This window comes from Ovoidimarina sediminis (genome assembly GCF_032586175.1).
Lineage (GTDB): Bacteria > Pseudomonadota > Alphaproteobacteria > Rhodobacterales > Rhodobacteraceae > Ovoidimarina > Ovoidimarina sediminis.
Genome location: NZ_JAWHTE010000001.1, coordinates 110,817 through 166,594, shown reverse-complemented (window position 1 = coordinate 166,594; position 55,778 = coordinate 110,817). Strand labels below are relative to the sequence as shown.

Annotated in this window: 55 protein-coding genes (2 of these 55 cut by a window edge); 30 read left to right on the top strand and 25 right to left on the bottom strand. The window is 67.7% G+C overall.

The genetic code is table 11. The features are described from left to right. Nucleotides 1-349, bottom strand: the 5' portion of a protein-coding gene (gene miaA, locus RXV90_RS00825; protein WP_316646329.1) for a tRNA (adenosine(37)-N6)-dimethylallyltransferase MiaA. 539 nt of this gene lie to the left of the window's left edge; only the first 349 of its 888 coding nucleotides appear in the window; it begins with the start codon at nt 347-349; the stop codon falls past the left edge of the window. Nucleotides 350-440: 91 nt separating this feature from the next. Here miaA and pyrH point away from each other — a divergent pair, with 91 nt between their 5' ends. From pyrH to lpxB, 14 genes are all read left to right on the top strand, one after another. Further along, nucleotides 441-1,178, top strand: coding sequence for a UMP kinase (gene pyrH / locus RXV90_RS00820; protein WP_316646328.1), 738 nt, complete (start codon nt 441-443; stop codon nt 1,176-1,178). A 154-nt stretch (nt 1,179-1,332) separates the two neighbouring features. Further along, a complete protein-coding gene (locus RXV90_RS00815) occupies nt 1,333-1,839 on the top strand; it encodes a hypothetical protein (protein ID WP_316646327.1) in 507 nt (168 codons plus the stop codon). A 162-nt stretch (nt 1,840-2,001) separates the two neighbouring features. Beyond that, nucleotides 2,002-2,562: a ribosome recycling factor gene (gene frr, locus RXV90_RS00810; protein WP_316646326.1), complete on the top strand. Its 561-nt coding sequence runs from the start codon at nt 2,002-2,004 to the stop codon at nt 2,560-2,562. Between the two features lie 38 nt (nt 2,563-2,600). Continuing rightward, on the top strand, nt 2,601-3,338 hold the full coding sequence (uppS, locus tag RXV90_RS00805) for a polyprenyl diphosphate synthase (RefSeq protein WP_316646325.1): 738 nt from the start codon (nt 2,601-2,603) through the stop codon (nt 3,336-3,338). 37 nt (nt 3,339-3,375) lie between these two features. Beyond that, nucleotides 3,376-4,137 carry a phosphatidate cytidylyltransferase gene (locus RXV90_RS00800; RefSeq protein WP_316646324.1) on the top strand — a complete coding sequence of 254 codons (762 nt, stop codon included), beginning with the start codon at nt 3,376-3,378 and terminating at the stop codon, nt 4,135-4,137. Nucleotides 4,138-4,148: 11 nt separating this feature from the next. Beyond that, nucleotides 4,149-5,321, top strand: coding sequence for a 1-deoxy-D-xylulose-5-phosphate reductoisomerase (dxr, locus tag RXV90_RS00795; protein WP_316646323.1), 1,173 nt, complete (start codon nt 4,149-4,151; stop codon nt 5,319-5,321). A gap of 3 nt (nt 5,322-5,324) precedes the next feature. After that, on the top strand, nt 5,325-6,662 hold the full coding sequence (gene rseP / locus RXV90_RS00790) for an RIP metalloprotease RseP (RefSeq protein ID WP_316646322.1): 1,338 nt from the start codon (nt 5,325-5,327) through the stop codon (nt 6,660-6,662). 82 nt (nt 6,663-6,744) lie between these two features. Then, complete coding sequence (locus RXV90_RS00785; RefSeq protein WP_316646321.1) at nt 6,745-6,879, top strand: hypothetical protein; 135 nt, start codon at nt 6,745-6,747, stop codon at nt 6,877-6,879. A 132-nt stretch (nt 6,880-7,011) separates the two neighbouring features. Then, nucleotides 7,012-9,360, top strand: coding sequence for an outer membrane protein assembly factor BamA (gene bamA / locus RXV90_RS00780; protein ID WP_316646320.1), 2,349 nt, complete (start codon nt 7,012-7,014; stop codon nt 9,358-9,360). 2 nt (nt 9,361-9,362) lie between these two features. Next, a complete protein-coding gene (locus RXV90_RS00775) occupies nt 9,363-10,043 on the top strand; it encodes an OmpH/Skp family outer membrane protein (RefSeq protein WP_316646319.1) in 681 nt (226 codons plus the stop codon). 44 nt (nt 10,044-10,087) lie between these two features. Further along, complete coding sequence (gene fabZ, locus RXV90_RS00770) at nt 10,088-10,549, top strand: 3-hydroxyacyl-ACP dehydratase FabZ (protein ID WP_316646318.1); 462 nt, start codon at nt 10,088-10,090, stop codon at nt 10,547-10,549. After that, complete coding sequence (gene lpxA / locus RXV90_RS00765) at nt 10,504-11,343, top strand: acyl-ACP--UDP-N-acetylglucosamine O-acyltransferase (RefSeq protein ID WP_316646317.1); 840 nt, start codon at nt 10,504-10,506, stop codon at nt 11,341-11,343. The genes fabZ and lpxA overlap by 46 nt, the downstream gene beginning before the upstream one ends. Nucleotides 11,344-11,350: 7 nt before the next feature. Beyond that, entirely contained in the window at nt 11,351-12,142 is a 792-nt protein-coding gene (locus RXV90_RS00760) for an LpxI family protein (RefSeq protein ID WP_316646316.1), read from the top strand. Continuing rightward, nucleotides 12,139-13,302 carry a lipid-A-disaccharide synthase gene (lpxB, locus tag RXV90_RS00755; protein WP_316646315.1) on the top strand — a complete coding sequence of 388 codons (1,164 nt, stop codon included), beginning with the start codon at nt 12,139-12,141 and terminating at the stop codon, nt 13,300-13,302. Before RXV90_RS00760 ends, lpxB begins: the two co-directional genes overlap by 4 nt. 312 nt (nt 13,303-13,614) lie before the next feature. On the opposite strand, the gene RXV90_RS00750 is transcribed toward lpxB, so the two are convergent. Both RXV90_RS00750 and mnmA read right to left on the bottom strand, forming a co-directional pair. Next, nucleotides 13,615-14,472 carry a hypothetical protein gene (locus RXV90_RS00750; protein WP_316646314.1) on the bottom strand — a complete coding sequence of 286 codons (858 nt, stop codon included), beginning with the start codon at nt 14,470-14,472 and terminating at the stop codon, nt 13,615-13,617. Next, nucleotides 14,469-15,614 (bottom strand): tRNA 2-thiouridine(34) synthase MnmA, encoded by a 1,146-nt coding sequence (gene mnmA / locus RXV90_RS00745; RefSeq protein ID WP_316646313.1) that lies wholly within the window; start codon nt 15,612-15,614, stop codon nt 14,469-14,471. The genes RXV90_RS00750 and mnmA overlap by 4 nt, the downstream gene beginning before the upstream one ends. A gap of 128 nt (nt 15,615-15,742) precedes the next feature. Between mnmA and sciP the strand changes: the two genes are divergently transcribed. The 5 genes from sciP to RXV90_RS00720 all read left to right on the top strand — a co-directional run bounded on the left by sciP (nt 15,743) and on the right by RXV90_RS00720 (nt 22,844). After that, nucleotides 15,743-16,021 carry a CtrA inhibitor SciP gene (sciP, locus tag RXV90_RS00740; RefSeq protein ID WP_316646757.1) on the top strand — a complete coding sequence of 93 codons (279 nt, stop codon included), beginning with the start codon at nt 15,743-15,745 and terminating at the stop codon, nt 16,019-16,021. A 93-nt stretch (nt 16,022-16,114) separates the two neighbouring features. Further along, nucleotides 16,115-16,828, top strand: coding sequence for a response regulator transcription factor CtrA (gene ctrA / locus RXV90_RS00735; RefSeq protein WP_316646312.1), 714 nt, complete (start codon nt 16,115-16,117; stop codon nt 16,826-16,828). 1,544 nt (nt 16,829-18,372) lie between these two features. After that, nucleotides 18,373-20,517, top strand: a complete 2,145-nt coding sequence (gene ligA, locus RXV90_RS00730; RefSeq protein ID WP_316646311.1) for an NAD-dependent DNA ligase LigA — start codon at nt 18,373-18,375, stop codon at nt 20,515-20,517. Then, a complete protein-coding gene (recG, locus tag RXV90_RS00725; RefSeq protein ID WP_316646755.1) occupies nt 20,514-22,610 on the top strand; it encodes an ATP-dependent DNA helicase RecG in 2,097 nt (698 codons plus the stop codon). The genes ligA and recG overlap by 4 nt, the downstream gene beginning before the upstream one ends. 111 nt (nt 22,611-22,721) lie before the next feature. Beyond that, nucleotides 22,722-22,844, top strand: coding sequence for a hypothetical protein (locus RXV90_RS00720; protein WP_316646310.1), 123 nt, complete (start codon nt 22,722-22,724; stop codon nt 22,842-22,844). A gap of 287 nt (nt 22,845-23,131) precedes the next feature. Here RXV90_RS00720 and RXV90_RS00715 read toward each other — a convergent pair whose 3' ends face one another. Together RXV90_RS00715 and hemB are read right to left on the bottom strand one after the other, a co-directional pair. Continuing rightward, a complete protein-coding gene (locus RXV90_RS00715) occupies nt 23,132-23,692 on the bottom strand; it encodes a lipid-binding SYLF domain-containing protein (protein WP_316646309.1) in 561 nt (186 codons plus the stop codon). Nucleotides 23,693-23,815: 123 nt separating this feature from the next. After that, entirely contained in the window at nt 23,816-24,817 is a 1,002-nt protein-coding gene (gene hemB / locus RXV90_RS00710; protein ID WP_316646308.1) for a porphobilinogen synthase, read from the bottom strand. 132 nt (nt 24,818-24,949) lie between these two features. Here hemB and RXV90_RS00705 point away from each other — a divergent pair, with 132 nt between their 5' ends. Together RXV90_RS00705 and mfd are read left to right on the top strand one after the other, a co-directional pair. Continuing rightward, nucleotides 24,950-25,474, top strand: a complete 525-nt coding sequence (locus RXV90_RS00705; RefSeq protein WP_316646307.1) for a component of SufBCD complex — start codon at nt 24,950-24,952, stop codon at nt 25,472-25,474. A 9-nt stretch (nt 25,475-25,483) separates the two neighbouring features. Then, on the top strand, nt 25,484-28,957 hold the full coding sequence (mfd, locus tag RXV90_RS00700) for a transcription-repair coupling factor (protein WP_316646306.1): 3,474 nt from the start codon (nt 25,484-25,486) through the stop codon (nt 28,955-28,957). Nucleotides 28,958-29,168: 211 nt separating this feature from the next. On the opposite strand, the gene RXV90_RS00695 is transcribed toward mfd, so the two are convergent. The 10 genes from RXV90_RS00695 to RXV90_RS00650 form a co-directional block, all read right to left on the bottom strand. Then, nucleotides 29,169-29,714 (bottom strand): peroxiredoxin-like family protein, encoded by a 546-nt coding sequence (locus RXV90_RS00695; protein WP_316646305.1) that lies wholly within the window; start codon nt 29,712-29,714, stop codon nt 29,169-29,171. After that, on the bottom strand, nt 29,711-30,940 hold the full coding sequence (locus RXV90_RS00690; RefSeq protein ID WP_316646304.1) for an MFS transporter: 1,230 nt from the start codon (nt 30,938-30,940) through the stop codon (nt 29,711-29,713). Before RXV90_RS00690 ends, RXV90_RS00695 begins: the two co-directional genes overlap by 4 nt. Continuing rightward, a complete protein-coding gene (locus tag RXV90_RS00685) occupies nt 30,937-31,581 on the bottom strand; it encodes a DsbA family oxidoreductase (RefSeq protein ID WP_316646303.1) in 645 nt (214 codons plus the stop codon). The genes RXV90_RS00690 and RXV90_RS00685 overlap by 4 nt, the downstream gene beginning before the upstream one ends. Further along, nucleotides 31,578-33,080, bottom strand: coding sequence for a class I adenylate-forming enzyme family protein (locus RXV90_RS00680; RefSeq protein ID WP_316646302.1), 1,503 nt, complete (start codon nt 33,078-33,080; stop codon nt 31,578-31,580). Before RXV90_RS00680 ends, RXV90_RS00685 begins: the two co-directional genes overlap by 4 nt. Nucleotides 33,081-33,176: 96 nt before the next feature. Then, complete coding sequence (locus tag RXV90_RS00675; RefSeq protein WP_316646301.1) at nt 33,177-33,413, bottom strand: hypothetical protein; 237 nt, start codon at nt 33,411-33,413, stop codon at nt 33,177-33,179. 105 nt (nt 33,414-33,518) lie between these two features. Further along, nucleotides 33,519-33,635, bottom strand: a complete 117-nt coding sequence (locus tag RXV90_RS00670; RefSeq protein ID WP_316646300.1) for an entericidin EcnA/B family protein — start codon at nt 33,633-33,635, stop codon at nt 33,519-33,521. A 3-nt stretch (nt 33,636-33,638) separates the two neighbouring features. Beyond that, on the bottom strand, nt 33,639-35,453 hold the full coding sequence (locus RXV90_RS00665) for an extracellular solute-binding protein (RefSeq protein WP_316646299.1): 1,815 nt from the start codon (nt 35,451-35,453) through the stop codon (nt 33,639-33,641). 198 nt (nt 35,454-35,651) lie between these two features. After that, entirely contained in the window at nt 35,652-36,878 is a 1,227-nt protein-coding gene (locus RXV90_RS00660) for an MFS transporter (RefSeq protein WP_316646298.1), read from the bottom strand. Between the two features lie 57 nt (nt 36,879-36,935). Then, a complete protein-coding gene (locus RXV90_RS00655; protein WP_316646297.1) occupies nt 36,936-37,382 on the bottom strand; it encodes a hypothetical protein in 447 nt (148 codons plus the stop codon). Between the two features lie 34 nt (nt 37,383-37,416). Continuing rightward, entirely contained in the window at nt 37,417-37,842 is a 426-nt protein-coding gene (locus RXV90_RS00650) for a hypothetical protein (RefSeq protein ID WP_316646296.1), read from the bottom strand. A 181-nt stretch (nt 37,843-38,023) separates the two neighbouring features. On the opposite strand from RXV90_RS00650, the gene RXV90_RS00645 reads away from it, so the two are divergent. Then, complete coding sequence (locus RXV90_RS00645) at nt 38,024-38,287, top strand: hypothetical protein (RefSeq protein WP_316646295.1); 264 nt, start codon at nt 38,024-38,026, stop codon at nt 38,285-38,287. 81 nt (nt 38,288-38,368) lie between these two features. Further along, nucleotides 38,369-39,331 (top strand): homocysteine S-methyltransferase family protein, encoded by a 963-nt coding sequence (locus RXV90_RS00640; RefSeq protein WP_316646294.1) that lies wholly within the window; start codon nt 38,369-38,371, stop codon nt 39,329-39,331. A gap of 4 nt (nt 39,332-39,335) precedes the next feature. On the opposite strand, the gene RXV90_RS00635 is transcribed toward RXV90_RS00640, so the two are convergent. The 3 genes from RXV90_RS00635 to RXV90_RS00625 all read right to left on the bottom strand — a co-directional run bounded on the left by RXV90_RS00635 (nt 39,336) and on the right by RXV90_RS00625 (nt 42,846). Beyond that, on the bottom strand, nt 39,336-40,799 hold the full coding sequence (locus tag RXV90_RS00635; protein ID WP_316646293.1) for a sulfatase-like hydrolase/transferase: 1,464 nt from the start codon (nt 40,797-40,799) through the stop codon (nt 39,336-39,338). Between the two features lie 363 nt (nt 40,800-41,162). After that, nucleotides 41,163-41,921, bottom strand: a complete 759-nt coding sequence (locus RXV90_RS00630) for an SDR family NAD(P)-dependent oxidoreductase (RefSeq protein ID WP_316646292.1) — start codon at nt 41,919-41,921, stop codon at nt 41,163-41,165. 85 nt (nt 41,922-42,006) lie between these two features. Continuing rightward, on the bottom strand, nt 42,007-42,846 hold the full coding sequence (locus RXV90_RS00625) for a helix-turn-helix domain-containing protein (RefSeq protein ID WP_316646291.1): 840 nt from the start codon (nt 42,844-42,846) through the stop codon (nt 42,007-42,009). Nucleotides 42,847-42,917: 71 nt separating this feature from the next. Between RXV90_RS00625 and RXV90_RS00620 the strand changes: the two genes are divergently transcribed. Next, nucleotides 42,918-44,033, top strand: coding sequence for an SRPBCC family protein (locus tag RXV90_RS00620; protein WP_316646290.1), 1,116 nt, complete (start codon nt 42,918-42,920; stop codon nt 44,031-44,033). Nucleotides 44,034-44,802: 769 nt separating this feature from the next. On the opposite strand, the gene RXV90_RS00615 is transcribed toward RXV90_RS00620, so the two are convergent. The 5 genes from RXV90_RS00615 to RXV90_RS00595 all read right to left on the bottom strand — a co-directional run bounded on the left by RXV90_RS00615 (nt 44,803) and on the right by RXV90_RS00595 (nt 47,885). Continuing rightward, a complete protein-coding gene (locus tag RXV90_RS00615; RefSeq protein WP_316646289.1) occupies nt 44,803-45,606 on the bottom strand; it encodes a class I SAM-dependent methyltransferase in 804 nt (267 codons plus the stop codon). A 3-nt stretch (nt 45,607-45,609) separates the two neighbouring features. Then, entirely contained in the window at nt 45,610-46,074 is a 465-nt protein-coding gene (locus RXV90_RS00610; RefSeq protein WP_316646288.1) for an OsmC family protein, read from the bottom strand. A 215-nt stretch (nt 46,075-46,289) separates the two neighbouring features. Beyond that, nucleotides 46,290-46,595, bottom strand: coding sequence for a sll1863 family stress response protein (locus RXV90_RS00605; protein WP_316646287.1), 306 nt, complete (start codon nt 46,593-46,595; stop codon nt 46,290-46,292). A 91-nt stretch (nt 46,596-46,686) separates the two neighbouring features. After that, nucleotides 46,687-47,121: a helix-turn-helix domain-containing protein gene (locus tag RXV90_RS00600; protein WP_316646286.1), complete on the bottom strand. Its 435-nt coding sequence runs from the start codon at nt 47,119-47,121 to the stop codon at nt 46,687-46,689. Between the two features lie 2 nt (nt 47,122-47,123). Continuing rightward, a complete protein-coding gene (locus tag RXV90_RS00595) occupies nt 47,124-47,885 on the bottom strand; it encodes a universal stress protein (RefSeq protein ID WP_316646285.1) in 762 nt (253 codons plus the stop codon). Nucleotides 47,886-48,337: 452 nt separating this feature from the next. Between RXV90_RS00595 and RXV90_RS00590 the strand changes: the two genes are divergently transcribed. The 4 genes from RXV90_RS00590 (at nt 48,338) to RXV90_RS00575 (ending at nt 52,113) form a co-directional block, all read left to right on the top strand. Next, nucleotides 48,338-49,126: a L,D-transpeptidase family protein gene (locus tag RXV90_RS00590; RefSeq protein WP_316646284.1), complete on the top strand. Its 789-nt coding sequence runs from the start codon at nt 48,338-48,340 to the stop codon at nt 49,124-49,126. A 104-nt stretch (nt 49,127-49,230) separates the two neighbouring features. Beyond that, nucleotides 49,231-50,004: a 3-hydroxybutyrate dehydrogenase gene (locus RXV90_RS00585; RefSeq protein ID WP_316646283.1), complete on the top strand. Its 774-nt coding sequence runs from the start codon at nt 49,231-49,233 to the stop codon at nt 50,002-50,004. Beyond that, nucleotides 50,001-51,038, top strand: a complete 1,038-nt coding sequence (locus RXV90_RS00580; protein ID WP_316646282.1) for a patatin-like phospholipase family protein — start codon at nt 50,001-50,003, stop codon at nt 51,036-51,038. Before RXV90_RS00585 ends, RXV90_RS00580 begins: the two co-directional genes overlap by 4 nt. Before the next feature lie 340 nt (nt 51,039-51,378). Beyond that, the gene (locus RXV90_RS00575) at nt 51,379-52,113 is read left to right on the top strand and encodes an extensin-like domain-containing protein (RefSeq protein ID WP_316646281.1); all 735 of its coding nucleotides are present in this window, start codon (nt 51,379-51,381) and stop codon (nt 52,111-52,113) included. A gap of 4 nt (nt 52,114-52,117) precedes the next feature. Here RXV90_RS00575 and queF read toward each other — a convergent pair whose 3' ends face one another. Beyond that, nucleotides 52,118-52,582 (bottom strand): preQ(1) synthase, encoded by a 465-nt coding sequence (queF, locus tag RXV90_RS00570; RefSeq protein WP_316646280.1) that lies wholly within the window; start codon nt 52,580-52,582, stop codon nt 52,118-52,120. Nucleotides 52,583-52,804: 222 nt separating this feature from the next. On the opposite strand from queF, the gene RXV90_RS00565 reads away from it, so the two are divergent. Further along, nucleotides 52,805-53,767, top strand: coding sequence for a LysR family transcriptional regulator (locus RXV90_RS00565; protein WP_316646279.1), 963 nt, complete (start codon nt 52,805-52,807; stop codon nt 53,765-53,767). On the opposite strand, the gene RXV90_RS00560 is transcribed toward RXV90_RS00565, so the two are convergent. Continuing rightward, entirely contained in the window at nt 53,741-54,934 is a 1,194-nt protein-coding gene (locus RXV90_RS00560) for a DegT/DnrJ/EryC1/StrS family aminotransferase (protein ID WP_316646278.1), read from the bottom strand. The two genes, RXV90_RS00565 and RXV90_RS00560, sit on opposite strands and share 27 nt — an antisense overlap. Nucleotides 54,935-55,143: 209 nt before the next feature. Between RXV90_RS00560 and RXV90_RS00555 the strand changes: the two genes are divergently transcribed. Next, nucleotides 55,144-55,778, top strand: the 5' portion of a protein-coding gene (locus RXV90_RS00555) for a ShlB/FhaC/HecB family hemolysin secretion/activation protein (RefSeq protein ID WP_316646277.1). It continues 541 nt past the right edge of the window; only the first 635 of its 1,176 coding nucleotides appear in the window; the start codon lies at nt 55,144-55,146; its stop codon lies beyond the right edge, outside the window.

Below are 55,778 nucleotides of genomic sequence, written 5' to 3'. Positions count from 1 at the left end.
CGGTGAGCGCGGTGAAATAGAGCCCGGTGCCGCCGGTGACGATCGGGCGGGGGCCGTCGAGGAGAGGTTTCAGATCGCGCAGCCAGTCGCCCACGGAATAGGGCCGGTCGCCCGGGACGTGGCCGTAAAGCGCGTGGGGGGCGCGGGCGAGATCCTCCGCCCCGGGCCGCGCGGTGAGAATACGCCAGTCGGCATAGACCTGGAGCGCGTCGGCATTGATGATCCGGCCGCCCTGCGCCTCGGCGATGGCAAGCGCGAGCGCCGACTTGCCGCTGGCCGTCGGCCCCGCGATCAGCACCGGTTCTCCGGGGTCGAGCCGGTTCAGAATGTCGTCGATCCGCTCCAGCACCCCCGTCCCTCACCTTCGCCGTTGAAGCCCGCGGCGTTTTCCGACATTTTCGGCGCCAAGAAAAGCGAGGGCAGGGATGGACGCGCAGACGATGACAGACGACACCTCCGGGGATGGCCCCGCGACGCGCTATTCCCGCGTGCTTCTGAAGATCTCGGGCGAGGCGCTGATGGGCGACCAGGGCTATGGCCTGCACCCGCCGACGGTGGCGCGGATCGCCCGCGAGGTGCAATCGGTGCACGAGCTTGGCGTCGAGATCTGCATGGTGATCGGGGGCGGCAACATCTTTCGCGGCCTGCAGGGATCCGCGCAGGGGATGGAGCGGACGACCGCCGATTACATGGGGATGCTGGCGACGGTGATGAACGCGCTGGCGATGCAGGCCGCGCTGGAGGCGCTTGGCATCCACACGCGGGTGATCAGCGCGATCCGGATGGACGAGGTTGCGGAGCCCTATATCCGGCGCCGCGCGGTGCGGCACCTCGAAAAGAAGCGGGTCTGCATCTTTGCCGCGGGCACCGGGAACCCCTATTTCACCACCGATACGGCGGCGACTTTGCGTGCCAATGAAATGAGTTGCGAGGCGATCTTCAAAGGCACGAAGGTGGATGGCGTCTATGACAAGGACCCGAAGGCCCATGCGGATGCCAAGCGCTTCGACCGGATCAGCTATGACGACGTGCTGGCGCAGCATCTGGGCGTGATGGATGCCTCGGCGATCGCGCTGGCGCGCGACAACGACCTGCCGATCATCGTGTTCTCGCTCGATGAGCCCGGGGGGTTCCGGGGCATCCTGGCGGGTAAGGGGACGTTCACGATCGTCGAGTGAGGAGCGAGGGGCCAGCCCCTCGCGCTCCCCGGGATATTTACGGCCACATGAAGGGGCGGGCGGGCCTTTGCGGTCATGGCAATGGTCCTGACGACCGGGCGGTGGCGTGTACCCGTGGACTGCAAGTGGCCCTTTGGATCGATGGGAGGCAGGCGTGAGACGAATTCCTGGAGGGCCGGTGGACATGTTGCGCCTTGTGCTTGCCCTTGCCCTGTCGCTGTCTGCAACTTCCGCGCTGGCCTGCAGCTTCGATGTCGGTGGCCCCTATGAGCCGGGTGTCGTCACGGGGGATATCGCAATCGGAGACATCCCGCGCCCGATCCTGTCCGACGCGCACCTGACGCGGGGCACCGAGCCGCCGGGATCTTCATGCGACGATGCCGGGACCCTGAGCTTCCGGGTTGGCCTTCCGGACGGGTTCGAACCGGGGATCGGGGAATTCGGGCTGCTGCTTGACGTCGTGGAGGGGGACGATGCGTATCACATCTTTCCCGACGTGCCGATCGCGCTCCGGAGTGACGAGGGGGGCGGAACGGCCCGTGTCTTTTTTGCCTGGCTCGACGGCGCGCCCAGGGATCACGTCCGGCTGAAGATGACCGTCGAGGTCAGGTTCGTCTACGGGACGCGCCAGGGCCCGCCGGGCGCCTTCAGGATCGAATAGCGCCTGAGCCCGGCGCGACGCGGGCGCAGACCCGCTCGTCCCGGCGATTTCGGGCGGGGGCGGCCGCCGATGACCGTTCAAGGCCTATACATTGCCTCAGTCCTGCCGCTATAACGCTGAAAACTGCGGTAAAAGCCGTTCTCAGGAAGATGAGGTCAGCGGGTGTCGGACGAAGAGCTGGATATTGACGATCTGCAGCGGCGGATGGAGGGCGCGATGACCGCGCTTCGCCACGAGTTCCAGTCGCTGAGGACGGGGCGCGCCTCGGCCAGCATGGTCGAGCCGATCATGGTGGACGCCTATGGGGCGATGACGCCGATTAACCAGGTTGGAACGGTCAACGTGCCAGAAGCCCGGATGCTGACCATCAACATCTGGGACAAGGCGATCGTGTCGAAGGCGGAAAAGGCGATCCGGGAATCGGGTTTGGGGATCAACCCGGTGATCGACGGCACGATCATCCGGCTGCCCATTCCGGAGCTCAACGAAGAGCGCCGGCGGGAGCTGACGAAGGTTGCGGCGCAATACGCCGAAAGCGCGCGCGTGGCGATCCGCAACGTGCGGCGGGACGGGATGGACCAGCTGAAGAAGCTGAAGGCGGGGGGCATGGGCGAGGACGATCACAAGATCTGGGCGGACGAGGTGCAGGAGCTGACCGACGCGCAGATCAAGCGGATCGATGCCGCGCTCGAGGCGAAACAGGAGGAGATCATGCAGGTCTGACCTGCCTCTGCCTCCCTGAACCCGAAAGGACAGGCCCCGTGACGAGCAGCACGACGCCGAAGACCCATCGCCCCGAGGGGCCCAAGCACGTCGCCATCATCATGGACGGCAACGGACGCTGGGCGCAGGCGCGGGGGCGGCCGCGGCTTTACGGCCACCACGCCGGCGGCAAGCGGGTGCGCGAGATCGTCGAGGCCTGCCCCGATCTTGGTGTGAAATACCTGACCGTCTTCGCCTTCTCGACCGAGAACTGGAAGCGGACCCAGGCGGAAGTGTCGGGCCTGATGAAGATGTTCCGCCGCTACATCACCCGGGAATCGCAGAATCTGATCGACAACGGCATCTGCGTGCGCTTCATCGGCGACCGGATGCGGCTGGACGAGACGCTGGTGCGGCTGATGGACGAGCTGGAGCTTGTGACCGCCCATAACGACACGGTGCACCTGACCATCGCGCTGAACTATGGCGGGCGCGACGAGGTGGCGCGGGCCACGAAGCGGCTGGCGCGGGAGGTGGCGGCGGGCCGGCTGGACCCCGAGACGGTGGATGCCGAGACGCTGGCGAGATACCTCGATACCTATGTGCTGCCCGACCCCGACCTGGTGATCCGCACGAGCGGAGAGGCGCGGATTTCGAACTTCCTGCTCTGGCAGTCGGCCTATTCGGAATACGAGTTCATCGACACGCTCTGGCCCGATTTCTCGCGCGACGAGTTTGCCCGGGTGGTCGGCAGCTTCTCAAAACGAGAGCGAAGGTTTGGCGCCGTCCGGGGATAGGGACAGGCCGACCGCTGGGGGGCGATGGGACGACCTCGTGTCGCGCGTTCTGTCGGGCGCGCTGATGGCGGGGATCGGGCTGGGCGCCGTCTGGCTGGGCGGGTTGCCGTTTCACATCTTCGTCGCCCTTCTGTCGGCCGTGATGGTCTGGGAGCTTGCCCGGATGACCGGGGCGGGGGAGAGGGCGCTCTGGCCCGCGCTTGGCGCGGGCGCCGCGATGCTGGTGGCCGGCGAGATCCCCGGCGGGTTTGCCCTGCCGCTTCTGATCGCGCCGGGCCTGTTCCGGGCCGAGGGGATGCGCGGCAACCGCACCCAATACGCGATCTTCACCGTGGCGATCATGATCGCGGGCTACGGGCTGATGTTCCTGCGCGACGAATTCGGGTTCATCTGGATGGCGTGGCTGGCGCTTCTGGTGGTGGCCACCGATGTGGGGGGCTATTTCGCCGGGCGGATCATCGGGGGGCCGAAGATCTGGCCCAAGGTGAGCCCGAAGAAGACGTGGTCGGGCACGGTGGCGGGCTGGGTGCTGGCCGGGGCGGTGTCGATCCCCTTTGTCACCGAGAAGGCGGGCGTGGGCTGGGAGCTTCTGGGGATCGCGGTGGCGCTGTCGATGGCGAGCCAATTGGGCGACGTGGCCGAAAGCGCGCTGAAGCGGCGGTCGGGGATCAAGGATTCCTCGGCGCTGATCCCGGGGCATGGCGGGCTACTGGACCGGTTCGATTCGATGCTGGGCGCGTCGATCTTCCTTCTGCTGATCGAGCAGATCGTCGATTTTCCGCCGCCGCCGATCCTGTAGAGGGCTGGAGCATGACGCGCAGGGTTTCGATTTTCGGCGCCACCGGTTCGATCGGCTGCAACACGGTGTCGCTGATCGCGGAGGCGCCGGACGATTTCGAGGTGGTGGCGCTGACCGGCGGGCGGAACGTGGCGAAGCTGGCCGGGCAGGCGCGGGCGCTGAAGGCCGGGCTCGCGGTGACGGCGCATGAAGACTGCCTGCCCGATCTGCGGGAGGCGCTGGCCGGGACCGGGATCGAGACGGCCGCGGGCGCGGGCGCGATCTGCGAGGCGGCCGAGCGGCCCGCGGACTGGGTGATGTCGGCGATCGTGGGCGCCGCGGGGCTTCCGCCGGGCCTGAAGGCGCTGGAGCAGGGCCGGACGCTGGCGCTTGCGAACAAGGAAAGCCTCGTGACCGCGGGGCCGCTGCTGATGGCGACGGCGGCGGCGCACGGGGCGACCGTGCTGCCGGTCGACAGCGAGCATTCTGCGGTGTTCCAGGCGCTGATCGGCGAGGATATGGCCGCCGTCGAGCGGGTGATCATCACCGCTTCGGGGGGCGCGTTCCGGGACTGGCCCTTGGAGAAGCTGCGGCGTGCGACGCTGGCCGAAGCCTCGTCGCATCCGAACTGGGACATGGGGCAGCGGATCACGATCGACAGTGCCACCATGTTCAACAAGGCACTGGAGCTGATTGAAACCAAGGAATATTTCGGCGTCAGGCCCGATCAGATCGAGACCGTCATTCACCCGGAATCGATCATTCACGCGCTGGTAGGTTTTCGCGACGGGGCGCTGATGGCGCATCTGGGCCCCCCGGACATGCGCCATGCGATCGGGTTCGCGCTGAACTGGCCCGACCGGCGCGATCTGCCGGTGGAGCGGCTGGATCTGGCGCAACTCGGGCAGCTGAATTTCCGGGCCGCGGACCCCGAGCGCTCGCCCGCGCTGAGGCTTGCGCGGGAGGTGATGGAGACCGGCGGGCTGGCCGGGGCGGTGTTCAACGGGGCGAAGGAGGCGGTGCTTGACGCCTTCATCGCGGAGCGCATCGGCTTCCTCGACATGGCGCATATCGTCGAGAGAGTTCTTGCAAAGATGTCCGCCGGACGCCACATCAGTGCCGAAATCACGCTCGACAACGTCGTGGCCGCGGATGCGGAGGCACGGCGGCTTGCGATGGAAGACGTGGCGAAAGGGCAGGCATAGCGCATGGATATGGTCGGGCTGATCCCGTCGTTCGGTAATTTCCTTACGACCGCCGTGGCGTTCATCGTCGCGCTGTCGATCATCGTGGCGATCCACGAATACGGCCATTACATCGTGGGCCGGTGGACCGGGATCGGGGCGGATGTGTTCTCGATCGGGTTCGGCCCGGTGCTGTTCCGGCGGACCGACAAGCGCGGGACGCAGTGGCAGGTGGCCGCGATTCCGCTGGGCGGATACGTGAAATTCAAGGGCGACGCGAATGCCGCGAGTGCGCCCGATGCCGGGGCCGTGGAGGGCCTGTCGGCGGAGGAACGCCGCGCGACGATGCATGGCGCGCCGCTGTGGGCGCGGGCGCTGACGGTCTCGGCGGGCCCGGTGTTCAACTTCATCCTGTCGATCATCGTCTTCATGGGGCTGATCTTCTATAACGGGGCGCCGCGCGATCCGCTGACCGTGCACCTGATCGCGCCGATGCCGTTTCAGCCCATGGAGCTTCTGGAGGGCGACGAGCTTGTATCGATCGCCGGCATACCGACGCCGCCCATCGACGAGCTTGGCGATTATTTCGACACGCTGCCGCAGGAGCCTTTCCTGGCCTACGAGGTGCGCCGCGACGGCGCGGTGATCGAGGTTATGGCGCCGCATCCGCTGCCGACGGTGGTGAGCGGGCTGAACCCGCAATCGGCGGCGCTGGCCGTCGACCTTCAGGAAGGCGACGTCATCACCGCCGTGGACGGCGCGCCCGTTATCCGGTTCGAGGAATTGCGCGACCACGTGGGCACGAGCGACGGGCGGGTTCTGATGCTGTCGGTCTGGCGCGATGGGGAAGAGCTTGAATTCGCGGTGCGCCCCAAGCGCGAGGACCTGCCGCTGGACGAAGGCGGGTTCGAGACCCGGTGGCTTCTGGGCATCCATGGGAGCATGTTCTTCGAGCCCGCGACGGAAGCCGCGGGGCCGATCGACGCCTTCGGGCGGGCCGTGGACCAGACGGTGGGCGTGGCGACGTCGAGCCTGTCGGTGCTGTACAACGTGGTGGCGGGGCAGATTCAGGCCTGCAACGTGCGCGGCCCGGTGACGATCGCGCGGGTTTCGGGCGATACGATCAGCATGGGCTGGGAGAACTTCATCGGCTTCATCGCGGTACTGTCGACCGCCGTGGGGCTTCTGAACCTGCTGCCGATTCCCGTGCTGGACGGCGGGCATCTCGTGTTCCACGCCTACGAGGCGGTGCGCGGACGGCCGCCGAACGACCGCGCGCTCAGGGTGCTGATGGGCGCGGGGCTTGCGATCCTGCTGTCGTTCATGCTGTTCGCGCTGACAAACGATTTCTTCTGCCCCTGAAACGGCAGGGTTCAGCCGCAATCAGGCCACAATCGGCGGTTACCCCTTGGGAATAGTGTTATTTCCTCCTGCGAGGCCCGCCATGCGCACCAATGAGACCCAGACCGGATTTTCCGTGATGACCGATCTTTACAAGGACCATCTTGTATCGGTCGCGCTGATCGCGCTGTCGCTTTTCGCCGCGAGCTATCTGATCGCCGAAATCGGCGTGTTCTGAGCCGCCCCGCGCGGCCCCGGACCTGATCCCGAAAATCCACACATTCGGGCCCTGCGGGGCCCATCTGTTTTGACATCCCCCCGCATTCGTTTTACGCAGTGAACACACGAGGTTTATGCGGAACGAGCGGTAATGACCAATATATGGTGGGGGAGCGCTGGTTTCCGGCGCTTTGACCGGCGTGCAGGCTGGATGGCGGCCTGTGTCTTTCTTCTGTCACTGGCGGTGTTTGTCTCCGCGGTGCCGAACGGGGCGCTGGCGCAGTCCTACCGGTTCGGCACATTCGTGGTGGAGGGTAACCAGCGGGTCGATAACGCGACGGTGCTGTCCTATGCCGATATCGCGCCGGGAGAGACCGTCGGCAGCGGCGCGCTGAACCAGGCCTTCCAGGACCTGATGGATTCGGGGCTGTTCGAGAGTGTCGAGCTTGTGCCCCAGGGCGGCACGCTTCTGATCCGGGTGCAGGAATTCCCGACGATCAACCGCATCGCGATCGAAGGCAACCGGCGGCTCGACGAAGAGGACCTGTTGCAGGTCGTCCGGTCCGCGCCGCGGCGGGTGTTCTCGCCCACCCAGGCGCAGCAGGATGCGTCGAACATCGTCGATGCCTACGAATCCCAGGGCCTGCTGGCCGCGACCGTGACGCCGAAGATCATCCGGCGGAGCGAGAATCGCGTCGACCTCGTCTTCGAGGTGACGGAAGGCCGGGTGGTGGAGAACCAGCGCGTGTCCTTCGTGGGCAACCGCGTGTATTCGGACCGCCGGCTGCGGCGGGTGCTGGAGACGAAGCAGGCCGGGCTGTTGCGCGCCTTCTTCCGCAACGACGTGTTCGTGGCGGACCGGATCGAATTCGACATCACCGTGCTGCGCGATTTCTATCTGTCGCGCGGCTATATCGATTTCGAGGTGCTGGATGTCAGCACGGAACTGGCGCGCGAGCGCAACGCGACCTTCATCACCTTCCAGGTGCGCGAGGGCCAGCAGTTCCGCTTCGGCGCGCTGAGCGCCACGAGCGACCTCGATGCCGTGGACCCCGAGGCATATCTGAAGGTGGCGAAGCTGCGCGAAGGCGCCGTCTATTCGCCGACGCTTCTGGAGAACGCCATCGAGCGGATGGAGGAGCTTGCGACGCAAGACGGCCTCGATTTCGTGCGGGTCGATCCGCGGGTGACGCGGAACGACCGGAGCCAGACGCTGGATATCGAGTTCTCGATCGTGCGCGGCGAGCGCATCTTCGTGGAGCGGATCGACATCGAGGGCAACCAGACCACCCTTGACCGGGTGATCCGGCGCCAGTTCCGCACCGTCGAGGGCGACCCGTTCAACCCGCGCGAGATCCGCGCCGCGTCGAACCGGATCCGGGCGTTGAACTATTTTTCGACCGTCGACGTGAATTCGCGCGAAGGCTCGGCCCCCGACCAGGTGGTGATCGACGTGGACGTGGAAGAAGTGCCCACCGGATCGCTTGGGGCGGGCGCGTCCTATTCGTCGGATAACGGGCTTGGCCTGGCGCTGAACTTTTCGGAGCGGAACTTCCTGGGCCGCGGGCAGATCCTGAATTTCGACCTGAATACGACCTCGGAATCGGGCACCTCGCAGCTGAGCTTCACCGAGCCCGCGCTTCTGGGCCGGGACCTGGCGCTGACGCTGTCGATCTTCAACCGCGAGACCGACAACAACAACGCGAGCTTCACGACGCGGAGCACGGGCGCACAGGCGCGGCTTGGCTTCCCGACCGGGCGGTTCTCGCGGCTGTCGACCTCCTACACCTTCCTGAGCCAGGACCTGGGCGAGCTGAGTGCCAACAACTCTCCCATCCTGCAGGCGGAGCGGGGCAGCCGGACCAAGAGCTCGATCGGCTATACCTGGACCTATGACACGCGGAACCGCGGGATCGACCGGAATGCCGGCGTGCTTCTGCAGTTCGGCCAGGAATTCGCGGGCGTGGGCGGGGATGTGGAATACATCCGCACCCAGGGCACCGCGATCGCGCAGCGCCGGTTCCGGAACGAGGATTACACCGTGCGCGCGGTCTTCGAGGCGGGCAACGTGACCGGGCTTGGCGATTACATCACGACGGTGAACGACCGCTTCTTCCTGTCGAGTTCGCAGCTGCGCGGCTTCGACTTCCGGGGCATGGGCCCCAGGGACCTGGACGCCGTGGCGCAGGATCCGCTGGCCGGCAACAACTTCGTCTCCGCCCGGTTCGAATTCGGCTTCCCCATCGGGCTGGTGGAGGATGCCGGGATTTCGGGCGGTCTGTTCCTCGATGTCGGATCGGTCTGGGGCCTCGACAACACGAACGGCGCGGGCGGCGTCGATTCGGTGGATGACGGGTTCAACCTGCGGTCGTCGATCGGCCTGTCGATCTTCTGGGAAACCGCGCTTGGCCCGCTTGTCTTCAACTTCAGCGAAGCGATCAAGTCGGAAAGCTACGACAAGACCCGCAGTTTCGATGTGACCGTCTCTACCCGGTTCTGACGATGCGGCGATGGGCGGGCGCCCCGATCCTGGCCATCGCGCTGGCGCTGGCCCCGGTGGTGACGGGCGCGCCGCAGGGGCAGGCGGGGGCCCAGACCTCCGCGCCCGTGCCGTCGCAACTGCCCGTCACCGGCATTCTGACGATCGACCCCGAGCGCCTGTTCGAGGAAACCGCCTTCGGCCAGCGGGTGCAGCGCGACCTTGAACGCCAGGCCGCCGGGCTGGCCGCCGAGAACCGGCGGATCGAGGGGGAACTGATCGCCGAGGAGCGCGACCTGACGGAACGGCGCGCGGGGCTGGCCACGGAAGAGTTCCGCGCGCTGGCCGATGCTTTCGACGAGAAGGTGAACCGGATCCGCGCCGAGCAGGACGCGAAGGCGGACGCGCTTCAGAATTTCCGCGACCGGGAGCGGCAGCGCTTCTTCGGGCAGATCGGCGGGGTTCTGGCCGCGATCCTTGCCGAGCGGCAGGCGGTGATCGTGCTGGACCGGCGCAACGTGGTTCTGTCGGCCGAGGCGATCGACGTCACCAACGACCTGATCCGCCGGATCGATGCCGCGATCGGCGACGGATCGGGCCCGCCCGCGCCCGAGGCGCCCGCGCCGGACGTGCAGGTGGAGGCCCCGGACGAGACCGTGCCGGAGGATCCGCCGGCGGAAAACAGCGCGACCGGCGCCAACTGAGCCCGCGCTTGTCAGCGAAATGGAGCATTGCTAGGGACACCACCATGACAGAGACAACCACCGCCGACCTGGCGCTCATCCAGCGGATCCTGCCGCATCGCTATCCCATCCTGCTCGTCGACCGGGTGGAGGGGATCGAGGGCGCCGACCGCGCCACCGGCATCAAGAACGTCACGATGAACGAACCCCATCTGCAGGGCCATTTCCCCGGCACGCCGATCATGCCCGGCGTGCTGATCATCGAGGCGCTGGCGCAGACGGCGGCCGTTCTGGTGGGCGTGGCGATGGACCTCGCCGACAAGAACGCGCTTGTCTATTTCATGGGGATCGAGGGCGCGAAGTTCCGCCGCAAGGTTGTGCCCGGGGATGTGCTGAAGCTTCACGTCGAGACCAAGCGGGGCGGGGGCAAGGTGTGGAAATTCGCGGGCCGGGCCGAGGTGGACGGCGAACTGGCCTGCGAATGCGAGATCACCGCGATGATGGATATCCCGAAGGGCGGCGCGTGACCGGGGCGTCCGGCAGCACGATTCACCCCTCGGCCGTGATCGAGGAGGGGGCGGTGATCGGCGACGGCTGCCGGATCGGCCCCTTCGCGGTGGTCGGCCCCGAAGTGGTGCTCGCCCCGGGCGTGGAGCTGAAGCCCCATGCCGTCGTCACCGGCCGCACCACGGTGGGCGAGGAGACGGTGATCTTCCCCGGCGCGGTGATCGGCGAGATCCCCCAGGACCTGAAGTTCAAGGGCGAGGCCACGCGGCTGGAAATCGGCGCGCGGAACCGGATTCGCGAAGGCGTGACGATGAACACCGGCACCGAGGGCGGCGGCGGCCTGACCCGCGTGGGCGACGACTGCCTGTTCATGACCGGCGCGCATGTGGCCCATGACGCGATCGTGGGAAACCGGGTGATCGTGGCGAACCAGGGCGCCATCGCGGGCCATTGCGTGATCGAGGATGACGTGATCATCGGCGGGCTGTCGGGCATTCACCAGTTCGTCCGCATCGGGCGGGGCGCGATCATCGGCGCCGTCAGCATGGTGACGAATGACGTGATCCCCTATGGGCTTGTGCAGGCGCCGCGCGGGGCGCTTGACGGGCTTAATCTCGTGGGCCTGAAGCGGAAGGGCGTGGCGCGGTCGGATATCACCGCGCTGCGCGCCGCCTACCAGATGCTGGCGCAGGGCGACGGGGCCTTTACCGACCGCGCGAGGCGCCTCGGCGAGGAAACCGACAGCCCTTACGTGCGCGAGATCGTCGATTTCATCCTCGCCGGAACCGACCGCCATTTCCTGACCCCGAGATAGCCCGCCGATGCTGGCCTTGATCGCAGGAGAGGGGGCGCTGCCGGGGCTGGTGCATGCGCGCCTTGCCCCCGATGTGGTGGTCTGCGAGATGCGCGGCTTTGCCTCGGGCCTGCCCGATCCGCTGATCTTCGAGGTGGAGCGGCTGGGGAGTTTCCTGAAGGATTTGAAGGCGCGCGGGGTGAGCGAGGTGTGTTTCGCGGGCGCCGTGCGGCGGCCGAAGCTTGACCCGAAGCGGATCGACGCGCGCACCCTGCCGCTGGTGCCGAAGGTGATGGCGGCGATCGGGAAGGGCGACGATGCGGCGCTGCGCGCGGTTTTGGCGATCTTCGAGGAGGCGGGGCTGAGGATCGTGGCGGCGCATGAGGTGCTGCCCGACCTGCTGTTGCCCGAAGGCTGCCCCACGGCCGCCCGGCCCGGGGAGCGGGACCGGAAGGATGCGGCCCGGGCCGCGGAAATCCTGGCCGCGATGGGGGCGGTGGATCTGGGCCAGGCGGTGGTGGTGGCCGCGGGCCAGGCGCTGGCCGTCGAGACGCTCGGCGGCACCGACTGGATGCTGCGGACGCTGGGCGCGGAGCGGCCCGCGGGGCCCGGGGGCGGCATCCTGTTCAAGGCGCCGAAGCCCGGGCAGGACCGGCGGGTGGACCTGCCGGTGATCGGCCCCCGCACGGTCGAGGGGGCGGCGGCCGCCGGGCTCAACGGGATCGTGATCGAGGCGGGCGGCGTCATGGTGCTGGAGCGCGAGGCGGTGATCGGCGCGGCGGACGAGGCGGGGCTTTTCCTCTGGGCCCGGGCGCGATGAAGGTGTTCGTGATCGCGGGCGAGCCCTCGGGCGACCGGCTGGGGGGGGCGCTGATGGCGGGGCTGAAGGCGCTTTGCCCCGGTGTGACGTTCGAAGGCGTGGGCGGGCCCGAGATGGAGGCCGAGGGGCTTTCGAGCCTGTTCGAGATGAGCGAGCTTTCGGTGATGGGGATCGCGGAGGTTCTGCCGCGCTACCCCCAGCTTCACGCGCGGATGCGGCAGACGGCGGCGCGGGCGGTGGCCGCGCGCCCCGATGTGATCGTGACGATCGACAGCCCCGATTTCTGCCTGCGCGTGCTGCGCCGCGTGCGGGCCGAGGCGCCGGGGATCCGCACGGTGCATTACGTGGCCCCCACCGTCTGGGCCTGGCGGCCGCACCGGGCGGAGAAGATGACGGGGCTTGTCGACCAGGTGCTGACGCTTTTCCCCTTCGAGCCGCCCTATATGGAAGCCGCCGGGATGCGGGCCGATTTCGTCGGCCATCCGGTTGTGGCGGAACGCCAGGCGGGCGCGGAGGCGGCGGCGGCGTTTCGCGCCGAACACGGGCTGGGCGCGGCACCGGTGGTGCTGGTGCTGCCCGGGTCGCGCCGGGGCGAGGTGGCGCGGCTTGCGCCGATCTTCGGTGAGGCGCTGCGCCCGGTTCTGGCGGCGCGGGGCGGCGCGCGCGTCGTCGTGCCGGCGGCCGCGCCGGTGGCGGGGCCGGTGATCGAGGCGGTCGCGGGCTGGCCCGGGGAGCCGGTGGTGCTCGACCCCCGTGACACGACGTTGGCCGAGAGCCTTGGCGAAAAGCGCGCGGCCTTCCGGGCGGCGGATGTGGCGCTGGCGGCCTCTGGGACGGTGTCGCTTGAACTTGCGGCGGCGGGGACGCCGATGGTGGTGGCCTATGACATGGCCTGGCTGTCGCGGCAGATCATCAAGGCGATGCTGAGGATCGATACGGTGACGCTCGTGAACCTGGTGAGCGAGACCCGCGCGGTGCCGGAATTCCTGGGCAAGGAGTGCCGGCCCGGGCCGATCGGGGCGGCGCTTCTCGATCTTCTCCACCATCCCGAAGGACAGGCGGAGGCGCTTCGGCTGACGATGGAGCGGCTGGGCCGGGGGGGCGAGGCCCCGGGGCTGAGGGCGGCGCGGGCGGTGCTTGACGGGCTGAAGACGGGCTGATCCCTCCTTCATTTTGGCGGAAATACTCCGGGGTTGCCATTGGTGCGCCATTGGTCCGAGCGACAATGGCGACGGGCAGAGCCCCGGCGGATCGGCGCCGTGAGGCGCCGAGACCAAAAGAGCGTGGCTGCCCGGAACAAGGGCCGAAGGCCCGCCGGGCGAGCGCCTGCCCGTCCCGGCGGGCTGGCGCTTTGCTGCCCCCTGCGCCTATCGGTGACCGACGGCGACCCCTCTGCCATAAAGCGCTTCGTTCCGGGCGTCGGAGCGCCACCCCACGGGCAGGCGCCCGCCCGGCTCGGGGCCGCGGCACTCTCAGCCCAGCGCCGCCTTGAGCGCCAGCGCCGCGCGCCGGTCGGCATCGGCAAGCGCCAGCGCGCGCTGGCGGTTCTCTTCCAGATACGGGGCGAAACCCGCCGCATCGCCGCCCGCGGCCTCCCGGATCGCCGTCATCAGCGCGTCTTCGCCCTCGCAGATCACCAGCCCCCGGGGATCGACATAGTCGCCCACATCGGGCGCCCCCCAGTAGATCGGCACTGTGCGGCAGAGGCAGGCATCGAGGAGCTTTTCGGAGATATACCCCGGCTCGCGGCAGTTCTCGATCACCACCGAGAAGCGGAAGGGCAAAAGCCCCTCTTCCTTGTTGCCGAAGGGCGCATAGCCGCGCCCCATCACCGCGACGTCGAGCCCCTCTGCGCGGATCCGTTCGACGAGACTGTGGCGCAGCCTGTGACCCGGGTGATCGCGCTTTCCCGACGCGATGAGCGAGACCGCGCGGGTCTTCTCCGTCACCGGCTGTTCCGCCCGGGTGAGGGAGGCGAAGGTGTGGCTGTGCGCGACGGCGTTGGGAAGCGCGGCGAGAAGGGCGGGATCGCGGGTGAGGATCCGCGTGAAGCGGCGGTGAAAGAGCCGCAGAAGCCGCATGTGCCAGCCATGGACGGCGCGCGGTTCGGCGATCACGAGCGAGGGCTGTGCGCGGATCCCCCGGAAGGCGCCGGGCAGGTAGAAGCCCGATTTCGGGTAGAAGATCACGTGATCTTCGGGCCCCAGATCGGCAAGCCGCCCGGACGGCGCATCGCCCAGGGGAAAGACGAGCCGGTCGAGCAGGGTATCGGGAAGCCCGGGGCCGGGCCTGAGCGCGTAGGGGGCGACGGCGATCCGGGGCGGGCTCATGCCCCGCGCCAGATCCAGCCGCCGCCCAGAACCCGGGTTCCGCCGGTTTCATAGAAGACGCAGGCCTGACCCGGCGAGACGCCCTGTTCGGGCGACAGAAGCTCCACCTCGGCTTCCGTGGGCGAGAGGGGCCGCAGGATCGCCTCCGCCGGCGGGCGGGTGGAGCGGACGCGGACCGAGATCGCGCGTTCGCGGGCGGCATCGAAGGCCCCGTCGCCCAGCCAGTTGATCTCGCGCACCGGGACGGTGCGGGTGGCCAGCATCTCCTTCGGGCCGACGATCACGCGGCGCGCATCGACATCGAGCCTGACCACGTAAAGCGGCTCGTCGAGCCCGCCGATGCCGAGGCCCCGGCGCTGGCCGATCGTGTAGTGGATGACGCCCCGGTGATCGCCCAGAACGCGCCCGTCCGCATGGACGATCTCGCCCGGTTCCGCCGCGCCGGGGCGCAGCTTTTCGATCACCGCCGCGTAATTGCCGTTCGGGACGAAGCAGATATCCTGGCTGTCGGGCTTGTCGGCCACCGGCAGCCCGTATTTCGCCGCGAGCGCCCGGGTTTCGGCTTTCGACGCGAGATGCCCGAGCGGAAAGCGCAGGTAATCGAGCTGTTCCGGCGTCGTCGAGAACAGGAAATAGCTTTGATCGCGCGCGGCATCGGCGGCCGCGTGCAGTTCCGGCCCCGCAGGCCCCATCCGGCGCTGGATGTAATGGCCCGTCGCCATGCAATCGGCCTCGAGATCGCGGGCGGTTTCGAGCAGATCCCTGAATTTCACCCGTTCGTTGCAGCGGATGCACGGCACCGGCGTCGCGCCCGCGAGATAGCTGTCGGCGAATTCGTCGATCACCGCCTCGCGGAAGGTGTTTTCGTAATCCAGCACGTAATGGGGAAAGCCCATATCCTCGGCCACGCGGCGCGCATCGTGGATGTCGCGCCCCGCGCAGCAGGCGCCCTTTTTCGCCAGTGCTGCGCCGTGATCGTAAAGTTGGAGCGTGACGCCCACCACATCATAGCCGTCCTCGGCCAGCATCGCGGCCACGACCGAACTGTCGACGCCGCCCGACATGGCCACGACCACGCGCGTATCAGCGGGCGCCTTCGGCATCCCGAGCGAATTCAGAGGGGGGCGTGTATCGAGCGCCATGGCGACGGGTCCGGTCAGGAGGGAACGGGCGCAATATAGGAAAATGCGAACTACTCTCAAGGCCCCGCTTCACCGGGCGTTAAACAGATCCCGCGAAGAAGATGCCCAAGCATCATGGGGCAGTGGCCATGTACCTCAAGAAAATCGACGGCCCGCGGGCCGTGACCTTGCCGGACGGATCGGCGATGACGCGCGCCGATCTGCCGGACCCGAAGACCCGGCGCTGGGTGGCGAGCCGGAAGGCCGCCGTCGTGCGGGCGGTGGCCTATGGGCTGATCGCGCGCGAGGAGGCGCTGAAGACCTATGGGCTGACCGACGAGGAACTTGACGCCTGGCAATCTGCGGTTGAGGAGCACGGGGAGGCCGCGCTGAAAGCGACGGCTTTACAGCGCTATAGACAACCTTAGGTTGTTTTACTAGAAAACTGGGACGAGTAACGCCGGATTAACTTTTATGACGGATGGTTAATCTGAACGAAGCAATTGTTGCGGAGCGGTTTCATGCGCGTCCTCCTGGTAGAAGACGATCCAACGACCTCGCGCAGTATCGAGTTGATGCTGACCCACGCCAACCTGAACGTCTATGCGACGGATCTGGGAGAAGAGGGGATCGATCTTGCGAAGCTCTACGATTACGACCTGATCCTTCTGGACCTCAATCTGCCCGACATGAACGGGCATGACGTGTTGCGGCAGTTGCGGCTGGCGCGGATCGACACGCCGATTCTGATCCTTTCGGGGTCGGACGACACCGACAACAAGATCAAGGGCTTCGGATTCGGGGCCGACGACTATCTGACGAAACCGTTTCACCGCGAAGAGCTCGTGGCGCGGATCCACGCGATCATCCGCCGCTCGAAGGGCCATGCGCAATCGGTCATCCACACAGGCAAGATCGCCGTCAACCTCGATGCGAAGACGGTGGAATCGGGCGGCAAGACCGTGCATCTGACGGGCAAGGAATATCAGATGCTCGAACTCCTTTCGCTCAGGAAGGGCACGACGCTGACGAAGGAGATGTTCCTCAATCACATTTACGGCGGCATGGACGAGCCGGAGCTGAAGATCATCGATGTCTTCATCTGCAAGCTGAGAAAGAAGCTCGCCCAGGCAACGGACGGGGACAATTACATCGAGACGGTGTGGGGGCGCGGCTATGTGCTGCGCGATCCCGAACCGGCGCTCGAGGAGGCCCCGATGGCCGCCAGCGCCTGAGGCGCGCGGCCCCACGGGCGCGCGGCCCCCGGACGGGGGCGGCGGCGGCCCGGACCGAATTCTGACCCCCGCCGGCACTCCGGCAGCGGGGCGCCCTTCGGGGCCCGGGTGTGTTCCGGGCGCGCGGGGGCGCCCCGATTTTTTTTGTGAGGCGCGGCGATGGCAGGCGTCGGGTGGCCGGCGTCTGGTGGCCGGCGTCGTGAGGCCGGCGTCGGGTGACCTGATGCGCGGGTCGGGTGTGCGGGCAGGGCGCGCGGGGGCAGGGGACGCGAGGCCCTCGGGGTCAGCCTTGGGTGGGGTCAGCCTTGGGTGGGGGCGATCTTTCGGGGGGCGGGGGCTGATACGGTCCGAGGCAGGCTTGCGCTTCCGGGCGCGGGGCGAGGGGCGCGGTTCGGGAGTGCCGGGGCGCGGGGGGGCTGTCTCGGGAGATACGGCGCGTCGGTGGTGTGCGGGGGCTTGCGGGAGAGTGGCCGGGCGGGTGCGGCTTGGTGTCGGTTCGGCTGCTTTGGGCGGGGGATCTTTCGGGGGTGCGGGGGCCGGAGCGGTTTGAGGGAGGTGTCGGTTCCGGGGCCCTGGGAGCGGTTCGGGAGTGACGGGGCGCAGGTTTATCTGTCGCGGGCACGATGGCGCTTCGGGGCCCTGGGAGCGCTTCGGGAGTGACGGGGCGCGGGGGGGGCTGTCTCGGGAGATACGGCGTGCCGGATGCGTGCGTGTGCTTGCGGGAGAGTGGCCGGGCGGGTGCGGCTTGGTGTCGGTTCGGCTGCTTTGGGCGGGGGATCTTTCGGGGGGGTGGGGGTTATGGCTGTTGGATGGAGGCGTGGGCTTCGGGGGGGCGGGCGCGGTTCGAAGGTCGGGCGCGCGAGGGGTCCTGACTTGGGGTGAAGCGCGTCGGTGGCCTGTGGGTGTTTGCGGTCGGGAGGCCGGCCGCATGCGGCGGGGCGGCCTTCCGGAAGGGCGGGATCCGGTGCGTGGGGGAGCGTGGCGTTCGGCGGGCCGGGTGTGCTTCGGAGGGGCGGGCTTTCCGGCCCCGACCGCTGTGGCGCGCAGGTGACGCGCGCGGCTGCGGGAGAGAGGCGCGGCGTTGGGGGATGCGGAGGTGGCGGGGGCCGCCCCGTCTGCGTCGGGCTCCGGGGGCTTTGTCGAGGCGCCGTCGCGATTGGCCGGGTGGCGCGGGTTTGCCACCGTGTCTGCCGGGGCCCCGTGCAGGCGGCGAGGGGCAGCGCCATGCAGAGCTGTCGGGGGATCTCTGTCGGGGAATTCTGTCGGGGACAACTGCCGGGTGGGTCGGCTGGCCGGCCGCGGGAGGGGGCGCTGCCCCCGGCCTCGCGGGGCGCGAGGCCTCCCCCGGGATATTTCGGGCCACATGAAGGGGCGGGGGTGGCGCCCGGGACGGGCGCGGGCCGGGCTGGTGCCCAGGGGAGATTCGGGGGGAGATTCTGGGGGAGATCGGGGGGATCGGGGCCTCTTCTGCCTGCGAGGCCCGATTCTCCCGCCCCGCGGCTGGACGGGGGGGCGGGAGGCTCCTAACACTTCATCCGCGGGAAATGACGGAGGCCGGAGTGGCAGGCGGGCAGAAAGACGAGCGGGATCCTTCGGAGCTGACGCCGGAGGCGGCGGCGGCGGAGCTGGAGCGGCTGGCCGCCGTGCTGGGGCGGGCGAATGCGGCCTATCACACCCATGACGCGCCCGAGATCAGCGATGCCGAGTATGATGCGCTGAAGCGGCGGAACGCGGCGATCGAGGCGGCGTTTCCGGATCTGAAGCGCGCCGACAGCCCGACCGACCAGGTGGGGGCGGCGCCCGCCTCGGGCTTTCAGAAGGTGCGGCACCGGGTCAGGATGCTGTCCCTTGGCAATGCCTTCGACGATGCGGATGTGGCGGATTTCGACCGCTCGGTGCGGCGGTATCTGGGGCGCGAGGCGGCGCTGGGCTATACCGCAGAGCCGAAGATCGACGGGCTTTCCCTGTCCCTGCGCTATGAGGGCGGGGCGCTGGTGGAGGCCGCGACGCGGGGCGACGGGGCGGAAGGCGAGAACGTCACGCGGAACGCGCGCACGATCGGGGATATTCCCGGGACGCTTCGGGATGCGCCCGAGGTGCTGGAGGTCAGGGGCGAGGTGTATATGAGCCACGCCGATTTCGAGGCGCTGAATGCGCGGCAGGCGGAGGCGGGGCAGAAGACCTTCGCGAACCCCAGGAACGCCGCGGCGGGATCGCTGCGCCAGCTTGATGCGGAGATCACGGCGGCGCGGCCGCTGCGCTTTTTCGCCTATGCCTGGGGGGAGGTGAGCGCGCCGCTGGCCGAGACCCAGATGGGGGCGATCGAACGGCTGGGGGCGCTTGGCTTCGTGACGAACCCCCTGACGCGGCTGTGCGAGGGGATCGAGGAGATGCTGGCCGTCTACCGCGCGATCGAGGCGCAGCGCGCGACGCTGGGCTATGACATCGACGGGGTGGTTTACAAGGTGAACGATCTGGGGCTGCAGGGGCGGCTCGGCTTTCGGTCGACGACGCCCCGCTGGGCGATCGCGCACAAGTTTCCCGCCGAGCTGGCCTGGACGCGGCTGGAGGCGATCGACATCCAGGTGGGGCGGACGGGGGCCCTGAGCCCCGTGGCGCGGCTTCAGCCGGTGACGGTGGGGGGCGTCGTCGTGTCGAACGCCACGCTGCATAACGAGGATTACATCGCGGGGCGGGATGCCACGGGCGCGCCGATCCGGGACGGCAAGGACATTCGCGTGGGCGACTGGGTGCAGGTCTACCGCGCGGGCGACGTGATCCCCAAGGTGGCGGATGTGGATCTGTCGCGGCGGCCCGGGGGGGCAGTGCCTTACGTCTTTCCCGAGACCTGCCCCGATTGCGGATCGGAGGCGGTGCGGGAGCCCGGGGATGCGGTGCGGCGGTGCACAGGCGGGCTGATCTGCCCCGCGCAGGCCGTCGAGAAGCTGAAGCATTTCGTGAGCCGGGCGGCCTTCGACATCGAGGGCCTGGGGGCGAAGCAGGTGGAGCAGTTTCATGGCGACGGGTGGATCCGGGAGCCTGCGGATATCTTCACGCTGGAGGCGCGGTACGGGCCGGGGAACTTGACGGAACTGAAGAACCGCGAAGGCTGGGGCGCGAAATCGGCGGAGAACCTCTTTGACGCGATCGAGGAGCGGCGGACCATTCCGCTCAATCGGGTGATCTTCGCGCTTGGGATCCGCCATGTCGGAGAGGCCGCCGCGGGGCTTCTGGCGCAGCATTACGGGACCTGGAAGGCCTTCGAGGCCGCCGTGACGGCGGCGGAGGTGGGCCGGGGCCCGGAATGGGAGGATCTGATCGCGATCGACGGGGTGGGGCAGGTGATGGCCGCCTCGCTTGTCACCTCGATGCAGCAGGAGGCGGAACGCGCCTCGATCGACCGGCTGATCGCCGAGCTTGAGGTGACGGAGGTGCGCCGGCCCGACACCGAAGGCAGCCCGGTGGCGGGGAAGACGGTTGTCTTCACCGGCACGCTGGAGCGGATGACGCGGGCCGAGGCGAAGGCCCGGGCGGAGGCGCTGGGGGCGAAGGTTGCGGGTTCGGTTTCGGCGAAGACGGATCTGCTGGTGGCCGGGCCCGGCGCCGGATCGAAGGCGAAGAAGGCCGCCGAGCTTGGCATCGAGACGATCGACGAGGACGGGTGGTTTCGCCTGATCGGGGCGGAATGAGCGGGGGCGGGCGGCCCGAGATCCTGTTTCCGCTGTTTGCGGATCTGACGGGGCTTGAGGGTGTCGGCCCGAAGACGGCGCAGGCGCTGGAAAAGGCGGGGATCGCCACGCCGCGCGACCTTCTGTTCACGCTGCCCTATGCCGTTGTCGACCGGCGGCGGCGCGAGACGGTGCAGGGCGCGGCCCCGAACCAGGTGGTGACGGTGGAGGTGGAGGTGGGCCGGCATGTTCCGGCCGCGCGGAAGGGGCGGCCCTACCGCGTGGAGGTGACGGATGCGGGCACGACCTTTCAACTTGTCTTCTTCCATGCGCGCGAGGACTGGCTGATGCGGCAATTGCCGCCCGGGGCGCGGCGGGTGGTGTCGGGGAAGCTGGAGCTGTTCGACGGGGTGGCGCAGATCGTGCATCCCGATCACATGCTGCTGCCGCATGAGGCGGAGGCGATCCCGGAATTCGAGCCGGTCTATCCGCTGACCGCCGGGGTGAGCCAGCGGGTGATGGGGCGCGCGGCGGCAGGCGCGCTTCATCGCGCGCCGGAGCTGGCGGAATGGATCGACCCCGCGCTTTTGGCGCGGGAGGGCTGGCCCCGCTGGCGGGAGGCGGTGGAGGCGGCGCATGCGCCCGAGGGCCTGGGCGATGTGAGCCCGGATGCGCGGGCGCGGCAGCGGCTGGCCTATGACGAGTTTCTGGCGCACCAGCTGACGCTGGCGCTTGCGCGGGCCGCCGCGCGGCGGGCGAAGGGCGTGGCGACGGTGGGCACTGGTGCGCTGAAGGCGCGGGTTCTGAAGGCGCTGCCCTACGAGATGACCGGGGCGCAGGCGCGGGCGGTGGCGGAGATCGAGGCCGATATGGCCGATCCGACGCGGATGAACCGCTTGCTTCAGGGGGATGTGGGATCGGGGAAGACGCTGGTGGCGTTCCTTGCCCTGCTGACGGCGGTGGAGGCGGGCGGGCAGGGCGTAATCATGGCGCCCACCGAGATCCTCGCCCGGCAGCATCTGGAAAGCCTGGGGCCGCTCGCCGAGGACGCCCATGTGGTGATCGAGATCCTGACCGGGCGCGACAAGGGGAAGGAACGGGCGGCGAAGCTGGCGGCGCTGGCGGCGGGCGATATCCGGATTCTCGTGGGCACCCATGCGGTTTTTCAGGGCGATGTGGCGTTTCACGACCTGCGGCTGGCGGTGATCGACGAACAGCACCGGTTCGGTGTGGCGCAGCGGATGGAGCTGGGCGCCAAGGGGCAGGCGGCGGATGTGCTGGTGATGACGGCGACGCCCATTCCGCGATCGCTGAGCCTGGCGCAATACGGGCATATGGACCTGTCGGTGCTGGACGAGAAGCCGCCGGGGCGGACGCCGGTGAAGACCGCGCTTGTGTCCGCCGGGCGGCTGGACGAGGTGGTGGCGCATCTGAGGACGGCGGTGGCCGAGGGGCGGCAGGCCTATTGGGTGTGCCCGCTGGTCGAGGAAAGCGAGGTCGTCGACATGACGGCGGCGGAGGAGCGGTTCAAGCAGCTGAGGGCCGCTTTGGGCGAAGGCGTCGTGGGGCTGGTGCACGGGCAGATGCCCCATGCCGAGAAGGATGCCGCGATGGCGCGGTTCGTCGCCGGCGAGACCAAGGTTCTGGTCGCGACCACGGTGATCGAAGTGGGGGTGAACGTGCCCAATGCGACGATCATGGTGATCGAGCGGGCGGAGAGTTTCGGGCTGGCGCAGCTGCACCAGCTTCGGGGGCGCGTGGGGCGGGGGGCCGGGGCCTCGACCTGCCTTCTGATGTACCAGCCGCCCCTGAGCGAGGGGGGCAAGCGGCGTCTTGAGATCCTGCGCGAGACCGATGACGGGTTCCGCATTTCCGAGGAAGATCTGGCGATGCGCGGCGCGGGCGACGTGATCGGCACCGCGCAGTCGGGCCTGCCGGTGTTCAGGATCGCGAATGTGGAGCGGCAGACCGGGCTTCTGGCCACCGCGCAGCGCGATGCGCGGGCACTTCTGGAGGCGGACCCGCGCCTGACGAGCCCCCGTGGAGAGGCGGCGCGCGTTCTTCTGTGGCTGATGGAGCAGGACAAGGCCATTCGTTTGATTTCAGTGGGTTAGCCCAGTCAATCTTAATTTGTTCGCAAATGTTCTTAAAAAGTTCTTTACAGGTTTCGGCGGATATGAGAACAAAGGAGCAACAAAGACAGCCCCCGCCAAGGACCTGCCCCGATGATGAATGATCTGAAATCCGCCGTTATCCGCCAGCATGGTGCGCTTCTGGCCGACTTTGCCGGCGTCGCCGCGCTGGCCGTCGTCTTCGTCGTTGCCCTGCACCTGCCGGGGATGATGTAACGGCCCGTTCTGCCTGCGGTCTGTCGTACCGGTCGCGCTTCCCTGTCCCATTCCATGAAGCGCCCAAGGATCTGACGGCGTCCTGTCCCTGCCAAGGATCCGAGCCCGGGTTTCCCACCCTTCTGACCGAACCGATACAGACACGCCACTTCCGCCGCCTCCCGAGAGGGAGTGCGGCGGATTTTTTTATCCGTACCAGTGAATTACGCCGCGCAATTGCCGTGCCGTGCGGGGGCTGAAGGCAATTGCGCGGCGGGCCCCGGGTGACGCGCCGAGGGAGGCGCGCGTCAGGGGATGATGCGGTTGTACTTGGTGCCTTCGACGGAGGCGCCGGCGAGAAGCCCGGCCTGCCCGAAGACCACCGCGATGACCGGCGACAGCGCCGTGGTGGTTTCGGCCGAGATGTTTTCGCCCCGGTTCGAGACGGTGTATTCGATATCGGCCCCCGCGGCCCAGCCGGGCGAGGAGCGGAAATCGGCCAGCGCCTCTTCCGTCATGAAGTAGAGCGCGTGGGCGTATTGCTGGGCGCCGATCTGGAGGCCGAAGCTGGCCTGGGTGGCGGAGTAGTAATCGACGGTCACGTCGTTCACCCGAAGCGCGCCGCGCCCGTAGCTTCCGCCGATGCCGAGCCCGGCCTCGGTGATCAGCGGCATCACCAGCATGCCCACCGATTTTTCACGCAGGTCGCGGGTGGCGGGCGAGGTGCTTTCCAGGAAATTCAGCGTGGAATCGACGCGGGCGTCGATGATCTGGGCGCCGTTGGAGCCGACGCCGTTGCCGCAGGCCGCCGCGAGGAGGACGGATGAGAGAGCGCCGAAGGCGACGCCGCGGCGGGTGATGCGTGTCATGGGGAAATCCCTTATCTTGCCTGTTTTACCTCAGAATCCGGCCTTATCTGGCCAATGCCACAAAGTATAGCGGTTTACCTTGCGGGTGTCATTAGTTCTTGTGTGTTGCCGCCCTGCCGCGGCTTAGGCTTTGCGCGCGTTGAGAATTCTCGCCATGGCCGGCGCGAAATAGGTGAGAATCCCGTCGCAGCCGGCGCGTTTGAAGCTGAGGAGGCTTTCCTCCATCACCTTGTCGCCGTCGAGCCAGCCATTGGCGGCCGCGCCCTTCAGCATCGCGTATTCGCCCGACACCTGGTAGGCGTAGGTGGGCGCGCCGAAGGCATCCTTCACGCGGCGGCAGATGTCGAGATAGGGCATGCCGGGTTTCACCATCACCATGTCGGCCCCTTCGCGGAGGTCGCGTTCGACGAGGCGCAGCGCCTCGTCGCCATTGGCCGGGTTCATCTGGTAGGTTTTCTTGTCGCTCTTGAGCGCGCCCGAGGCGCCCACCGCATCGCGGAACGGCCCGTAGAAGGCGGAGGCGTATTTGGCGGCGTAGGAGAGGATCGCGACGTTGACGTGGCCGTCGTCTTCCAGCGCGGCGCGGAGCGCGCCGATCCGGCCATCCATCATGTCGGACGGCCCGAGGATGTCGGCGCCCGCCTCGGCCTGGGCGCGGGCCATCTTCACCAGCGCCTCGACGGTTTCGTCATTCACGATGATGCCGTCGCGCACGAAGCCGTCATGGCCGTCGATGTTGTAGGGGTCGAGCGCGATATCGGTCATCACCGCGATTTCGGGGACTTCGGCCTTGATCGCGCGGATCGCGCGGTTCGTCAGGTTGTCGGGGTTCCAGGCCTCGGCGCAATCGGCGGTCTTCAGCGAGGGATCGGTGTAGGGAAAGAGGCAGATCGCGGGGATGGCGAGCGTCGCGGCCTCTTCGGCGGCGCGCACGATGCGATCGACGGTGAGCCGTTCGACGCCGGGCATGGAGGGGATCGCGGTGGTTTCGTTTTCGCCGTCGCGGACGAAGACGGGCCAGATGAAATCATCCACCGAGAGCGTGTTTTCCGCTGTCAGCCGCCGGAGCGCATCGGAGGATTTGGTGCGCCGGAAGCGCGTATTTGGAAACGATCCGGTGGTCATCGGCCTGTCCGTCCCTGAAGTGTCGTTTCCAAACGACTGTCATGGAAAGAGCGAGCCCTCAAGTATGGTCTTCCAGATGTGTGCGCGATAGGGTCCGCCAACCTCGGCAAGCGGGCAGGGCAGTTGGCGACTTTGGACTGGTATCAGACCGTATTCGAGCTTATCGACCTGCGGTCTTTTTCGAACCTCTGGTACTGGATTGCGCTGGCCGTCCTGTGGTCGACCTCGAGCCACTGGATTCTGGGCGTGCCGTTCGACCTGGTGCAGCGGGCCTCGCGCTATGGCGGCGAGGCGGAGACGGATCTGAACGACCTGGTGCGGATCAACGTGAACCGGATCCTGTACCTGATGACCTCGACCGGGACGGGGGCCACCGGGTTCATCGCGCTGGTTCTGGCGATGCTGGTGACGCTTGGCTTCTTCTACAGCTATGAATTCGCGCAGGCGACGTTCTTTCTGGTGGCGCCGATGAGCCTGATCGGGGCGCTGAACGTCTGGACGGCGCGGAAGATCCGGGCGACGGAGGCGGCGGGTGCGGCGCTTTACACGCTGATGTGGCGGCACCGGCGGATCGTGCAGGGCATGGGTGTTGTCTGGATCTTCGTGACCGGAGTCTGGGGAATGAGCCGGAACATGCTTGTGACCGGGCCGTTCTAGACAGGGACCATGGGGGACAGAGCGCATATCACGGTCTCCGGCGTGCCGGAGGGCTTCGACGCCCGCATCCTGATCGATGAACTCGACCGGGGGGCGGGGGCCGTCGTGCATGTGGCGCGCGACGACAAGCGGATGGCGGCGATGCACGAGGCGCTGGCGCTGTACCGCCCCGACCTGGCGGTGATGCGCCTGCCGGGCTGGGATTGCCTGCCCTATGACCGGGTGTCGCCCAACCCCGATATCTCGGCCGCGCGGATGGCGACGCTTGCGGGGCTGGCGGCGGGCGGCCTGAAGGGGTTCGTTCTTCTGACGACGCTGAATGCGGCGATGCAGCGGGTGCCGGCGCGCGAGGTCTTGCGCGAGGCGTCTTTCGCCGCGCGGGTGGGGGACCGGATCGACGAGGCGGGGCTGCGCGCCTTCCTGGTGCGGATGGGGTTTTCGCAGGCGCCGACGGTGACGGAACCGGGCGACTACGCGATCCGGGGCGGGATCATCGACATCTACCCGCCCGGCGAGGCGGGGCCGGTGCGGCTGGATCTGTTCGGCGATGTGCTGGACGGCGCGCGGCGGTTCGACCCGGGCAGCCAGCGGACGACCGAGGCGCTTCAAAGGGTGGAACTGGCGCCGGTGAGCGAGGTGATCCTCGACGAGGCGGCGGTGACGCGGTTTCGGCAGAATTACCGGGCCGAGTTCGGTTCCGCCGGCACCGACGACCCGCTTTACGAGGCGGTGAGCGCGGGGCGGAAACATGCGGGCGCCGAGCACTGGCTGCCGTTCTTTCACGAAAAGCTCGAGACGGTGTTCGACTATCTCGACGGCGCGACGGTGGTTCTGGACGACCAGATCACGGCGCAGCGCCTGTCGCGGTGGGAGGGGATCGCCGACCAGTATGATGCGCGGCGCGAGGCGCTGAAATCGAAGTCGAAGCATGACACGGTGTACAAGCCCGTGCCGCCGGGGCTTCTGTACCTCGACGATCCGGCCTGGATGGCGGCGGTGGCCGATGCCCGCGTCGTGCAGCTTGCGGTCAGCCCGCAGCCCACGGGGCCCGGTGTGACGGACGCGGGCGGGCGGCTGGGGCGCGATTTCGCGCCGGAGCGGCAGCAGGAGAATATCAGCCTTTTCAGTGCGCTGGCTGCGCATATTCAGGCGAAGGCGGGCGACGGGCCGGTGGTTGTTGCCAGCTATTCGGAGGGCGCGCGGGAGCGGCTTGAGGGCCTTCTGGAAGATCAGGAGATCGTGGGGGCGACGCCTGTCCGCGATTTCACGGAAGTGGGGCCCGAGGGCCTGCACCTGATGATCTGGGGGCTGGAGCAGGGCTTCGAAGGCCCCCTGAAGGACGCGCCCGGCCGGCGGCTGACGGTGATATCGGAACAGGATGTGCTGGGTGACCGGCTGATCCGGAAGACGCGGCGGAAGCGGCGGGCCGAGAACTTCCTGACCGAGCACCAGAGCCTGAGCCCCGGCGACCTGATCGTGCATGTCGATCACGGGGTGGGCCGGTACCAGGGGCTTGAGGTGGTGACCGCGCTTGGCGCGGCGCATGAATGCCTGCTGCTGGAATATGCGGGCGGCGACCGGCTGTACCTGCCTGTCGAGAATATCGAGCTTCTGTCGCGCTACGGCCATGAAGAGGGGCTGCTTGACCGGCTGGGCGGTGGCGCCTGGCAGGCGAAGAAGGCGCGGCTGAAAGAGCGGATCCGCGAGATCGCGGACCGGCTGATCCGCGTGGCCGCCGAGCGGCATTTGCGGAAAGGCCGCATCTTCGAGCCGCCCGACGGGATGTGGGAGGCGTTTTCGGCGCGGTTCCCCTACGAGGAAACCGAGGATCAGCTGTCGGCCATCGAGGATGTGATGACCGATCTGGCGAGCGGCACGCCGATGGACCGGCTGATCTGCGGTGACGTGGGCTTCGGCAAGACGGAAGTGGCGATGCGGGCGGCGTTTGTCGCCGCGATGTCAGGCGTGCAGGTGGCGGTGATCGCGCCCACGACGCTTCTGGCGCGGCAGCATTTCAAGACTTTCGCGGAGCGGTTCCGGGGCTTTCCGGTGAACGTGCGGCCCCTGTCGCGGTTCGTGTCGGCACGGGATGCCGCGAAGACGCGCGAGGGGCTGGCGGATGGTACGGTCGATATCGTGATCGGGACCCATGCGGTTCTGGCCAAGCAGGTGAAGTTTCGCGACCTCGGCCTTCTGATCATCGACGAGGAGCAGCGATTCGGGGTGACGCACAAGGAGCGGCTGAAGGAGCTTCGCTCGGATGTGCATGTGCTGACGCTGACCGCGACGCCCATTCCGCGCACCCTGCAACTGTCGCTGACCGGGGTGCGGGACCTGTCGATCATCGGGACGCCGCCGGTCGATCGCCTGGCGATCCGGACCTATGTGAGCGAGTTCGACACGGTGACGATCCGCGAGGCGCTTTTGCGCGAGCATTACCGGGGCGGGCAGTCGTTTCTCGTCTTGCCGCGGATCGCGGATCTGGCGGAGATGGAGGAATTCCTGCGCGAGGAGGTGCCCGAGGTCACCTTCATCTCGGCCCATGGGCAGATGGCGGCGGGCGAGCTCGATGACCGGATGAACGCCTTCTATGACGGCAAGTACGATGTGCTTCTGGCGACGACGATCGTGGAATCGGGGCTCGATATCCCGACCGCGAACACGATGATCATTCACCGGGCGGATATGTATGGCCTCGCGCAGCTCTACCAGATCCGGGGGCGCGTGGGGCGGTCGAAGACGCGGGCCTATGCGTACCTCACGACGAAGCCGCGCGCGAAGCTGACGCAGACCGCCGAAAAGCGGCTTCGGGTTTTGTCGTCGCTTGACAGCCTCGGGGCGGGGTTCACGCTGGCGAGCCAGGACCTGGACATTCGCGGGGCGGGGAACCTTCTGGGCGAGGAACAGTCGGGGCAGATCAACGAGGTGGGCTACGAACTGTACCAGTCGATGCTGGAGGAGGCGATCGCCAAGATCCGGTCGGGCGAGATGGAGGGCCTGACCGAGATGGACGGGCAGTGGGCGCCGGTGATCAACCTGGGCGTGCCGGTGCTGATCCCCGAAGATTATGTGCCGGATCTGGATGTGCGGCTGGGGCTTTACCGGCGCTTGTCGGATCTGACGACGAAGGTGGAGCTGGAAGGGTTCGCCGCCGAGCTGATCGACCGGTTCGGGAAGCTGCCGAAGGAAGTGAACACGCTGCTTCTGGTGGTGCGGATCAAGGCGGAGTGCAAGAAGGCGATGATCGCGCGGCTCGATGCCGGGCCGAAGGGCGCGACGATCCAGTTTCACAACGACAAGTACCCCAATCCGCAGGGGCTGGTGGTTTTCATTCAGAACCAGCGGGGGCTGGCGAAGGTGAAGGACAACAAGATCGTGGTGCGGCGGGACTGGAAGAAGGACAGCGACAAGATCAAGGGCGCTTTCGCGATCGCGCGGGATCTGGCGGGGTTCGCGAAGGGCGCGGAGAAGCAGGGGCGGTGAGCCCGTGCAATGGCCACAGCGCCAAGCCTTGGCCAGCGCGAATAGCGGCGCAGCCGCCGCGCAATCGCCAGACCGCCCCATCGGTCTGGCGATAGGATGAGGCTGGGCGCGCCGTCTCCACGAAGCCCTGACACTGCGGGATAAAGCACATCGAACAGCCGTCCGGGCCGCCAGCCCGCGGTCTGGCGATTGCGCGGCTTGTTTGTGACGATCAGAGATCGCCGGTGTAATGCCCGCGCGCCGGATAGTTCTTTTCGATCGCGAAATCGATGGCGCCCAGGATGTCTTCGAAGGGCGGGCGGGCGAAGGGCATCGTCTGGAGCGAGAGGTAGTAGAGCGAGCGGTCGGGCTCAACCAGCAGGAGCGCGGGTTCGATGAAGAGATCGGGCTCTTCGATCCCGATCGACGTCTTGCCGCGCGAGGTGGAGGTATAAAGCCCCCAGTCGTCGCGCGCCGCCGTGAGCGGCAGGTCGTAGGCGATGGGGAGACCCTGGGCCGCGACTTCCTCTGCCATGGCCTCCGCCCGGTCGGCCCCGTCCGACGAGATCGCGACGGGCCGGATGCCGCGGCGGTCGAATTCGGGCAGGAGGGCGGCGAGCGCCTTCAGCTGTTTCTGGCAGAGCGGGCAGTGGAGGCCCCGGTAGAACAGCAGCATCGTGCCGTTCGCGCCGTGATCGGCCGACAGCGTGAAGGTGCCGCCCCCGGTGGTGGGAAGGCTGAGGTCGGGCACCGGCTGGCGCGGGAGAAGACGGGTCATGGCAGGGCTTCCTTGATCGGGGTTGGTTCGGGATCCTTCAGACCCGAGGCGATGACGAAAGCCGCGCCCGCGCAGATCGCGATGCCGATCGCGACCGAAAGCGGCGTGCCGTTGAAGGTGAGGCCCAGCGGCACGGCGACGATCACCGCCCCCACCGTCGACATGGAGCCGAGGATCGAGGCCGTCATCCCCGCCATGTGCCCCATGGGCGTCATGGCGATGGCGTTGATGTTGCCGATGGTGAGGCCGAGCACGGTGAAGTTGACGGCGGCCCAGGCGACATAGGCGTAGAGCGCCCAGGGCGCGTTCCAGGGGGCGGAGAGGGAGACGAGGATCATGAGGATGGCGGCCCCGGTCTGGACCGCGAAGGCGGTGAGCGCCACGCGGCGCATGCCCCAGATCATCACGAGCTTGGCGTTGGCGAAATTGCCCATGGCGCCGATGACCGAGATCAGCATGAACCACCAGTGGAATTTGTGGCCCTGCCCGAAGGTCACGTCGAAGATCGGCTGGGCGGTGACGAGCACCGAGAAGAGCGCGCCGAAGGTGAGGATCAGCGACAGGAGGCAGAGCCGGACCATGGGGTTGGCGATCACCTCGAGAAACCCGTCGCGGAGCTTCGCGGGGCGGAACGGGCGGCGGGCCGGGAGAGTGAGGGTTTCGGGCTGGCGGAGCGAGAGCCAGATGACCGAGATCGCCGAGAACACGATGAAGGCGAGGAAGATCGCGCGCCAGCCCGCCATCGCGATGATGCCCGCGCCCATGGCGGGGGCGAGCGCGGGGACAAGCGTGAAGACCATCATCATCAGCGAGACGAGTTGCGCCATTTCGCGGCCTTCGAACTTGTCGCGGATGATCGCCATGGCGGCGATGCGCGGGCCCGAGGCGCCGAGCCCCTGAAGGACGCGGGCCGCGAGGATCAGTTCGAGCGAGGCCGCCTGCCAGGCGAGGAGGGCGCCGAGGATATAGAGGAGCGCACCGCCCGCGATCACGCGCCGCCGCCCGAAGGCATCGGCCATGGGCCCGCTGAAGAGCGTGCCGACGCCGAGGCCGAGCACGAAGCTGGTGACGATGAGCTGCGCGAGGTTCGGAGCACCCGGCGTCAGTTCCGCCGCGATTTCGGGCAGCGCGGGCAGCATCGCGTCGATCGAAAACGCGATGGTCGAGAAGAGCATCGCCATCAGCGCAATGAATTCGGGCTTGGAGAGAGCGCGGTCGGTCGTCATGCGACCCCGTCGGCGTTTTCCCCAAGCTCCTCGATCACGCGGGCCCAGAGATCGGGGGGCTGGGCGCCCGGGACGACATGCTGATTGGCGACGACGAAGGTGGGCACGCCGGTGACGCCGCGGGCGCGGGTGTGGGCGTCGCGGGCCTGGATATCCTCGGCATCGGCGTCGCTGGAGAGAAGCCGTTCGATCATCGCGCGGTCGAGGCCGACGCTTTCGGCGATGTCGAGGAGGACGGCGTGATCGCCGATATCGCGGCCCTCCTGGAAATAGGCGCGGAAGAGGGCGGAGACGGCGGCCGTCTGCCGCCCTTCGAGCCCGGCCCAGTGGATCAGGCGGTGGGCGTCGAGCGTGTTGGGCGTGCGGGCGATGCCTTCGAAGTTGAGGGTGAGCCCCGCCGCTTCCGCCGCCTCGGCGATGCGGGCATAGACCGAAACGGCCTGGTCGCGGCCGCCGAATTTCGTTTCGAGGTATTCGCGCCGGTCCATGCCCCCTTCGGGCATGTCGGGGTTAAGCTGGAACGGATGCCATTCGATTTCGAAGGGGTGATCCGGGTGCGCCTCGAGCGCGCGGTCGAGATTGGCCTTGCCGATATAGCACCAGGGGCAAATCGGATCCGAAAGGATATCGAGCTTGATCATGTCCTGGCCTTCCAGCCGTCCCGAAGGGCGCGGCGATTGAGTTTTCCGGTCGCCGTGCGGGGGAGCGCGTCGAGACGCTCATAAAGACGCGGGCGTTTGTAGGCGGCGAGCCGGGCGGCCATGTGGGCCTCGAGCGCCGCCATGTCGGGGGCGGCAGCGCTTTGAAAGAATGCGGCAATCACCGATGTCTCGGCCCTTACCGTGACCGGCATGACGGCGCAATCGTCGATGCCCGGAAAGCTGCGCAGAACCGCTTCAACTTCCTGTGGGCTGACGCGGACGCCACCGGCGTTCATCATGTCATCGGCGCGGCCGAGATAGGTGATGGCGCCCGTTTCGGACATTTCGGCCATGTCGGCGGTGACGTACCAGCCGGTTCGCGCAAGCGGCGGATCGCCCAGGTAGCCGAGCATGAGGCCCGGGTCGGTTGCGTCGATGGCCAGCCGGCCGGGGGTGCCGCGCGGGGCGGGCGTGCCGGCCTCGTCGAGAATCGCGATGCGGCGGCCGGGCTGGGCCTGGCCGAGCGTGCCCGGCGGGGCGGGGCGGCCGGGGGCGCCCGAGAGGAAGGTGGAGCATTCGCTCATCCCGAAGGCTTCGTAGATCGGGCGGGCGGTGGCGGCGTTCCAGGCCTCGCGGAGCGTGTCGGAGAGTTTTTCGCCCGCCGACAGCCCGTGGCGGAGGGTGGGCAGATCGAGGGGCGCGCTGGATGCGAGGAGGCGGCGGTAATGCGCCGGGGCGCCGGCGAAGATCGTCACGTCGTGGCGGCGGAGGAGGAGGGCGAGGGCGCGCGCGTCGGTGCCGGGCGCGGGGATCAGCGCGGTGGCGCCCGCCGCCCAGGGATCGAGGAGACCGGTGCCGAGCGTATAGGTCCAGTTGAAGGCGCCGGGGTGGAGGATGCGGTCATCCGGGGTGAGGCCGTACCAGCCCGCCCACATCATGCGGCGGGCGTGGATCGCGCGGTGGGCGTGGAGGACGGGTTTCGACCGGCCTTCGGTGCCGGAGGTGAAGACGATGTAGCCGGGGCGGTTCGGGTCGCCCCTGTGCGGGGGCGGGGCCGGGGCGTCGTGGCGGAGGTTCGAGATGGGGAGGATCGGGGCCGCCCGGTCGGGCAGGGCGAGGGCCGGATCGTTGAGGATGAGCGCGGGGGATGTGAGGGCGAGGGCCGCAGCGATTTCCGGCGGCGTCCAGGGTTCGGGGATGAGGACGGGAACCGCGCCGATCCAGGCCGCGGCGAGGAAGGCGACGGGCAGATCGGGGCTGTTCGAGAGCCGCAGCGCGACACGGTCGCCCGGGCCGATGCCCCGGGCCGCGAGATGGGCGGCGGCGGAGGTGACGGCGGCGGAGAGGCGCGCGTAACTCCACCGGTCCGCGCCCGAGACGCGCAAGACGGCCAGGGCGATCTTGTCGGGCCGGTCCCCGGCCGGGGCCAGCACGTATTCCGCAAGGTTGAAGGGGGCGGGGCAGGCCGGTGGCGGCCCCTGATCATCGATCGACAGCATGGGAGCGCGATGGTGGCCCCGATCGCCGGGGCTGGCAAGCCAGAGGCGCGCGGCGCGGGCGCCGCTGGCAATGCGATCCGGGTGGCGGCGGCTGCCTCAGGCGGCGGCGGCGCCTTTCGCGGCATCCACCTTCGCGGTGATCCGGCGGATCCAGGTGTCGATCACATCCGCCGCCTCGGCCAGCGTCAGATCGTAGGACGTCGACAGGTAGTGGGCAAATTCCGCCCGGTCCCCGGCGATGGCGACGACTTTTTCGCCGTGGAGTTCGGGCCAGTGGGCCATGATGTCGTCGGCGAAATCGTTCCAGGCGGTTTGAATATCGGTCCAGGTCATCGGCAGCCTCCCAAGGAATGCCGGGAAGCCTGCACGGCAGGTGTAAACAATCCGATAAGATCGGTCGGGTCGGTTTTCGTTAACCCGGGGCGGCCCGGCCCCCGGTCATAGGGCCGCGCGGACCTTGCGGGCGCCGCCCGAGATATCCTCGCCCATCCCTTCGACGGTGGCGCATCCGGCCACGGCGAAACCGAGGAACACGATCAAGAGAAAACGAAGCATGGCCTACTCCTCATACCACCAGAGTTCGGGCTGGAAGCCGAGCCAATCCCCATAGATCGGCAGGGTCGAGGGATAGCGAAGCTCTTTGGCATGGGCAAGACGCGCGACCGGATCGAACCAGATCGGGATGACGTAGCGCCCCGAGATCAGCGTGCGGTCGAGGGCGCGGGTGGCGGCGAGGAAATCTTCCTGGCTGGTGGAATTCAGAAGCCTGTCGATCATCGCGTCGATCGCGGGGCTTTGCACGCCCATCCAGTTGCGCGACCCTTCGGTTTCGGCGGCTTCCGATCCCCAGTAGAGCGCCTGTTCGTTGCCCGGCGAAAGCGACATGCCGCGGGTGTACCATGTCATGTCGAAGTCGAAGACCTGGGTGCGTTCCTTGTATTGCGCGGGATCGGCGATCGACAGCGTGGGCGTGATGCCGAGGCGGGCGAGCGCGGACGTGTAGATATCGACGATCTGCTGGGGTTCGTTGGCGCCCTGCTGGAGCAGGATTTCGAAGGCGAAGGGGGTGCCGGAGGCGTTTTTCAGGACACCATCCTGAACCGTCCACCCGGCCTCTTCCAGAAGCACGAGCGCCGCGCGGATGTTGGCGCGGTTCCTTTCGCTGCCGTCGGAGACGGGGAGGGTGTAGCCCTCGAGCGCGCCGGGCAGGAGGCTGTCGGCGAAAGGTTCGAGGAAGTCGCGCACGCGGCCCTCTGCCGGACCCGGGCGCATGCCGAGGACCGAGTTCGAGAAGTACGAGGTGATGCGGGGGCGGGTGTCGCCGTTCAGCGTCTGGTTGATGAATTCGTAGTTGAAGGCGTGGATCATCGCCTCGCGCACGCGCCAGTCCCGGAAGACCGGGCGGCGGGTGTTCATGACAAGCCCGGTGATGCCCGAGGGGCGCTGGTGCGGGATCACCGATTTCACCACGTCGCCGCGCTGGACGGCGGGGAAATCGTATTGCGTATCCCATTTCTGGAGGTTGGTTTCGCGCATGGTGGTGAGTTCGCCGGCCTTGAACGCCTCGAACATCACGTTGCCGTCGCCGTAGAATTCCATCCGGATCTCGTCGAGATTGGCCTGGCCGCGCATGAAGGGGATGTCCTTGCCCCAGTAATCGGGGTTGCGTTTGAGCGAGACGAAGCGGCCCGCCTCGTAATCGTCGATCACGTAGGGCGCGGTGGTGATGGGGATGATGTCGATCCCCGACTCGGCGAAATCGATACCCTCCCACTGGGCTTTCTTCAGGATCGGGCGCATGCCCATGATGAGCGCAAGCTCGCGGTCGGGTTCGGAGAAGGTGAAGCGGACGGAGCGGGGGCCGGTGATCTCGGCCTTGGCGACCTTTTCCCAGGAGCCGACGTAGCGGGGGTGGCCGACGGTGCCGAGGGTTTCGTAGGACCAGAGCACGTCTTCCGCCGTCACCGGGCTGCCGTCAGAGAATCGCGCCTCTTCGCGGATCGTGTATTCGACGAAGGAGCGGGCCTCGTCGGTCGTCACCGATTCGGCGAGGAGGCCGTAGAGCGTGAACGGCTCGCCATAGGAGCGGCCCATGAGGCTTTCGTAATTCAGGAAGCGTAGCTGCCAGGGCACACGGCCTTTCAGGATGTGCGGGTTGAGGCTGTCGAAGCTTCCGACCTCGCCCTGCACGATGCGCCCGCCCTTGGGGGCGTCGGGGTTCGCATGCGGCAGAGACACAAAATCCGGTGGGAGGGCGGGGTCGCCATACATAGCTATGCCATGGGCCGGCTCCTGCGCCATGGCGGCGCCCGCGACGGAGAGGCACAGCGCGGTGGCGGCGCCGGCGAGAGTGGAGAAAAAATCTGTTCGCATTTTGTGGACAATTCCTCTGCTCGTTATGCCCTTTGGGCGAAAGCGTAGTCGGGGACTCGTGGGTTTTCAAACTTTTAGCTTGGCCGTGGGCGAGTGCTTGCGTATAAAGGGGGCACTGCTCGATAGGTTTCTTGCCTGTATGAAACCTGCCTCAATAACTTAACGCCCGCCTCGTGCGGGCGTTTTTTTTGGGCCCTGTCAGGCCGGGGCGAGGCGGCGCCGGGTGAGCAGGAGAATCGTCACAACGATGCCGATATTGAGCACGTTCCAGGCGATCCCGTGCAGGAACGCCATGTCGTAGCTGCCGGTCGCGTCGTAGATCCAGCCCGAGGCCCAGCCGCCCACCGCCATACCGACGATGGTGGCGAAGGTGACGGAGCCCACGCGCGCCCCCGCCTCGCGCGCCGGCATGTATTCACGCACGACGATCGAATAGGAGGGCACGATGCCGCCCTGGCTGAGCCCGAAGACCAGCGAGACGACGTAAAGCGAGGTGAGCCCGCCCGCGGGCAGGTAGAGAAAGAGCGCGATGCATTGCAGGACGGAGCCGGTGAGCAGCGTCAGGATGCCGCCGATTCTGTCGGCCAGGAAGCCCGAGACGAGGCGCGAGGCGACCCCGCCCAGAAGCATGAGCGAGAGCATTTCGGCGCCCACCGCGGGGCCGAAGCCCAGATCGGCGCAAAGCGCCACGATATGCACCTGGGGCATCGCCATCGCCATGCAGCAGGCCACGCCCGCGACGATGAGCATGAGCTGAAGCTGGGCGGGGGCGAGCCCGGTGGCGCCGCGCCGGGCGGCGGCGGCGCTGTCGGCGCGGGCGGTGGCGGCCTCGGAAATCCGGCGGCGCAGGACGAGGGAGAGCGGGATGGCGAGCGCCGGTACGATCACCGCGAGCGCCACATAGACGCCGCGCCAGCCATAGCTGTCGAGGAGGCCCGAGAGAAGAAGCGGCCAGATCGCGCCGGAGAGGTAGTTGCCGCTCGCCGTGATCGCGACGGCGATACCGCGCCGGCGCATGAACCAGTGCGAGATATCGGCGATGAGCGGCCCGAAATTCGCCGCCGCGCCGAAGCCGATGGCGCCATGGAGCGCGATGAGCGCCCAGACCGAATGGGACAGGACCGCGAGCGTATAGCCTGCGGACATGAGCGCCGCCGTGGCGATGATGCAGGGCGTGATGCCGTAGCGGTCGACCCAGCGGCCGATCGCGAGGCTGCCGATCGCGAAGCCCGCCATGCAGGCGGTGTATGGCAGCGAGGCGGTGCCCCTGTCGATCCCGAACTCGGCCTGCATGTCGGGCAGGATCACGATCACCGCCCACATGCCCACGTTGCCGACGCAGGCGACGAGAAGCGTCACCGCGAGGCGGAACCACGCATAGCGGGTATCGTGCAGATCGTGATCGGGGCTGTCGGCGGGTGTCATGGAGGACGCTTACACCCGGGCGGGGCGGCGGAACAGGCGGATTCTTTCCCGCGCCGCTCAGCCCGTCCTCCAAAGTCGGGCAAGGGCGGAAAGGGACAGGCGGAATACCCCCGCCGCGAGGGCGCCCGCGAGGAAGCCGTAGGGGAAGATCAGCACGTCGTAGACGAAGATGTGGCGCATGTGCGGGGCGCTGAGCCACAGGCTTGTGCCCGAGATCGCGGCCTGGGCCACGAGGCCCGTCGCGATCATGAGCGGGAGAAGTCCGTCGGGGAAAGGCCGCTGGCGGCGGCGGTTGGCCATGACCGCAAGCGGCAGGAGAAGCGCGGCGGGCGGAGACACGTAGAGCACCGATATGGGCATGAGGCAGAGCCATGCGCTGACGTCACAGCCCCAGGGGGCGAGCCGGAACGAGCCGAAGACGTAGAGCAAGGACAGGAGGGCGGTCAGGAGGCCCGCGCCGATATGGTGCCGGGTGGAGGCGGGCGTGCGCTGCGGCGGGGTCATCGCGATGCGCCCGGGGATACGAGAGAGGCCGGGCTCACGACAGGGAGACCCGGTTGCCGAGGCTGGTGAGCGCCGCGTAGGCCAGGGGCGTCAGGCAGAGGGTGAGCGGCCAGACGCGAAGATCCCGTCCGACGGCCCGTTCCAGAAGGCGTGCACCGGTGAGGATCGCCACGGCCAGCGTCGAGGGCAGGCTGAAGAAAAAGACGGTCAGGTTGAACTCGTTCGGGGCACCCAGAAGAAACACCTCCCAGCCGGAACAGGCCGTGAGGATCGGCCCGGCAAGGACGAGTGCGCCGATGCCGCCGGAGATCAGGCCCACGGGCCAGGCGAAGCCGAAGGCCGCCGGGAGGGAACAGGAGCCGTCGACCGCATAGGCGCAGAACACCCCGGCGAACCCGGCGAGCAGGCTGGCCAGCGTCAGCAGAAGCCAGGTTCGGAGAAGCGGCATCGCTGTCGACATTCTACCCGTTCTGTTCATCGTCCCCGGGGCACAGCCTAGCGCGGCTGGATGACGGAACTGTGGCAGATCCTGTATCCCCGCGCGCAAGCGCCACAGGCGACGTGGGCCACGGCGCGTATCTTCGGGGCAGACGGTGCCCCGGGAAAGGACGTCGCGTGACATGTGACGGGCAGACGGCCGTATGGAACGCAATGGTGATGGAGGCCGATCCGGCCATGTGCCCGCCGTGGGACGAGCGGCGGCCATTGCCTGCCGGTATTTGGGAAGCGCGAACAATGGCGGGCTGAATGCGTTTCCGTCCCGGTCCCATGATCTCGATGCGGGGGAGGTGCTGGACGCAATCGTCACTCTCGGCGCGGCAGAGGCGGCGGACCAAAGCCTTCTGCGGGTGCTGGAGGCCCATACCGGGCGGCATATCGGGTATTATTCCGACCTGGCCGGCTGAGGGCGGGCCTCGCCGGCGCCCGAAGGGGCGACAGGATCGCCCGATGCCCCTATGCTTCCCTGAAAACAGGGGGACAGAGACATGACCGATGCGGCAGCGCTTCCGCAGCTGGATGGCCGGCTGATGACCTGCGGGGGCGGGTTCGAGACCTGGCTGCAATATATCGACGGGTTCACGCTGCGCCATTTCTGCGCGTTCGAGCTTCTGGACGACGACCGGGGGCGGGCGTGCCTAGAGGCCTATCACCGGAAGCTGGTGGAAGCGGCGGTGGCCAACGGGTTCGGCGTGATCAACGAGGGGCTGCACTACCGGACGAGCCGGGACTGGGGGGAGTTGATCGGCTATTCGCGCGAGGGGCTGGCCGAGATCACCGCGCGCGGCATCGAGTTCTACCGCGACATTGCGCGGGACTATCACAGCGAGGCGACGCCGATGGTGATCGGCGGCTGCGTCGGCCCCAGGGGCGACGCCTATGACACGGGCCGGGTGGAGGATGCGGCGGAGGCCGAGGACTATCATTCCGAGCAGATCGTGACGATGCGCGATGCCGGGGCCGAGATGGTTTCGGCCTGGACGTTTTCGAATGTCGAGGAGGCGACGGGGTTCGCCCGCGCGGCGGAGGGGGCGGGGATGCCCTGCATGATTTCCTTCATCGCCAAGGGCGGGCGGCTGAATGACGGGGCGACGCTGGAGGAGGCGGTGGGGCGGATCGACGACGCGACCGGGGGGGGGCCGTTGTACTATGCCGTGAACTGCGCCCATCCGACGGAATTCGCGCCGGGGCTGGGGCCAGGCGGCTGGATGGACCGGCTGGGAGGCTTCATGCCGAATGCCGTGGCGATGGAGCTTCTGTCGCTGTGCAGCCTCGGGCATCTCGAGGACGGCGACCCCGAGGAGCTGGGCGGCCAGATGGCGGCGCTTGCGGCGCGGTTTCCCCATATCAATGTCTGGGGCGGGTGCTGCGGCACCGATGCGCGCCATATCGCCGAGATCGCGCGGCAGGTGCGCGCGGTGCGGGACGGGGCGGCGGTGGCGGCGTCGTGAGGCGCTATTCCCGCAGGTACCCGGCCGTCGCGTCGGGATCGGGGATGTAATCCCAGGCCGTGCCGTTGGCCTTCATCGCGGCGTTCACGACCGCTTTCATGGGCAGCCGGTCCCAGACCTCTGACGCGATCCTGTCGAGGTCGAAGGCGCCGCCGGTGATGACCTGGTTCAGCGTGGATTCGATCTCGGCGCAATCGGGATCGCCCGCGCGGTTCGCCCATTCGCCGGGATCCTCGGCGAGGTTGTAAAGCTGGGGCGGCGTGCCGTGGCAGTAGTGGTATTTCCAGTCGCCGAGGCGCACCATGAAGGAGGGCCGCATGATGCCCTCGCCGTGGTATTCGGAGATCACCGGGATCACCGCTAGTTCCGCGCCGTGGATCGCCGGAAGGAGCGAGCGGCCTTCGAGGGGGCGGACGGACGTTTCTTGGGCGATGTCGATCAGGGTGGCCGGCAGATCGATCAGCGAGACGGGGGTGTCGATCCGGCGGGGCACGGCCCCCGGCATGTCGATGAAGAGCGGAATGCGGGCCGACCATTCATGGAGGCTGCGTTTCTGGATCATGCCGCGTTCGCCCAGCATCTCGCCATGGTCTGAGGTGACGATGACGAGCGTGTCGTCACGGGTTCCGGCCTCTTCCAGGACGCCGAGCAATTCGCCGATCTTGTCGTCGACGTAATGGGCGAGGGCCGCGAAGCCGCGGCGCATGGCGCGGAGGTTTTCGGGATCGCGGATCTCGTCGCCCCGGAGGTGGAGCCCGTGCCAGCGGCGGATCGCGTGATCGTAGGCCGAATAGCGATCGTCCATGTCGTCGGGATAGATCGGCAGGGGCATGTCGGCGTCTTCGTAGATCTCCCAATACCTGCGGGGCACCTTGTAGGGTGGGTGGGGGTTGGTGAAGGAGACCGTCAGCATCCAGGGCCTCTTCGGCGCGTGGCGCAGGTATTCCATCGCCCGGAAGTGGGTTTCTTCGTCATACTGAAGCTCTTTCGACCAGCCGGGGCCGATGTTTTCGGCCAGGTATTGCGGGGTGAAATCGAAGGCCTTTGCGTCGGGATCGTCTTCGGGCGGCAGAGGGTAGGACCAGAGGTGGCCGGACGGATAGATATCGGTGTTGAGCCGGCGCTGGAAGCCGTGAAGCTGATCGGCCCCGATGAAATGCATCTTGCCCGACAGCACCGTTTCGTACCCCGCGTTCGCGAGGTAATGGGCGAAGGTGGGCAGATAGCCCGGGAAGGGATCGCCGTTGTCGTAGCAGCCGGTCGTGGAGGTATGGAGCCCGGTCATGAAGCAGGACCGGGCGGGGACGCAGATCGGGCTGGGGGTGTAGGCATTGGTGAAGGTGGCGGCGCGGGCGGCGAGCGCCGACATGTGTTCGGTGCGCGCGCCGGTGCCGCCGCAGGCCTCGAGCATGAAGGGTGTCATCTGATCGGCCATGATCAGGAGGATGTTCGGCTGGCGTAGCGTCATGGTGGGGCCTCGGTTGCACGTGGCGGGATCACTGAAGCGGGGGGCGGCGTGTTTGTCCAGCGGGGGCACGGGGCGCGGCCCCTGCGATATCATGGGAGAGCCGTGTCGTGATGGTGGGCGCGGCCAGCGCCGATGCGGGATCGTCGTGACCGGGATGGATCGGGGGTGGCGAAGGGGGCCGCGACCCCGGGTCGTGCCTTCAGATCGCGCTTGCGGAGGCTGACATGCCTGAGGGTCCCGGTGTGGGCATATCCGTTCGCAGCGAACCGCCCGATCCCCTCGCGCAGGAAAGCCGGGGTTATAATCCCGGCGGCTTCGGGAAGGTCTGTGGCCTTCGTGAGGAACTTTGCCGCGCGCGGCCCGTCAGATCGAACCCGCTTCGACCATGTAGTTGTTCGCCGAGCACATCGCCGCATCGTCGGACGCAAGGAAGACGACCATGCGCGCGACATAGACCGGATCGATCAGATCCGGCAGGCACTGGCGCTGGCGGTGTTTTTCAAGGGCCTCGGGCGTGGCCCAGAGGGTTTTCTGCCGCTCGGTCATGATCCAGCCCGGCACGACGGTGTTGACGCGGATCCGGTGGCCGCCGAGATCGCGGGCCATCGTGCGGGTGAGGCCGTGAACGGCCGCCTTCGCGGTGGTGTAGGCGGGGAAGCCGCCGCCCGCCTCCCACCACGAGTTCGAGCCCATGTTGACGATCGCGCCGCCGCCGGCGGCGATCATGTCGGGCGCGACCGCCTGGATCGCGAAGAACATGTGGCGGAGGTTGGTGTGCATCCGTTCGTCCCAATAGGCAGGGTCGATCTCGTCCCAGGCGTGGCGGTCGTCGCGGGCGGCGTTGTTAACGAGGACCGAGGCGGGGCCGAGCCGTTCCTTCAGCCGGGCGAGGGCGGCCTGCATGGCGGGAATATCGCGGAGGTCGCAGATCTCGAAGGCGATGTCGCCTTCCGTGGCGTCGGTGAGCGCGGCGCTTGTCGTCTCGTCGAGATCGAGGAAGCCCACGCGGCTGCCCTGGGCGGCGAAGGCTTTCACGATCTCTGCGCCGATGCCCGAGGCCCCGCCCGTGATGATCACCGTGCGCCCCGCCAGGCTGGGATATGTCGCGAAATCTTGGCCCATGTCGTTCCCCTCGTCCGAATTCCGTTTTCGTCGGGGACGGGCTTAGCCGAAACGGGAGGCGAGGGGTATGGGCATCTGGCAAGCGTCAGGCAAAGGCGCGGGCGAACCAGGCGCGGGTGGCGTCATTCGCGGGCAGAAGCGTTTCGATGCGCAGATCGTCGAGGGCGGCATCGGCGCTCATCCCGATGGTCGCGATGAGGGAGAAGAGTTCCAGCACATCCGCACCGATGCGGATCTTTATCGCGAGGACCGGATCGGTGCGGGGGCCGGGAGGCGTGGCCATCAGCGCCTGCACCCCGTCGAGGGCGAGGAGATCGGCGAGGAGGGCGTGCGCCTCGGCGTCATGGGGGCGGCGCGCGGCCTCAAGCTCCAGCAGCCGCAGGAGGGCGCGGGCCACCTCGCCCCAGTTCACGATGGCGTCGCGCAGGGGGCCGGGGGCCAGGATTTCGCGGATCAGGTTGCCGTCGCCCGGCGCGCCGACGCGGGCGAAGAAGGCCCGGGCCGGTTCGTTGGCCTTCACGAGGTTCCAGATCCGATCGACCGACACCGCCGGATAGGGGGCGTGACCCTGGAGGACGTGATCGATCGAGGCATCGATGGCCGCCTGCGTCGCGGCATCCCGGCCGCCCCGGGAGGAGCGCGCGGCGAAGCCGGCGGAGAGGAGCATCGCATCGACCTCGGCCGCCGGCATCTCGAGCGCCTCGGCGATCTGCGCGATGGCGAAGCGGCTGGGATTGGAGCGGCCGGTTTCGAGGAAGCTGATGTGGCGCTGGGACATGCCCGATTGAAGGGAAAGATCGAGCTGGCTGAGCCTGCGGCGCTTGCGCCAGGTCTTCAGGAAGACGGGAAAGGCGGGTTCGGGGATGTTCGGGTTGTAGGCCATGCCCGACCTTGCCACGGCGGGGCGGGGAGTTCGATTACCCATGAGGTAATTGAGACGGGGCGGGCAAATCGCGCGAATGGCGGCGAATGCCAACCGATGAGAGAGCCGTACCGATGGACACCGCAAGGACCGCCCGCATTTTCCTAGGGCTGAACGCCGCATTTTCGCTTCTGATGGGGGTGGGGTTTCTGATCGCGCCCGGGGGAGCCGCCGGGATGCTGTTTCAGGATCCCGCGCCCTGGCAGCCCGTGGTGCTGCGTCTCCTGGGGGGCGGGCTGATCCTGTTCGGGCTGGGCCTCGTTTTGCTCGTGCGCGACAGGTTCCTGACGGCCGGGCAGGTCGTTTTCGTTTCGGGGATGGATGCGGGCTGGATCCTGGGAAGCGCGGGACTTCTGATCCTTGCGGGGCCGCTTTTTTCAGAGGCCGGGCAGGGCGCGGTTGTCGCGGTTGCGGGGATCGTGGCGGTCTTTGCCATCGGGCAGTACCTGGGCGCGCGGCGGATCGTGCCGCCCCTGAGCGAAGCCTCCGTCACGGTTTCGGAGGGCCGGATCCTCGCGCGGGTCCGCCGGGCCGTGGGGGCGCCTACGCCGGTTGTCTGGCAGGTGATGAGCGATCACCCGGGCTATGCCGACGTGGCGCGCAACCTGTCGAAGGTCGAGGTCGTGGCGGGCGAGGGGCTGGGCATGCGGCGGCGATGTTTCGGGCCGAAGGGGGAAAACTGGCAGGAGACCTGCGACCTTTACGAAGAAGGCCGGGCCTTCGGGTTCCGGGTGCATACGGAGGCGGCGGATTACCCGTACCCGATCGCGGATCTGCACGGGGTGTGGTCGGTCGAGGAGGAAGACGGGGGCGCGGCCTTCACCATCCATATCGAGGCCGTGCCGAAAGGCAGCGTGCTGACCCGGGCGCTGTTCAGACTGGCGGCGCGGCGGCAGTTCAGGGCCGTGCTGGCGGATCTTGCCGAGGCCTGGGCGGCGCGGGATGGAGCGCGCGGCGCGAGGCTAGCGGGGGGCGTTCGCGTTTCCGGGGCGCACGGGATTTGCCGGGCGCGGGACATGCCGGAGCCTGCCGTCGATCCCGCCGCGTTCCGACGCCTTGCCGGTCTTGCCGCGCGGCTGCCCGTGATCCTGTCGGCCCCGAAGCAGGAGGGCAGGCCCGACCCGATCGTGACGCGGCCCGCGCTTTGCGATCGGGCGCGCCGCGTTCGTGGTGATGGTGTTGCCGCATAGTGGCTGTGCGTCCTTCACCGACCGCGACGGGCGGGAAGCCTGCGGCTTCGTGATGATCGGGGCGGGCAGGGCGGCCCGGCTGAGGATCGGCTTTCCGGGGCGCGCATCATCCCATCCCCCGGGCCACCGCAGGCGGCCGGTGCGCGCCGCTGCATGAGCGCCGGGGAGGCGCATCGAAGGACGCGATCCTGACGAGGGACGTCACCTTTGCCCGGCTGCCCGAGATGGACCCCGCCGCGATCGTGGCGCATATGTCGGCCCACCGGGCGGCCGAGCGCATGCCGCTTCTGACCTTTGCGAGGGATGCCGAGGTTGCGGCGGGTGTCGTCGCCGGGAAGGAGGCGTGCCGGGCCCGGGGCGGCCTTGGGCGCCGGGCGTTCCCTGCCGATGGTCGCCATATCCGCTGGGGCGGGTTTCAGAAGGAAGGGGAGGAATGGGATTTCGGGCTGGTCCTGCGGTCCGGCGTCTTCGGCCCCGGGCGGCGGATTGCCCGCAAGGCCCCGGATTTCGCGGTGGCGGACGCGCGCATTCCCTACGTGACCTTTCTTCTGCCGCCCGCGCGCAGGAACCTCGGGGCGCGGCAGGTTGGAGAGGTTGCGGATGAGGGGGCGGGGTTTCTCAAGTTCCGGCGTGAGACGGAGCCTGCGGCGGGGCAGGGCCAGAGGCTGGCTGGATCGTTGTGCGCCGAGAGGCGCTTTGCGCGGCACAGGGCGGTGCTGGGGCCGGCGTGGCGGTTGGGACGGGCGAGACGCGCGTTGTTGCGCCGCTGTCAGCGGCGGCCCGCGACGGTCACGAATTCGCCGGGAATGCGATACGCCCCGTCGACCAGGTGGTCGGCAACCGACGCCAGGAATTCTTCGCTGACGTCCTGCATCGTCTGCTCGTCGAACCTCTTTATGGCCAAGGCCACAGGGCCGCCGAGCAAGACTGCATCCAGAAGGTCGCGCGCGTTCGCGTATTCGAGCGTTTCGGATTGCCGCACTTCCTTGATATCCCGGAAGCCAGCCTGTTCGAAGTCGCGGCGCAATCCGCCGGGCGCGCCGGTCGCGAAGAACATGGGGCACACCTCGGACTGAACGTTCTTGTCCACGATGGGAAAGACTTCTGCCCAGCCGCATTTTCGACGTTCGCCCCAGACGGTGGCCACGGCCCGACCGCCGGGCCGCAGGACGCGGTGCATTTCTGAAATGGCGGCCTGAGGGTCGGGACTGTACATCAGGCCCAATGCAGAGACGGCCCTGTCGAAACTCGCGTCGTCGGCATCCAGAGCTTCCGCCCCCATCCGCGCGGTTCTGACATTCCGCAGGCCGAGGGCGTCTGTCGCATCGACCATCTTTTGCGCGAGATCGGTCGCGAGGACCGATCCAGTCTGACCGACCGCTTCGCTGAGCATTCTGGTCACGAGACCAGACCCACATGCGGTTTCGATGATCTGCTGGCCGTGTTCCAGCCCTGCCATGGAGATCAAGGTCTGCTGCGCCGGCAGCAGGCCTTTCTGCCAGCCGGCCTCGTAATGGGGCGCGGCCGCGTCCCATCCGTATCTCTGCACCCTGATCTGAAGCCGGGCATCCATGGGTCAAGCGACATCCAAGACTGTCTCGACCGTCTGCGGGTCACGCAGGGCGAGGAAGTACGGATCGGCCTCAAGAGCGGTATCCACCAGCCCTTGCAGGGTCTCCCGGTCGGCGTCGCTTGCGAGGGTGATCTTCAGACGCGTTCTGAGGGGCGCCGCGCTCGCGTCGCCCATTCCGAAAATGGCAGAGTCGTCGAAATCCATGTCCACGCCGACGTGGACGGAACGAAGCTCGATACCGAGCCGGACCGCCGTCATCTTGATGCCAATCGCGACGCAGCCCGATACGGCCGCGCGCGCGTGAAAGCCGGGTGAGGGACCCAACTCGCATCCGCCCACCGGTTCGGGCATGTCGATTACGACTTCCCGGTCACCTTCGGTGACTTTGCATGTCAGACCGTCCGTAATTCTGGCGTCCGCGTGTTTTGTATCCAGGGCGGCCTCGGGGCGACGATGAAAGACCGACATCACCCGTGTCTGCGCCCGTCTGATATCTTCGTCAGAATTCACGCCCGATCCCCCATGCCCACGACTTTTGGGAAAGCCTATGCCAGATGATTGCGAGGCGTCCAGTCCTCTGAAGCCAAGGGCGAATGTGTCCGCCCGGCGGACATCAGGGCAAGATCGCCGAGCGTTTTCCGGAGCCCACGAGAGACCCCAGGGGTGCGTGGGGCCAGTCACGGTCAGGAATTGGCGCTGTCCGAGGCGTAGCGTGCCTGCGCCTGTCGAAACGTTTCGCTCAGGTCGTTCCAGGCCGTTTCGAAGCCATTTTTCACATCGTTCCAGGCCTCTTCGGAGGCCGCGTGCAGTTTTTCGATCCGGTCTTCGACCGTGGCCATCTGCCTGCGCAAGAGCTTCATGTGCTCTCGCCTCTTGATTTCGGCATCGGCGGTCATCTCTTCGCCTTCGGCCTCAAGCCGTTTCAGTTCGGCCCCGAGATTGTCGAATTTGGCTTTCGCTTTCTGAATGTACATGTCGCGGTTGCTCATCTCATTTCCTTTCTGTCTGTTGACTTCGGACGGCGCGCGCGTGTGCCCGTGCGGGGGCAGCCGGAAGACTTCTCTTCCTCGTCGCGTCGCGTCATCGGGAACTGGACCAGCCGGGCCTTTGCGATCGGTCCGGCCGCGGTTGAGCGTTCCGCACCATCGCGCCCAACCGCGTTTCAATTCGGGAGAGTGCCTGAAGCGACAGGTCGACTTCACGCGCGATGCCGGTCAGTTCCCGGAGCAGATCATCACGATCGGGCTTCGTGTTCGCGGGATCTGCCGGTTGCGACATGTCCCCTTGCCCGGACAGAAGCCAGCGCATCGATACGCCAAGTGCCCCCGCAAGGATTGCCATCCGGTTCGACCGCGGTGCGGATCGTCCCTGCTCCCATCTCGTGATCGTCCCCTCTGTTACGCCGATCAGGTTCGAGAGGTCGGCCCTGGAGTAATCCTGACGCTGACGCGCGAGGCAAAGCCTTTCCGGGAGGCTTTCCCCAGCAGCCTCCTCGACGAATGTTCCATTCCGCATTTTCAATCCTCGGTCTGTTCCGGGACAATCAGCACCGGACAGTCGGAGAAGCTTGCCACCTTTTGAGCGGTTTCGGAGGAAAACAGGCCCTGGATCCACGAACGGTCATGCGATCCGACAATGATAAGGCTGGCCAGCCGTTCTTCCGCGGCCCGCAAGATTTCGTCGTCCACGCCTCCATGCCGGACTTCCAAATGGAAGGGCGACGGGGAGACGGCGACGTCGGTCAGGATGGCGCGCAAATCCGATCTGCGTGCCTCTAACCGTTCCGCCAGTTCCTCCTGCGTTTCCATCGGTGCTTCGAGAGCGCCACTCACAGGCGAGACCCCGTAATGCGTGGGGCCCCGTCTTGGCGGGACAACGCTTACGAAGGTCACCTCTCCGCCCGAAAGCCTGGCGACGGCTGCCGTCGTTTCGACGACCTTGCGGTCGAGATCGCCCTTGCCGGTCAAGGCCACGACAATCCGCGAAAAGACCGGTTGGCCGGCACTGTAACCCTGGGCTGCATCAGCGGCGCGCCCGTCGAGAGAGGATTGCTGGCCGAGTTCATTCAGGGCCTTGTGAATCGCGGTGACATCGGCTGGATGCTCTCCGCTCTGCCGAAGGTTGTCTTCCTCGTCATTCAGTACCTCGGCCTCGAGAGCCATCGACTTGAGGATGTATTCCTTTTCCGTGGCCGATAGAGCTTCGTCTTCAAGTACGTCTTCGGCACTCCTGTAGAACGCGCCGGGATTGGCACATCGTTCCTTTACATCGGGTTCCATCTTGCTCCGTCCTGCAGGCCGCCGGGGGTGGCGTATCACTGGGAGGCCTGCGTCTGGATTTCATTTGACCCACCGAGCACGTTCCCCGGGGGTGCGGCACATATGCAGCCGTCGGGACGGCCGCGTGCACCTGCTCGCCTTTCCATACTATCACCCGACGTCACCGATTTTCAGGTTGACAGAGGGATAATGTTCCCGGGTTTCCATAGGCGTCTGAAATTAGTGAAAAGAATTATCCCGGGGCGAGGCCGGGACAGGGGGGCATTCCCGTGACCCGGAGACATCTTCCGGCGGGCATGCGTTCGAACGGATCCGGGAGCATCGGGACATCCGCCATGATTATCCGCCGGCGCAGGGCGGATTTGTCCGCCCGGGCGGTTCGTGCGGCCCGGCCCCGGCTGGACGCGCGTGTTGTGGAGGGTGAGCGGTTCCGCCTAGACTGACAGGCGACCATGGCACGTTCGATCTTCCCCCGTTTCTTCCGCAGATTGCTGGCCCCGGCCCTTTTCCTGATCCTTGCGGCCTGCGGGGGCGGCGGGGCGCCGGAGCCGGAGCCGGAGCGTGCGGCGGGCGTGGCGCAGGACATGCCGTTTCAGGCGCGGCTCGATGCGCTGTCGCTGCCCCTCACGCTTCCCGAAGGCCGGGCGATCCTCGTCAATATCCCGTCTTTCGAGCTTATCGCCTTCGAGGACGGGGTGCCGGTGCTGCGCAGCCGGGTGATCGTGGGGAAACCCGAGACGCGCACGCCACGGATGAAGACCTATACCAGCGCCGTGATCTTCTGGCCGTCCTGGCGGCCGACGCCCGAGATGGTTGCAAGCGGCGAGGTGCCCGACCGGGTGTTTCCGCCGGGGCCGGACAACCCGATGGGGGTTCTGGCGATCCAGCTTGAACCCGGGCTCGACGTCTTCATGCATGACACCAACCAGAGGGAGTTGTTCGGGCAGCCGACCCGGGCCTTTTCGCACGGCTGTATCCGGGTGGAGCGCTGGGCGGCGCTGGCCGCCTGGCTGCTCGAGCGCGACGAGGCGTCGGTGCGGGCGATGTCGGCCGGGCCCGTCACGCGGAGGGCGGAGACCGGGCCGGTGCCCGTTCTGATCCGGTATTTCACGGTCTTTCCCTCGGAGGGCGGCGGCGTCGGTGTTTATCCCGATATCTACGGGCTTGCGGGCGGCGGGACGGCGTTCGGGATGTCCACCAAGAACCGGGCGGGCTGTGCGCCGCCGATCCCGAAGCCGTGAGGCGGGGGATGCCGCCAAAGGGGCGTGACCTCCCCGTGCAACCGGGGTAGCGTGCGCGCGCAGCGAAACCTTTGCGCGTGCAGCATCCAGTCAGGAGACAGCCCATGAGCCTATCGGGAAAGACCGCCATCATCACCGGATCGAATTCGGGCCTGGGGCTTGGCATTGCGCGGGCTTTTGCCGCCGAGGGGATCGACGTGGTTCTGAATTCCTTCACCGACACGGAGGAGGATCACGCGCTGGCCGCCGAGATCGCGGAAGAGCACGGCGTCACGGCGCGCTATATCAAGGCGGATATGTCGAAGGGCAACGAGGCGCGCGGGCTGATCGAGGCGGCGGGGGCCTGCGATATCCTCGTGAACAACGCGGGCATCCAGCATGTCGCGCCGGTGGACGAGTTTCCGGCGGACAAGTGGGATGCGATCATCGCGATCAACCTGTCATCGGCCTTTCACACCACCGCTGCCGCGCTTCCGATGATGCGGAAGGCGGGCTGGGGCCGGGTGGTGAACATCGCCTCGGCGCACGGGCTGAGGGCGAGCCCCTACAAGTCGGCCTATGTGGCCGCCAAGCACGGAATCGTCGGGCTGACGAAGACGGTGGCGCTGGAATGCGCGCAGGAACCCATCACCTGCAACGCGATCTGCCCCGGTTACGTGCTGACGCCGATCATCGAAAAGCAGCTGCCCGACCAGATGAAGACCCACAACATGGATCGCGAGACGGTGCTGCGCGAGGTGATCCTCGTCAAGCAGCCGAGCCGCGAATTCGCGACGATCGAGCAGGTGGCGGGGGCGGCGCTGTTCCTGTGTTCGCCCCACGGCGACCAGATCCGGGGCACGACGATCAGCCTCGACGGGGGCTGGACGGCTTCGTGAGCCCGCGCCGCATCAACCTCGCCCTGCAGGGGGGCGGGGCGCATGGGGCGTTCACCTGGGGCGTGCTCGACCGGCTTCTCGACGAAGAGGATATCGAGATCGCCGCGATTTCCGGCACCTCCGCCGGGGCGCTGAATGGCGCCGCGTTCAAGGCAGGAATGCTGAAGGGCGGGCGCGAGGGCGCGCGGGAGAACCTCGACTGGCTTTGGGCGCAGGTGGCGGCGCGGGGCGATCTGAGGATGACGACCTGGATGAACGCGTTTTCGCCCGCGCCGGGGATGATCGCGCAGGCGCTGGAATATTCGCTGCCGTTTTCGGTGATCGAGACAGCGAGCCGGGTGACATCGCCCTACATGCTGGGCCCGTTCTACCGCAACCCACTGGACCCCATCGTGCGGCGGTTTGCCTATGACCGGATCTGCGCGCGGGACGCGCCCGCGCTGTTCGTGTCGGCCACCAATGTGCGGACCGGGAAGATCCGGGTCTTCGAGCACGAGGAGATCACGACCGAGGCGATCCTGGCCTCCGCCTGCCTGCCGACGCTGTTCCAGGCGGTGGAACTCGACGACCCGAAGACGGGGGAGCGGGAGGCGTTCTGGGACGGGGGCTATGCGGGGAACCCGGCGCTTTTCCCGCTGTTTCCGGCGGAGTTTCCCGACGACATCGTGGTGGTGAACATCAATCCGCTGGAGCGTGCGGACCTTCCCGTGACGCCGCAGGATATCCTGAACCGGATCAACGAGGTGAGCTTCAATTCCTCGCTTCTGCGGGAGTTGAGGGCGATCGAGTTCGTGCGGGGGCTGATCGCCGAGGGCAAGGTCGAGGCGGGGGCGATGAAGAACGTGCTTATCCACATGATCGCCGATGACGATCTGATGCGGGAGCTGAGCGTGGCGACGAAGCTGGTGCCTTCGCCGCCTGTGCTGGCGGGGCTGAAGGCCGCGGGGCAGGCGGCGGCGGAGCGGTTTCTGGAGGGGCACAAGGAGGATATCGGGGTGCGGCCCAGCGTCGATCTGAGGGAGATGTTCGGGTAGGGGGCCGGGCGCGGGTGGGATCGGCGCCGCGGCTGACGTGAGCCCGTCCTGCCCGGACGCAAGGTGCGGAGCCCCGCCGGGCAGGGGAGGCGAGGGCCCCCGAATGGTGCGGTCGATCTTTCGCCCGGGAGACGCCGCCCGACCCGGCCCGCTTCGGTGAGAGATGGTTTCCGGGGCCTGCGCTGGCAGAGGTTACTGTCCGCTATTGCGGATTTCCAAGGGATGATAGGGTGTTGCCCAGAAGACCTGCGAAATGCGGGGGGACGGCAATCGGTTGGCCGCAAACGATACGAGGTGACTTCTGCGGGGTCTGGCGACGGTATTGGTATTCTGCGCGGCCATGGCGCAGGCCGGGGAGGGCTGCGAGGACCGTGACCCGGCGGAGTGGCGCGGGCTTCTGACCTACGATCTTCCCGCCGATCAGGAAGAGATGTCCGGGGAAGACGCGGGCGCTGGCGCACGGGGCGGAGACCTGACGGTCTCTCCCAGGCCGCCGATGCGCCCCTGCCGGTTTCGCCAGATCGAGGCCGGGCGCGAGAGGATGCGGGACCGGGGCGCGGTTTGCGGCGACTGGACGATTATCGGGGAACGGCGCGCGCCGCTCGCGGGGAAACACCGGGGATGCGGCATTGCCGACCCCGTGCGCGTCCGCATCGTATCGGATGTCTTCCTCAGCCAGCTGGCGCTGATGGATTGCGAGACGGCCGTGACGCTCAAGACATGGCTCGAGACAGTTGCGAAGCCGGCCTTTGCCGATGACGGCGGCGGGCTGAAGGGATTGCGCCTGTCGGGCCACTATGCCTGCAAGACGCAGAACAATCAGCGCGGCGCGCGGCTTTCCGAACATGCCCGCGGGCGTGCGATCGACATCTCGTCCTTCATCCTGATGGATGGCACGGTGATCACCGTGCGCGAGGGGTGGGCGGACACGGAGACGGGCGGCGTGATGCGGGAGCTTCACGCCGGGGCCTGCGGATTGTTCGGGACGGTGCTGGGCCCCGAGGCCGACAGCTATCACGCGGACCATTTCCACTTCGACACGGCGCGCCGCCGGAGCGGCGCCTATTGCCGGTAGCGCCCTAGCCGCGCCCGCGATAGGGCGGCACGCCCTGATCGGGGATCCAGACGCCCTCGGGCACGGGCCCGGTCTGCCAGAAGACATCGATCGGGATGCCGCCGCGGGGATACCAGTAGCCGCCGATGCGGAGCCAGTGGGGTTCGAGAAATTCCACGAGGCGGCGGGCGATGGAGATCGTGCAATCCTCGTGAAACGCGCCGTGGTTGCGGAACGAGGTGAGGTAGAGCTTCAGGGATTTCGATTCGACGAGCCAGGGGCCCGGCACGTAATCGATCACCAGATGGGCGAAATCGGGCTGGCCCGTCATCGGGCAGAGCGAGGTGAATTCGGGCGCCGTGAAGCGGACGTTGTACTGGATGTCGGCCTGGGGGTTCCGCACGCGTTCGAGCGTGGCCTCGTCGGGCGAGGCGGGGATGCGCGTGGCGCTGCCGAGTTGGGTGAGGTCGCTGTAGATCGTATCGGGCATCGGAGGCTCCTGCCGGGACGGGCGGAGGCTTAGCCCGCGCGGGCCGGTGGGGCAAGCGGCGGGCGCCCGGAGGGGGCGCTGCCCCCGCCGGCCTCGCGGCCGGCCCCCCGGGATATTTCAGGCCACATGAAGGGCGGGCCACATGAAGGGGCGGGTGCGGGGCATTGCCAATCCCCGCCTGTCCCCCGTAGCCTCGGGCGCGGGGACAAGCGGAGCGCGCGCATGGCAGAGGGCACGGGACGGGTCACGCTTTGGGGGATCGAGGTGTTCGCGGCGGCGGCCGAGGAACGCTCGATTTCCGCGGCCGCGCGGCGGCTCGGGGCGAGCCCGTCGGCGGTGAGCCAGCAGTTGTCGAACCTCGAGGCCGCGCTGGGGGTGACGCTGATCGACCGGTCGGCGCGGCCCCTGAGGATGACGCCCGCGGGCGATCTGTTCCGGAGCCGGGCGCAGACGATCCTGAATGCCGCGAGCCAGGCGCGGGCCGAGTTGCAGAGCCGGGATCTGTCGCGGCTGTCGTCGCTGAACCTCGGCGTGATCGAGGATTTCGACGCCGATGTGACGCCCGCGCTTCTGAGCGCGATGGCCGACCGGCTGTCGGGGGCGCGGTTTCTTCTGGAAACGGGCGCGAGCCACCGGCTCTACGACCTTCTGGAAGCGCAGGTTCTGGACGTGATCATCGCGGCGGGGCCGGCGGCGCCGGCGGACTGGATGGAGGTGCACCCGCTGCTGGAGGAACAGGTGGTCGCGGTGGTGCCGAAGGGGCTGACGCAGGGGGGCGATGTGCGCGAGGTGCTGAGCCGGACGCCGATGATCCGCTATACCACGCGGCATGTGCTGGGCCGGCAGATCTCCGATCACCTGGAACGCGAGCGACTGGTGGCGCCGTCGCGATTCGAGATCGACAATTACCACGCGATCCTGGCGATGGTGGCCGAGGGCAAGGGCTGGTCGGCGCTGACGCCGCTCGGCATCATGCGGGCCGGGCGGTTCGTCGATGCCGTCGACGTGGTGCCCCTGCCGGTGCAACCGATGGGGCGGCGGATCTCGCTGGTGACGCGGGCCGAGACGTTCTGGGACATGCCCGGCGAGATCGCCGGGCGGATGCGGCCGCTTCTGGAGCGGCTTGTGGTGGCGCCCGGGCGGGCGCGGATGCCCTGGCTAGGCGACGGCCTGCGTCTTCTCTGACATGACCTCGGCGATCGCGGCGAGGAGCGCGTCGGCGGTGTAATCGAGATCGGCGCGGGTGAGGCGCGCGGGCAGGCGCACGTCGCAGGCGCGCATCAGCATGGCGCGGGTTTGCGGCAGGTCGGGCTGGTCGCCCAGGAAACCCCAGTTCCAGAAGGCGCGGGCATTGTCGGTGGACATGCCGAAGACCTGCACCGGCACCTCGCGGCGGGCGGCGGCGGCGGCGAAGGCCGTGACCTCGTCATCCGAGAGCCCGATGAGGTTGAACTGGATCGAATCGGGCGCGCGGCTTTCGGGGGCGAGGGGCGCCGGCACATCGAGCCAGGGCGAGGTGTTGAGGCGGCCTGCCACGTAATCGTGGTGGGCGCGCCCGTCGCGGACCCGGCGCGGCACCTCGGCCAGCTGTGCGAGGACGAGGGCGGCGGAGAGGTTGTTGAGCCGCGTGTTGTAGAGCGGCAGGCGGTTCTGCCAGGTGGCGAAGTGATCGAGGAGCACGGGGTGCTTTTTCCAGTTGTGCTCATAGGCGCCCGACATGATGACGGCGCGGGCGATGAGATCGGGGTCGTCGGTGACGAGGATGCCGCCTTCGCCCGCGTTTACAAGCTTGTAGGACTGGAAGCTGAAGCAGCCGACGCGCCCCAGCGTGCCGATGTTCCGCCCGTTCCATGTGGTGCCGAGCGAATGGGCGGCGTCTTCGATCACCGGGACGCCGGCCGCGGCAGCCAGTTCCATGATCCCGTCCATATCCGATGTGTGGCCGCGCATGTGGCTGATCAGGACCGCGTCGATGGTGCCGTCGAGCCGCGCGGCAAAATCCTCCATGTCGAGGCGGTAGTTGGGGCCGACCTCGGCCAGGACCGGCACGCAGCCCGCGTGGACCACCGCGGACGGCACTGCGGCGAAGGTGAAGGCGGGAATGAGGACGCGGGCGCCCGGTTTCAGATCGAGCGCCTTCATGGAGAGAAAGAGCGCGGCGGAGCAGGAGGCGACGGCGAGCGCGTATTTCGCGCCGATCATCTCGGCGAAGGCGGTTTCGAGCCGGGCGACGGGCGAGGCGTCTTTCGCCGTGTAGCGGAAGAGATCGCCGGTGGAGAGGAGGCGGTCGACCTCTGCGCGGGCGGTGTCGGGGATCGGCTCTGCATCATAGGTGTTGGGGGCGCTGCTCATCATTTCCACCTTTTCCGAAGGTTAGATTTGGAAAACCTGTAGCATGGCGGGGCGCATCCTGCCACGCCTTTCCGGCCGATGCGCGAGGGGCCGCTGATGTTCTTGACGCCGGGGCGGTTTGCGGGAAAGCAGGGACGAAAGACGACGGGGGACATCCGGTGCGGGAAACGGCAAGGCGGGGGCGCGGCGCGGCCCCATGGGCTATCTGTGTGTGTATCGGCTGGGCGGCGCTGAGCTTTGTGGCGCAACCCGTTGCCGCGCAATCCTTTTTCGCAACGCTGGTGGTCGACCCGGTGGTGGGGGCGGATCGGGGATCGGCCTCGCGCATCCGGGCGCTGGAGGAGCCGGCGACCTTCCTGACATTCTCGAACACCGGAAGCGACGAGGCGGGGCGGGCGATTGCGGGCTTCGGCTATGGCCATCCCGATCTTCTGGCCCCGGGCGACCAGCTTGACCTGGCCGCCGTGGTGGGCGGCCCGTCGGAGGATGACAGGCGCGAATTGCTGGCCGGGGGCGTGGGATACCGCTTTGCGATGGGCGGCGGCGGCACGGTGGGCTTCGTCACCGTCGACTATGGCGACGTGCGGCTGGGGACGGCGGCAACGCTTCCGTTCGATGTGCGGGGTGACCGGCTTCAGATCGGGGCCGGGGTGACGCGGGAGATCGACCTGGGTGAGACCGCGACGCTGAGGCTCGGGGCGGAGGTTCTGGCGCGTCACGTGGGCTCGGAGGTGCTGGGGGCCACGGTGATCGACGAGGAACTGAGGATGCTGAGGGTGTCGGCGCTTTACACGCGCGGCATCCCGCTTCTGGCGCAGCAGCGCCTGGCGATTTCCGCGACGAA

Bases quoted from the DNA above. Each gene is read 5' to 3' on its own strand.
- bamA (WP_316646320.1), top strand. From the start codon at position 7,012: ATGACCAATATATGGTGGGGGAGCGCTGGTTTCCGGCGCTTTGACCGG.
- RXV90_RS00720 (WP_316646310.1), top strand. From the start codon at position 22,722: ATGATGAATGATCTGAAATCCGCCGTTATCCGCCAGCATGGTGCGCTT.
- queF (WP_316646280.1), bottom strand. From the start codon at position 52,582: ATGCCCGATACGATCTACAGCGACCTCACCCAACTCGGCAGCGCCACG.
- lpxB (WP_316646315.1), top strand. From the start codon at position 12,139: ATGAAGGTGTTCGTGATCGCGGGCGAGCCCTCGGGCGACCGGCTGGGG.
- RXV90_RS00645 (WP_316646295.1), top strand. From the start codon at position 38,024: ATGGAACGCAATGGTGATGGAGGCCGATCCGGCCATGTGCCCGCCGTG.
- RXV90_RS00590 (WP_316646284.1), top strand. From the start codon at position 48,338: ATGGCACGTTCGATCTTCCCCCGTTTCTTCCGCAGATTGCTGGCCCCG.
- RXV90_RS00695 (WP_316646305.1), bottom strand. From the start codon at position 29,714: ATGACCCGTCTTCTCCCGCGCCAGCCGGTGCCCGACCTCAGCCTTCCC.
- lpxA (WP_316646317.1), top strand. From the start codon at position 10,504: ATGCGAGATCACCGCGATGATGGATATCCCGAAGGGCGGCGCGTGACC.
- RXV90_RS00560 (WP_316646278.1), bottom strand. From the start codon at position 54,934: ATGAGCAGCGCCCCCAACACCTATGATGCAGAGCCGATCCCCGACACC.
- pyrH (WP_316646328.1), top strand. From the start codon at position 441: ATGACAGACGACACCTCCGGGGATGGCCCCGCGACGCGCTATTCCCGC.
- ctrA (WP_316646312.1), top strand. From the start codon at position 16,115: ATGCGCGTCCTCCTGGTAGAAGACGATCCAACGACCTCGCGCAGTATC.
- RXV90_RS00650 (WP_316646296.1), bottom strand. From the start codon at position 37,842: ATGTCGACAGCGATGCCGCTTCTCCGAACCTGGCTTCTGCTGACGCTG.
- RXV90_RS00670 (WP_316646300.1), bottom strand. From the start codon at position 33,635: ATGCTTCGTTTTCTCTTGATCGTGTTCCTCGGTTTCGCCGTGGCCGGA.
- RXV90_RS00680 (WP_316646302.1), bottom strand. From the start codon at position 33,080: ATGCTGTCGATCGATGATCAGGGGCCGCCACCGGCCTGCCCCGCCCCC.
- rseP (WP_316646322.1), top strand. From the start codon at position 5,325: ATGGATATGGTCGGGCTGATCCCGTCGTTCGGTAATTTCCTTACGACC.
- fabZ (WP_316646318.1), top strand. From the start codon at position 10,088: ATGACAGAGACAACCACCGCCGACCTGGCGCTCATCCAGCGGATCCTG.
- RXV90_RS00655 (WP_316646297.1), bottom strand. From the start codon at position 37,382: ATGACCCCGCCGCAGCGCACGCCCGCCTCCACCCGGCACCATATCGGC.
- RXV90_RS00625 (WP_316646291.1), bottom strand. From the start codon at position 42,846: ATGGGTAATCGAACTCCCCGCCCCGCCGTGGCAAGGTCGGGCATGGCC.
- hemB (WP_316646308.1), bottom strand. From the start codon at position 24,817: ATGACCACCGGATCGTTTCCAAATACGCGCTTCCGGCGCACCAAATCC.
- RXV90_RS00760 (WP_316646316.1), top strand. From the start codon at position 11,351: ATGCTGGCCTTGATCGCAGGAGAGGGGGCGCTGCCGGGGCTGGTGCAT.
- ligA (WP_316646311.1), top strand. From the start codon at position 18,373: ATGACGGAGGCCGGAGTGGCAGGCGGGCAGAAAGACGAGCGGGATCCT.
- RXV90_RS00665 (WP_316646299.1), bottom strand. From the start codon at position 35,453: ATGCGAACAGATTTTTTCTCCACTCTCGCCGGCGCCGCCACCGCGCTG.
- recG (WP_316646755.1), top strand. From the start codon at position 20,514: ATGAGCGGGGGCGGGCGGCCCGAGATCCTGTTTCCGCTGTTTGCGGAT.
- RXV90_RS00685 (WP_316646303.1), bottom strand. From the start codon at position 31,581: ATGATCAAGCTCGATATCCTTTCGGATCCGATTTGCCCCTGGTGCTAT.
- RXV90_RS00690 (WP_316646304.1), bottom strand. From the start codon at position 30,940: ATGACGACCGACCGCGCTCTCTCCAAGCCCGAATTCATTGCGCTGATG.
- RXV90_RS00595 (WP_316646285.1), bottom strand. From the start codon at position 47,885: ATGGAACCCGATGTAAAGGAACGATGTGCCAATCCCGGCGCGTTCTAC.
- RXV90_RS00605 (WP_316646287.1), bottom strand. From the start codon at position 46,595: ATGAGCAACCGCGACATGTACATTCAGAAAGCGAAAGCCAAATTCGAC.
- mnmA (WP_316646313.1), bottom strand. From the start codon at position 15,614: ATGGCGCTCGATACACGCCCCCCTCTGAATTCGCTCGGGATGCCGAAG.
- RXV90_RS00575 (WP_316646281.1), top strand. From the start codon at position 51,379: ATGGCGCAGGCCGGGGAGGGCTGCGAGGACCGTGACCCGGCGGAGTGG.
- RXV90_RS00635 (WP_316646293.1), bottom strand. From the start codon at position 40,799: ATGACGCTACGCCAGCCGAACATCCTCCTGATCATGGCCGATCAGATG.
- RXV90_RS00785 (WP_316646321.1), top strand. From the start codon at position 6,745: ATGCGCACCAATGAGACCCAGACCGGATTTTCCGTGATGACCGATCTT.
- RXV90_RS00600 (WP_316646286.1), bottom strand. From the start codon at position 47,121: ATGCGGAATGGAACATTCGTCGAGGAGGCTGCTGGGGAAAGCCTCCCG.
- sciP (WP_316646757.1), top strand. From the start codon at position 15,743: ATGTACCTCAAGAAAATCGACGGCCCGCGGGCCGTGACCTTGCCGGAC.
- RXV90_RS00615 (WP_316646289.1), bottom strand. From the start codon at position 45,606: ATGGATGCCCGGCTTCAGATCAGGGTGCAGAGATACGGATGGGACGCG.
- RXV90_RS00660 (WP_316646298.1), bottom strand. From the start codon at position 36,878: ATGACACCCGCCGACAGCCCCGATCACGATCTGCACGATACCCGCTAT.
- RXV90_RS00640 (WP_316646294.1), top strand. From the start codon at position 38,369: ATGACCGATGCGGCAGCGCTTCCGCAGCTGGATGGCCGGCTGATGACC.
- RXV90_RS00750 (WP_316646314.1), bottom strand. From the start codon at position 14,472: ATGAGCCCGCCCCGGATCGCCGTCGCCCCCTACGCGCTCAGGCCCGGC.
- dxr (WP_316646323.1), top strand. From the start codon at position 4,149: ATGACGCGCAGGGTTTCGATTTTCGGCGCCACCGGTTCGATCGGCTGC.
- RXV90_RS00715 (WP_316646309.1), bottom strand. From the start codon at position 23,692: ATGACACGCATCACCCGCCGCGGCGTCGCCTTCGGCGCTCTCTCATCC.
- RXV90_RS00585 (WP_316646283.1), top strand. From the start codon at position 49,231: ATGAGCCTATCGGGAAAGACCGCCATCATCACCGGATCGAATTCGGGC.
- RXV90_RS00630 (WP_316646292.1), bottom strand. From the start codon at position 41,921: ATGGGCCAAGATTTCGCGACATATCCCAGCCTGGCGGGGCGCACGGTG.
- RXV90_RS00620 (WP_316646290.1), top strand. From the start codon at position 42,918: ATGGACACCGCAAGGACCGCCCGCATTTTCCTAGGGCTGAACGCCGCA.
- RXV90_RS00610 (WP_316646288.1), bottom strand. From the start codon at position 46,074: ATGTCGGTCTTTCATCGTCGCCCCGAGGCCGCCCTGGATACAAAACAC.
- RXV90_RS00565 (WP_316646279.1), top strand. From the start codon at position 52,805: ATGGCAGAGGGCACGGGACGGGTCACGCTTTGGGGGATCGAGGTGTTC.
- mfd (WP_316646306.1), top strand. From the start codon at position 25,484: ATGGGGGACAGAGCGCATATCACGGTCTCCGGCGTGCCGGAGGGCTTC.
- RXV90_RS00675 (WP_316646301.1), bottom strand. From the start codon at position 33,413: ATGACCTGGACCGATATTCAAACCGCCTGGAACGATTTCGCCGACGAC.
- RXV90_RS00775 (WP_316646319.1), top strand. From the start codon at position 9,363: ATGCGGCGATGGGCGGGCGCCCCGATCCTGGCCATCGCGCTGGCGCTG.